Below are 56808 nucleotides of genomic sequence, written 5' to 3' on the forward strand. Positions count from 1 at the left end.
TGCCCGTCGGTGCGATGCCGAGCGAGCCGGCGAGCGCAGCCGCGAGGTCAGAGAGGATATCGGCATGCAGGTTGGTCGCGACGACCGTGTCGATGCTCTTTGGTTTTGCGACCATGCGGAAGGTCATGGCATCGACCAGTTCCTTGTCCCAGGTCACATCGGGGAAGTCCTTGGCGACCTCGGCGGCAATCTCGTCCCACAGCACGAGCCCGTGGCGCTGGGCGTTGGACTTGGTCACGACCGTCAGCAGCTTACGAGGGCGCTTCTGCGCCTCGCGGAAGGCAAAGCGCATGATGCGCTCGACGCCGCGGCGCGTGAAGATCGAGGTTTCGGTCGCCACCTCCTCTGGCAGGCCGATATGGGCGCGGCCGCCATGGCCGGAATATTCGCCTTCGGAGTTCTCACGCACGATCAGCCAGTCGAGATCGCCTTCCTCGACCCCCCTGAGCGGGCTTTTCACACCGGGGAAGATGCGGGTCGGGCGGATATTGGCGTACTGGTCGAGACGCTGGCAGATCGGCAGACGCAGGCCCCAGAGTGTCACGTGATCGGGCACGTCAGGCGCGCCGACGGCGCCGAAATAGATGGCGTCGGCTTGCTTTAGCAAAGACAGGGCATTCTCGGGCATGAAGGCACCGGTCCTGCGGTAGCGCTCGCTGCCCCAGTCATAATGGTCGATGTCGAGTGTGAAAGCGCCGCTGCGGGCGGCCAGCACTTCGAGCACTTCGAGGCCGGCGGCGATGACCTCTGGGCCAATGCCGTCGCCGGGAACGGAGGCGATGCGGAAGCGACGGAGCGGCGTATTGGTATTGGCGTTCATGGGACCCCCTTAATAGTCAGATGAGGCCGCCATTGATCAGCAGCATCTGCTTGGCAATCATGCGGCTGTCGTGGGAGGCGAGCAACAGGCATTGGCCACGCCCTCGACCTCGATCTCCTCGGGAATGCATTGCAGCTTCACCCCGTCGGCGATCCTGCCTTCATGGCTGTTGAGTTCTTGCACAGGCAACCAAGATTCTCGACGATATTGTTGCGATATTTTCTACGCGCATGTCGGGCGCGGCAAGACACGGCGAAAATATGCAACAAGAGGCAGCGCGGATCAAATCGAGACACGGGATAGCGCTTCAACTGTAGCCCGGTGCGAGCACACAGTGGACGCATCCGTTCCGCTGACATCGGGTGAGCGCCTCCCTGCGAAGGCAGCCGGCATCCTGTCAGAACGGCAATCCGACGTAGTTTTCCGCAAGCGCCGTCGAGGCAGCGCGGGAATGGGTGAGATAGTCGAGTTCCGCTTCCTGGATCTTCTGGTCGAAATCGCCGGTATCGGGAAAACGATGCATCATCGTCGTCATCCACCAGGAGAAGCGCACGGCCTTCCAGACGCGAGCAAGCGCCTTTTGCGAATAGGCGTCAATGCCGACGCTCGAGCGATCTCCGTAGAACTCCCTCAGACCTTCGAAGAGATAGTGCACATCGCTGGCAGCAAGGTTCAGCCCTTTGGCGCCGGTCGGCGGCACGATATGGGCGGCATCGCCGACCAGGAACAGGCGACCGAAGCGCATCGGCTCGGCCACGAAGGAACGCAGCGGCGCGATTGACTTTTCGAAAGATGACGCGGTCTTCAGCGCCTCGGCGTGATGGGCCGGCAGGCGGCGGCGCAACTCGTCCCAAAAGCGGTCGTCGCTCCAGTCTTCGACCTTCTGATCGAGTGAACATTGGATGTAATAGCGGCTGCGGGTCACAGAGCGCATGGAACAGAGTGCAAAGCCGCGCGGATGATTGGCATAGATGAGCTCATGATTGACCGGAGCGACATCGGCCAACAGACCAAGCCAGCCGAAGGGGTAGATCTTCTCGAAGGTTCTGATCGCCTTTTCCGGAACCGCCTTGCGGCTTGCGCCGTGGAAGCCGTCGCAGCCGGCGATGAAATCGCAGTCGATACGCTGAGTAGCGCCATCCTTCTCGTAGCTCACGAAGGGAGTGCGGCCATCAAAATCATGCGGCGTCACGTCGGCGGCATCATAGATGGTCAAGGCACCGCTCGCCTCGCGCTGTTCCATCAGATCACGCGTCACCTCGGTCTGGCCGTAAACCGTGACGCGCTTGCCGCCGGTCAGGCCGTAGAGATCGATGCGGTGATCGCGCCCGTCGAAAGCCAGTGAAAAGCCGTTATGCGGCAAACCTTCAGCATGCAGCCGGGCAGCCGACCGTGCCTCGTCCAAAAGATGAACGGTGCCCTCTTCCAGGACGCCGGCGCGAACGCGGCCGAGAATGTAGTCCTTGCCCACCCGATCGAGAATGACGTTGTCGATGCCGGCTTCCGTCAGAAGTTGGCCGAGCAGCAGGCCCGACGGGCCTGAGCCGATAATGGCGATTTGGGTGCGCAATTGCTTCCTCCCTGCAATTTGCTTTCTGCCAAATTCTGACCTTTAGCCCTTCGAGCGGCAATGGACTTTCCCACCGAAAAATTGCACAAAACGAACATGGGAACGGAAGGAAGCCCATGACGAGACATGTGCCGACCTATGAGCTCTACGGCGAGACATCGGGCAAAGAACCCGATTTCTGGCTGCACTGCGAAACAATTCCCTCGCGTAGCAGCCTGCACCATTGGGAGATCAAACTGCATCGGCACGCGAGTTTCTTTCAGATATTGTACATCGATGCCGGCGCAGCCGATGCCATTTTCGGCGAGCGGAGCCATGCCATCCAGCCGCCAGCGGTCGTCACGATTCCTCCCGGGTTCGATCACGGCTTCCGTTTTTCGCGGGATATCGACGGCCTCGTCATCACCATGCTGAGCGCCAATCTTAGCCACCTTCCCGGCGACCGCAGCCGCCTCGGTGAGTGGCTTGCAGCCCCGCATCTCACCGCGCTTGATCCGCAAGACCCCGACGCCGCCTATCTCATGCAGAGCCTGAGGCGGCTCGGCGATGAATATCGGTACAACCGCAGCGGCCGCAGCGAGCTTCTCGCCTCCTATGCCGCATTGGCGCTGCGGCTGACGGCCAGAATTTCCCATCAGGAGGATATCAGCCAGTTCCCCGCCGATGAAAACGAACGGCGGATGGAGCAACTGGCTGGCCTCATCGAACAGCATTTCCGTTCGCACAGACCCGCTTCATTCTATGCCAGGGAAATCGGCATTTCGCCGACCCATCTCAATCGCATCGTTCGCTCGATGACCGGCAAGACGGCTCACGACCTGATTGCCGGCAAACTCGTCGACGAGGCCAAGCGCGAACTCGTCTTCACGCTCGCGAACGTTCAGGAGGTCAGCCATCGGCTTGGCTTTGCCGACCCGGCCTATTTCTCCCGCTTCTTCCTCAAGCACGCGGGCGAGACGCCCAAGGATTGGCGCAAGCGGGAGAAGAACAGGCTGGAACGAGCCTAGGCTGTGCGACGCGCCGGGGCATCCTCAAGGAAGTCCTCGATGAAGCGTTTCTGCAGCAGTATGCCATCCCACTCATCCGCAAAGAACGGCGAGTCGTAGATCAGCGTGTAGGGTCCGGCGTAGCCGGCCTTTTCGCACATTTCCAGGCAATGACGGTAATCTGCAGCATCAAGCCCAGAGGCATTGTAATCGGCCTTGGCGTGGCAGATTTCGGCCCTACGCATGATATTCGCCAGCCCTTCATATTTCGCCGGTGCCGCCCAGTTTCCGAGGTCGCCATTGAGGCCGATCTTGCTGTCGAGTTCATCAAGCAGCCAGTTCATTTCCTTCGCTGAGGGCAGAAGGGCGAACCAGTTTTCGGTCACGACACGCACGCCGCTTCCCTCCGCCTGTCCGACGAGCCACTTCAGATGTCGCGCGGAACGCGCAAGGTTTTCCTCATTCGGCGCCTGCTTGCCGGCGATGACGCGGATGCGCTCGGCGCCGAGCTTCTTTGCGATATCGATCCAACCGGCAATCCAGCCTATGTCACGTTCCGCCGTCTCGGCATTGCTGGGATCGCCATCCTCGACGAGCAGTGTCTGGAAAAGGATGCCGGAAGCCTCCAGCGCATCGCGAAATTCGGCGAGATAAGAGGCATCCAGGCTCGGCAGGTGGAACGAGCAGACCTCCAGCCGGCCAAGTCCGCGTTCGGCGAGCATGCCCGGCACTTCGAGCAGGCTCACGCTGCCTGCCCCATAGGGCTCCTGGCGGGCAGCGCTTTTCTGCGGATCGGGACTATAGGGATAGGTTGCGCCCAGCATCCGGTGAAGCGACCATGTGGAAACCGCAAACCGGCCGTTCTGCAAAACCTGCATCTTTCATCTCCTCCCGTTTCCTCGCGAGGACTTTGGCAAGAATGACCCGCCGCATCAAGCCCGCAATCGCCTAGATCCGGTCGCCGCGAATGACTGCTTCTGCCGTCAGCGAAACGGCAAGCAATGCCTCATCACGGTTTGCCGGCGCCGATAGAAGGAAACCGACCGGCATACCCGCCTCGCCGTTGCCGCAAGGAATGGAAACACCGCACCAGTCCAGGAAATTGCCGAGCGCTGTATTGCGCAGCGTCTTGACGTTCACGGCGAAGAAAAGCTCGTCATCGCGCTCAAGTGCCGCGATCGGCGGCGCCACGTGGGCGACCGAAGGAAAGGCGAGGAAGCGGTTGCCGACGAGCCGATCGACTTCGGCAATCAGCCGTGTGCGCTCGGCAAGAATAGCAATGTAATCGGCCATGCTGGTCTTCTCGCCGAGCCGCGTGCGCAGGACGACACGATGATCCATCCGCGCAGCCTCCGGCCCTGCAAGCCGTTCGCGGTGGAGAGCGAAGGCTTCGGCAGTGACGAGGGCACCATGTTTTGCCATCAGTGCCAGGATTTCCTCGAAGGCCGGAATGTCGATCGGACTGATATGCGCGCCAGCGCTACGCAGCCGCTCCACTCCGCCCTCGAAGGCTTCGGCGACGCCCGAACCCAGGCCATCAAACACGATATTGCGAGGGACGACGATTTCCACACCTTTCAGCGACTGCCGGGCGACCGTCGGCGCCGTCAACCCGCGCATTGCAGCATCGACCCAGACGGCGTCTTGCACGGAACGGCAGAGGGGACCAAGCGAGTCGAGGCTCGTAGCCAGCGGATAGACACCTTCCATGGCATAGCGCCCGCGCGTCGCCTTGTAGCCGACGATGCCGTTCAGGGCGGCGGGAATACGCACCGAACCGCCGGTATCCGTGCCCATCGCTACCGGTACAAGGCCTGCGGCAACCGCCACGCCGGCGCCGCAGGACGACCCACCGGGAATGCGCGGCACGTCCCTGCTGTGAGGATTTTCCGGCGTGCCGTAGTGCGGATTGATGCCGAGGCCGGAGAACGCAAATTCGCTCATATTGGTACGGCCGATAGCCAGCATGCCGGCATTCTTGAGCTTTGTGACGATCGCAGCGTCCTGTCTAGCAGGCGCACCGCCCGTCAGAACCACCGAACCGGCCGTAGTTGCCATGCCCTCGATGTCGAAAAGATCTTTCCAGGCGATCGGAATGCCGTCGAGCGCACCGAGCGAACGGCCGTCGCGGATACGCTTCGAGGAGGCATGAGCCTCCCGCATTGCCCGCTCGCGCAACAATAGGGTGAAGACTGCCTTGTCAGCATATTGCTCGATGCCGTCGAAGATCGCCTCTGCGACATCAACCGGATCGGCCTTGCCGCTCTGGATGAGAAGGGAAAGCTGAGCGATAGACATCGCACCGAAAGTAAGGGCCATGGGGAGAGTCCTGTGGATATCACACAGGATTTACCGCCTATCATTTCGCAGGACCAGCCCTTGCACGGCTTTTCACGATGATTGGTACGATTTTGTGAACACTGAGTTTGCTTTAGCGCTCTTCAAATTACCGCGGTTAAGACACACATGCGGTCCTGCACGCGTGAGGCGGATAGGCACGCCATTAGCTTGCCTTCCCAAGCCGCATCCCGGTGCATTGCAGGAGACTTGAAATGACACAATCTGAAACTTGGACCTCCGGTCACCAGGATATGGTGCACCAGCATGTGAAGGAGGACGTGAGCTACGGCGAAGCTGAACGCGACTACGCCGACCACGTCAGCGCACAGAAGCTGTCGGTCCTGGAGCGGATCGTGGTCGTAGGCGCCCTCGTACTGCTAAGCTTTGTAGGCTTCACAGCACCGTCGGCACAGACATCAGCGACCGATCCGATGACGACCTCGGCTATTGAAGAGCCGGCACCTCCGGGTGATAGTCTGGTGCCACACCACCAGCGCTACGGCCATTGCCGTGAAACGAGCCCCTACGCAGACAGGGTCTGCTAAGAGCCAGCGATTTTCGCCGGGCATGGAATTTTTCGTCTAACGTGCATGAGAAGCATAGGAACGGGAAAGAGCCATGGCCGGTGACGTAGACTACGACCTCCACCGCTTCATCGAAGCGCAGAACGGCATATACAAACAGGCTCTTGCGGAGCTGGAAGCCGGTCGCAAGCGCTCTCACTGGATGTGGTTCATCTTCCCGCAAATCGCCGGTCTCGGAACCTCTTCCATGGCGGAGAAATATGCCATTCGCTCCGCGGAGGAAGCCTCAGCCTATCTCGCTGATCCGATCCTCGGCAGCCGCCTTTTGCGCTGTGTCGAGGCAATCCTCTCCGTCAATGACCGCAGCGCTCACGATATCATGGGCTCCCCGGATGATCTGAAGCTGCGCTCGTCCATGACGCTGTTTGCCGCGGTCAGCGATCACGGCTCGCCCTTTCACAAGGCGATCGATCATTTTTACGACGGGAAATTCGACGAACGGACAATTTCCATCCTGAGCGCCGGCAACGACTAGCCGGGAGAATACTCCAGCGCCGCAATCTCCTCGGAGATTTCTTGGATGCGCTGTTTCAGATCGTTTTGCGTACCGTCGTCTACTTCCTCTTCGCCAAAGCAATAACGTGCGTCGTGCAATTCGAGCTTGGCTTCAAGCTCGGCACGTCTGGCATATAGGCGCCGGAGATAAGTGTAATTCATCTCTGCCTCCAGATTGCTCCCAGATCAGCAGAAAAACGGCCACGCAACCCCCAAGGTTCCCTGGCCGCGTCAATATCAGCCGAAGGCGGAAATCGCCACGTTGCAAGCTTTTTCAAAATGGCAGGAACAGCCACCGTCCGTCATGGCCTGGCGAGTAACGCGCGCGCCTTCGAGCAGCAGCGTCAGCGTGTCGGCAAGAAGTTCCGGCTCGCGCGCGCCGGCAGCCACGCAAAGTGCCGCAAGACGATTGCGCTGCATCGCCTTGTGGCGCTCGATCAACTCGTGCGCCGGATGGCCTTCGCCCTTCAATTCGATCGCGGCATTGGCGAGATCGCAACCTGCGGGCTCGCCGTTCAGACAGTGAGCCCGGTCCTCGACCCAGGCAAGCAACTGGCCGCGCGCATCGCCGGGATGGGCGGCTTCAAGATCGCGCCAGATCTTCTCGGCCTTTTCGGAGGCGCGGCGTAGCGTTTCGCAGACCAGCTCGTCCTTGGAGCCGAAATGCCGATAGAGAGTCATCTTGTTGGTGGCGGCAGCATCCGCAATGGCATCCACGCCAATGCCGCGAATGCCGCGCTCACGGAAAAGCTCCGAAGCGGTCGTGACAATACGCTCCCGCGGGGGGATTCGATCGTCTGAAGCGGCTACGGAGATTTCATTCAATGATTCTGATTTTTTCGCGGACGAAGTCCTTGACATCGATGTGACCGATCGGTAACAAATGCATTGTTACTTACCGGTAACACCACTCTTTGCAGAAGTCAATGCCAGGAGCGCTTGGCAGCAGGAGTGGAACACGGGCGACCGCCCACGAAAGGAGGACCGTACCATGAGAAAGACCAGAGAAGATTTGACCATTTCCGAAGCCCTTCACGACCCGCTGATCGCCATGGTGCTCCGCGCCGATGGCGTGAAGCTTGAAGATTTCAAGCAACTCCTTGAGGTGGCTGCCCGTAAACGCGAGCCGCGTCCCTCCACGGCGAGCGATATGATCGGGTCCTTTGCCAGCCGCGCCAATCTGCCGGCGATGCCCTGCTTCGGCTGATCTGACCGCTGGCACCATAAGGCCCCGATCGGCACTGGGGATAAGCCCTGTTCCCAGACGGGCTGCCGCTGTCAACAGGCGGCAGCCCTTGCGATGCGACGAGCGCGCACATCCACATCGATTTCCCGAATATTTCTTCCCGCGACCTTGAGACGCTCGCCGCCGGCGACGCCGTCTTCATGACGACACGCACCGGCGGTGGCTTCGGCAAGCCGCAAAAAGGGGCGTCGACTTGCCACCGCTGACCGCAATGTCTGGCAGGAGACTTGGCCCACATCCGATCAGCCGGTATCGCTGATGGGAGAAAAACTCGGGCTGCATCTTGTTGTTCCGGTTCCAGCATCAACGATGCACGATGAGGCGCCCGCAAATAGATTTGTCGCCTGCGACCGCAGCATATCCGGTGACAACACTTGCCGCCTTCACGAATTATCTGCGGCAGCTACCAAAGGTTTTATATCCAAAGATTTTGCGATTTGCTTCCTAAACGGCTATGCCATAGTAAAGTAACAGGTTCGCATCATATCAGAGGTATGTTGAATTGGACGGAAAGACATCACCCGCAATCTACTCCGAAGATGAAGGCCCGGCCGAAGAGACCGGTGCCAAGGGCGCGCGCCGTGCACGCGTCAGCGGTATTGACCGCGCGCTGCAGGTGATTGACCATCTTTACGAGACGGGATCGCCGGCCGGCGTCTATGCCATCGCCAAGGCCGTGAAAGCACCGCTTTCCACCGTCTATGTCATCGTTGACGATCTGGTTGAAAAGAACATGCTGACGCGCCAATCCGACGGTTCGATCTGGCTCGGCTCGCGGCTCTATCACTATGGCCTTGCCTATGCGCGATCGCTCGATTTCATGAGCGTCGCGACGCATGAAATGCACGACCTCTGCCGGCAGGCTGGCGAGACCGTTCAGGTCTGCGGCCGTGACGGCGATTTCATGCTGGTTCTCGCCATGGCCGATGGCCCCAGCCATTTCCAGGTCGCCTCCCGCGTCGGCACCCGTGTGCCGCTCAACTGGACAGCGTCTGGCCGCCTGCTGGTCGGGCACCTGCAAGAAGACGAGCGTGTCGAGCTCTTCAAGCGATGCGCCCGCTCCTCGCCGACGGGACGCGCGGAAATCGATCCCGCCACGCTATCGGAATCCGCCGGAAAGGCCTTTGAATCGCGCCTGTCGATCCAGGCTGGCGAATCCGATTATGCGGTTGCCTGCATCGCCTCACCGATCTGCGATCGCGAGGGCCAGTGTGTCGCCACCATTTCCATCGTTCTGCCGGAGCAAAAGGCCTTTTCGGACGAAGGCCACTATACAGCACAGGTGCGCAACTCGGCTGAGCACATCGAGAAGCTGATGGGCTGGCGTAGCCATTAAGCGCCGGCTTCAGTCGCACGGCAAGCGCCGTCCGGACCGTCATTGGCTCGCGAGGAAGGGCGGCTCCTTGTTCGCATAGTATTTCGCTGCCTCATCGATCTCTTCTCGATGCTTCCGTGGCACAAATCGCAAGGCGTGATCCCACGCGTCGGCGCGCGCCGCGGCTGACGCCCGTTGGGCTGTGGCAGATCGCCCACCGCTGGGCCAGCGTTGCTCTCCGCCCGATCGGAGGCCATCTATTTGAAAAAACTCACTGATTGTGATCGCTAGCCTTCGAGGATCGAATAGCCGATATCGCGCAGATGATCCTGATCGGCGATCGCATCGACCGCCGAGATCCTGTCGCCGTCAAAACTCAGCGCCAGCACGACGCGCAACTGGCCCTCGATGAAGACGACGAGGCCGATTTCACCATCGACAAGCGCGACTTTCGCCGATGTCGCCCGCCCCTTGAAGCTTTCGGCGATGGCACCGGCGCCGCGAAGCGGCACGACATTGCCGAGACGGGTCGCGGCCGCATCTGGCCGGAAGACCGCATCCGGCGCGAGGACCGCAAGCAGCCCCTCCAGATCACCGTTGCGGGAGGCGATAAGGAAGGCTTCGGCTATGCTGCGCTTGCGCGCCAGATCGATATCAGGCGTTTCCGGTTGCCCCTGCACCCTGCGCCGGGCACGGCTGGCAAGCTGCCGGGCGGCGGCCGCACTCCGCCCGATGACAGCAGCGATCTCTTCGAAGGGCAGATCGAACATGTCATGCAACACGAAGGCGACGCGTTCGGCGGGCGAGAGGGTTTGCAGCACGACGAGCAGGGCGATGCCGACCGAATCGGCAAAAGCTGCTTCGCGCTCCGGATTGCTGGCGATATCCACGATCGCGCCATGCGCCGGCAGGTCGAGCGGCTCTTCGCGCCGCGTTTTGCGCGAACGCAGCATATCCAGGCAGATGCGCGCCACGACCGTTGTCAGCCAGCCGCCGAGATTATCCACACTGCCCCTGTCCGACCTTGTCAGGCGCAGCCACGCCTCCTGCACCGCATCCTCAGCTTCTGCGCGGGAGCCGAGCATGCGGAAAGCGACGGCCCGCAGATGCCCGCGGTTTGCCTCGAATTCATCGGCCAGCCATTTTTTCTCGTCCATCAATCCACTCCCAATCCTGTTGCGTCAAAAGCCATGACGAGCGGAAGCCGGACGATGTGACAGGAGCTCTATCCTATCAAGTCCCGCGAAGTTGGGCTCATGACTTGACCTGCCGCATTTTTCATTGGCTGATGGCAGACAGATCCCTCCCTACGGTGTTTCCCATGTCCTCCCGATTTGACAGTTCCAAACAATATGCCGCCTTCCTGTTCGACATGGACGGTACGATCCTGAGTTCAACTGCGTCGGCAGAGCGCGTCTGGGGCCGCTGGGCCGAGCGGCACGGGCTGGATGTGGAAAAATTCCTGCCGATCATGCATGGATCGCGTGGCATCGACACGATCAGGCGGCTGAACCTTCCGGGCGTCGACGCGGAAGCGGAAGCCGCACAGATCACCGAAGAGGAAATCCAGGACGTCGAAGGCGTCGTTGCCCTTCCGGGTGCCGCCGATTTCCTGGCGTCGCTGCCGCCGAACCGGTGGACGATCGTCACCTCCTCGCCGCGTCGCCTGGCCGAGCGACGGCTTGAGGCCGCGGGGCTTCCCATGCCGCAGGCCATCGTGACGGCCGAAGATGTGACTGTCGGCAAACCCGACCCCCAATGCTATATCCTCGGCGCCGAAAAGCTCGGTTTTGCAACGCATGAATGCCTGGTCTTCGAAGACGTTGAAGCCGGCGTGAAGGCAGGAACGGCGGCGGGCGCCGACATCATGGTCATCACGGCTGCCGGTCACAAACACTCGCTGCAGGGCTATCCCGAGATCGAACATTATGGCGATGCGACCGTTGTCATTGCCGATAGCGGCCATCTTTCGATAAAATTTTGACCTGCCTGCCGCGCCGGAAAGGAATCGCCCATGAAACCGGAAATCATCTGCCTGATGATGTCGTCGCTCGACGGCGGCCTGCATCCGAGCAAGTGGACGGAAAGCCCGGATGGCGGCCGCAAGGAATGGACGGCTCTCTATCAGAAGGCACATGAAGACCTGCAGGGTGACGCCTGGATCGTCGGACGCGTGACCATGGCCGAAATGGCCAAGGGAGAGCCGCATCCGCCGCAATCGGCAGGTTCAGCAGAACGGCAAAACCATTTCGCCGATCGCAAAGCAGACAACTACGCGATCGCGCTCGACACGTCGGGCAAGCTGCATTTCACGCGGCCTGACATCGATGGCGACCATATCGTCGTCATCCTCGGTAGCGATGTGCCGGACGCCCATCTTGCGGAGCTCGCCGCCGACGGCATCTCCTACATAATCTCGCCTTCGGCCGAGATCGATCTGCCTGGAGCGCTCGATGTACTGGAGAAGGAACTCGGCATCCACAAATTGCTGCTCGAAGGCGGAGCAGCGATCAACGGCGCTTTCTTTGCTGCGGGCCTCATCGACGAGTTTTATCTGCTTGTCGCCCCGGCCCTGGATGGCAGCGGCGGCCAGCCTGTCGTTACTTTCGATGGGGGACTGGCGGGCAAGACCCGGCTCTCGCTGATATCGGCGGAGACCAAAGACAATGGCGTCGTCGTCCTGCGCTATAAAGTCCATGCATGATCGTGACAATGGACAGCCGCGGCTGCAAGGCGCTATATCCACGCCATGACCACCTCTGATCCGGATATCGTTATCGTCGGCGCAGGAGCTGCCGGGATCGGGGCTTCACGCCGCCTTAGCAGCCGCGGTCATTCCATCACCATCCTAGAGCAACTGCCCCGCGCCGGTGGACGGGCCTGGACTTATGCCACGAGCGCTGGGCCAGTCGATCTCGGCTGCGGATGGCTGCACTCGGCCGATCGCAATCCCTGGACCAGGATTGCCGCCGAGCTCGGCTTCACGGTCGACCGCCGCATCACGGCCTGGGGCGAACAGTTTAAGAATCTCGGTTTCTCCGGGAAAGATCGTGCGGCCGCCCGAAACGCCTTTGCGCAATGGAACGAAGAGATCCGGAACAACCCACCGGCTTCTGACTGCGCAGCCGATGCGATCGACCCGAATTCATCCTGGACGCCCTATCTGCAGGCACTGAGCGGCTACATATCCGGCGAGGAACTGGAGCACATATCGGTGAGAGACTACGTCGCGTATGATGACGCCTCCACCGACAACAACTGGCGCGTCCCCGATGGCTATGGGCAGCTGATTACCTCAGCGCTTCCTTCCGACGCGGAATTGCGGCTCGGCACCACCCTCGAAAGCCTTGATCTGAGCGAACAGAAAATCGTCCTGCAAACCTCCGCCGGGACGATCCGGACACGCGCCGTCATCTTCACCGTCTCGTCGAATGTTCTCGCGGGCGGTGCGATCAACCTTCCGTCCGTGCTCGACCCCTGGCGGCAGGCGGCATCGCTCCTACCGCTCGGCAACAACGAGAAACTCTATCTCGAAATCCTCGACGGCGGCCCTTTCGAAGACGAGACCCACGTGCTCGGCAATCCGCGTGACAACACGACCGGCGCCTATTACATCCGTCCCTTCGGCAAGCCAGTGCTCGAATGTTTCCTCGGTGGGGCGGGAGCCAGGGCTTGTTCCGCGACGGGTGGCGAAGCGGCTTTCGACCACGCGATCAACGAGCTAGCCGGCCTCTTTGGCTCGGACGTGCGAAAATATCTGAAGCCGCTTGCGGCTTCGAACTGGGCGGGAACCCCTTCCATCGGCGGCGGCTACAGCCATGCCCTGCCCGGTCATGCGGACGCACGCCTGCAACTCGCCCAATCCTTCGACGACAGGATTTTCTTTGCGGGCGAGGCAACGCATACGACCGATTTCTCAACGGCGCATGGCGCCTATGAGAGCGGCCAGCGCGCCGCCGACGAGGCAATGGCGGCTCTGCTGGTTCCTGTCGAAACCTCGGGCGTCAACCGCCGCTAAGTAAAACATCAATCAGATTTCGCTCTATACGTCACACTTCCTGACCCTGATCCGTCAAATGCATGACGAACGAAAACCGGCAACCGGCCGGCTCTGCGTCAAACCGAACACGATCAGGAGATTGAGCATGCAAGAGAGAATGGGAAATCCCGCCCTCGTCATCCCGGAAGCTATGCAGGCGCTGGCCGCCTTCGGCAATCTGCCGGCCAAGGCCGGCCTTGCGCCGGCATTTCTGGAAATCATCTATCTGCGGGCCAGCCAGATCAACGGCTGCAGCGTCTGCATCGACGGCCATTGGCGCATCGCCCGCAAGCACGGAGAAACCGACGAGCGGCTCTTTGCCGTCGCAGGCTGGCGCGAGGCCCCCTATTACAGCGATGCCGAACGCGCAGCACTGGCGCTCACCGAGGCCGTCACCCGCCTCAGCGACCGCGCCGATCCGGTGCCGGATGAGGTCTGGGAGGAATGCACGCGCCATTACGATGGCAAGAGCCTTGCAGCCCTCGTCATCGCAATTGCCAATATCAATGTCTGGAACCGGCTGAACGTTGCCACCCGGCAGGTCGCGGGGCAGTGGAAGCCGTGATTGACGGCTTCCGTTCGCTTAGATGATGCCACCGCCGCCGGCAACCGAGGCTGGGCGCTCGGCGGCGACCTTTTTACGGTAAGCGCTCGCGCGGTAAGTGGCGACCGGATCGATCGCCCCGCCCTTGCGGCGGCGAGCTTCCGCCAGAATCGGCTCGACATCAGCACGGTAGGCGCGCTTCAGCGTCTCCGTCGCCATCAGCGCGTCGTTATCGTCCTGGAAGCCCGCCAGCGCTTTGCGGTCAACGAGCAAGGCCTGCGCGTAAGCGCGACGGATTTCATTGGCGCTGTTGATCAGGCTTTCGATCGGATCTGTCACATTGTGTGACTGATCGATCATGTGGGCGGGATTGAAATCGTTGACGCCGCGCTGCTCGGCATCGACAAGTTCGTTGAAGACGAGGAAAAGGCGGTACGGCTCGATCGAACCGGCATCCAGATCGTCGTCGCCATATTTCGAATCGTTGAAATGGAAACCACCGAGCTTGCCGAACTGGATCAGCCGCGCGACGATCATCTCAATATTGGTGTTCGGCGCATGATGGCCGAGGTCGACCAGGCACTGTGCCTTGGGGCCAAGCGTCTGGGCGATCATATAGTTGGTGCCCCAGTCCTGTACGATGGTCGAATAGAAGGCCGGCTCGTACATCTTGTGTTCGGAGAACAGCTTCCAGTCGTCCGGCAGAGCCTTGTAAATATCGGCCATGGAGGCGAGATAGCGCTCGAACGCCTTGGTGAAATTGCTCTGGCCGGGGAAGTTCGAGCCATCGCCGATCCAGACCGTCAGGGCATTGGAGCCGATTGCCTTACCAATCTCGATGCATTCGAGGTTGTGCTCGACCGCCTGGGCGCGCGTCGCCGCATCGGTGTGGCTGAGCGAGCCGTATTTATAGGAATGCGCCTGTCCTGGCGCATCGGAAAACGTATTGGAATTCATCGCGTCGAAGCCAAGGCCGAGCGTATCGCCCTTTGCCTTCAACTCCTTTGCGTCCGTTTTGTCCCACGGAATGTGCAGCGAAACATTCGGTGTCGCGCGCGTCAGTTCGTTGATGACCGAGCAGTCGTCGAGCTTGTCAAAGATACCGCGCGGTTCGCCGGTCCCAGGAAAGCGGGCAAAGCGCGTTCCACCAGTGCCAACACCCCAAGACGGCACGGCAACGAAGAATTCCGACACCTTGCGGGTGATCGCCTCGATATCGACGCCGCGACGGGCGAGCGTTGCGCCCAGCGCTTCATAATCTGTCTTCAGCGCTGCGGCGCGCTTGTCGTTTTCCGTTGCGACCAGATCCGGCGCAATCCTGAATTCAGTCATGTCTTCCTCCCAGAGATTTTGTTGCGGCGGGCAAGGCCCGCCGCTCGCTATCAGCGCGTGAAGCTCTGAACGTTGCCTGCGTCGACGTTGATGATGTTGCCAGTCGACTTGGCCGAAAGATCAGATGCCAGGAAGTAGACCGCTTCGGCGATATCTTCCGGGAACACGTTGAGCTTCAGCATCGAGCGCTTGCGGTAATGTTCCTCCAGATCATCCACCTCGATCTTCGAAGAGGCAGCACGCTGCTCGCGCCATTCGCCGCTCCAGATCTTCGAGCCGCGAAGGACGGCATCCGGATTGACGGTATTGACGCGGATGCCGGCGTCCGCACCTTCCAGCGCCAGGCAACGGGCAAGATGGATTTCCGCAGCCTTCGCCGTGCAATAGGCGGCGGCATTCGGCGACGCAGCCAAGCCGTTCTTCGATGCGATGAAGACGACGTTGCCACCCAGCGCCTGACGGCGGAACAGACGGAAGGCCTCACGCGAAACGAGGAAATAGCCGGTCGCCAGAATGTCGATGTTGCGGTTCCACGTCGATAGCTCGGTCGTTTCGATCGGCGCCGAGGAAGCGATGCCGGCATTCGAGACGAGGATATCGATGCCGCCGAATTCAACGCAGGAGTCTGCGAAAGAGGCGATGACACCGTCTTCCTTGGTGACGTCGAGCTTCAAGGTACGTACAGCGTCAGCGCCGTATTTCTTCACGAATTCGGCTTCGGTCGTCTCAAGTGCGGCCTGATCGATATCGGCAAGCACCACGCAGGCGCCCTCGCCGACCAGACGTGCAGCCGTTGCGCGGCCGATGCCGCCGGCGCCACCGGTAACGAAGGCGACCTTGCCGGCCAGGCTCTTCGGCTTCGGCATGCGCTGCAGCTTGGCCTCTTCCAGCAGCCAGTATTCGATATCGAAGGCTTCCTGCTCCGGCAGGCCCTGATATTCGGAGACCGTCGAGGAACCGCGCATCACGTTGATGGCGTTGACATAGAATTCGCTGGCAATACGGGCCGTTGCCTTGTCACGGGCAAAGGAGAGCATGCCGACACCCGGCACCAGGAAAATCACCGGATTGGCGTCACGCATGGCCGGCGAATTGTCATGCTTGCAGGCATTGTAATAGCGGGAATAGTCGGCGCGGTAGTCTTCAAGCGCCCTGTCGAGACCGGAGATGATTGCATCGACATCGGGTTTTGCCGGATCGAGATCAACGATCAGCGGGCGGATCTTCGTGCGCAGGAAATGGTCAGGGCAGCTGGTGCCGAGCGCACCCAGCGGACGCAGGTTCTTCGAATTGACGAATTCCAGAACCGCATCCTGATCGTCAAAATGGCCGAGCTTGCGCTCCTGCTTGCCGATACGGCCGCGAATTTCCGGCATCAAACGGGCGGCGATGGCACGGCGCTCGGCGACCGGTAGGCTTTCAACGACGGCGCCGCCGAAGATCGTCTTGCCTTCGGTCTGGCCGGCAAACCACTCGATCGCCTTGTTGATGATATCGAGCGTCAGCTCGTAGCAGGCCTTGGCATCGTTGTCCCAAGTGAAGAGGCCGTGGCTTTCGAGCACGACGCCCTTGGCGCTTGGGTTCGCCTTGACGAAAGCTTCGAGATCGAGGCCGAGCTGGAAGCCCGGACGGCGCCAGGGCAGCCAGCCGATCGCATCACCGAAGACCTGCTTGGTCAACTCCCTGGAGTTCTTGGAGGCGGCGATCGCGATGATCGCGTCCGGATGCATATGGTCGACATGCGTATAGGGCACGAAACCATGCAGCGGCGTGTCGATCGAGGCGGCACGGGCATTCAGGTTGAAGGTGCAATGCGGCAGGAAGCCGACCATGCGGTCCTCGTCCTCGACACCCTTGTAGATGCCCTTCAGCGATTCCAGCTTGTCCTGATAGAGGGTCGCGAACCCGTCGAGCTTGATCGTCCCGACGTCGCCGCCCGAGCCCTTGACCCAGAGCACCTTAACCTTGCCACCATCAAGCGGATCGGTCTCCATGACCTTGGCCGAGGTATTGCCGCCGCCATAATTGGTGATGCGCTTGTCGCCGCCGAGAAGATTCGAGCGATAGAGAAGCTTGCCGGGCTCATCGAGGCCCGCCGCATAAGCATCATCCCACCGGTTCTCGAGAAGTCGAACCTTTGCCGCCATGTCATCCTCCCATATAGGCTTGTTTATAGGCCTGTGGGGCGCCGCGATCAGCACGCCCTTTCGCTCACGGTATCGCGCATCAAAATGGCGCTTGTCAATCGAAAACGATCAAATTCGATTATGCTGCATCGCAATATGAAAATTTATGATCGTTTCTGATTGACAGGCTTTAACGGATACGAAATAAATATGACAAGAGGAGGAGCCCAATGCACGAACGCGAACGCCATCGCATTATCTTAAGCGCCGTTCAGGAAAAGTCCGTCGTTACGATTCAGGACATTTCCGAGCTGACGGACGCTTCTGAAGCGACGATCAGGCGCGACATTGCGGCTCTTCACGTGCAGGGCAAGATCCGGCGTGTTCGTGGCGGCGCGGAAGCCGTGCACCCCCCGCAGCTCGGAAATCTTGCGGGCCGTCCCTTCCGAGTATCAGAATCGGTCAATATCGATAAAAAGCGCTCAATCGCACGCGCGGCCGTCGATCTCTGTGAAGCGGGCGATGCCATTATCATCAATGGCGGCACGACTACCTTCCAGATGGTGCATTACATGGCCGGCCATCGCATGCAGGTCATGACCAATTCCTTCGCTATTGCCGAACATCTGGTGAAGCACTCCAAGAACACAGTGACGGTGCCGGGCGGCGCGATTTATCGTGAACAGAGCCTGATCCTGTCGCCCTTCGACAATGACGCGATCCGCAATTTCTATGCGCGGCGCATGTTCATCGGCGCCCAGGGCGTCGGCCCGCTCGGCATCATGGAAGCGGATGCCCTCATCATTCAGAGCGAGCAGAAACTTATGCACCAGGCCGACGAACTCATCGTCATGGTCGATTCAAGCAAATTCAATCGCCGGTCGAGCCTCATTCTTTGCCCGCTAGACCGTGTATCCGTGGTTATCACCGATGACGGCATCTCGGAGGAAGCGGCTCGCATGATCGAGAATGCCGGCGTCCGGCTCGTGGTCGCGAGCCCGATGGCCCAGGCTGTGAAGGAGGATTCCTCGTCGGTCGCATGAGGCGTCGGCGAGGTGTGGAAGTCTAAATCTTAGTGGGAGGACATGACATGAAATTTGCAAAGACACTTGCAATCGGTGTGGCTTTTGCCGTCGCCATGATGGCTGGCGCCGCAAGCGCCAAGGACATCAAGATCGGCCTGGTCGTAAAGTCGCTCGGCAACGGCTTCTTCGACGCCGCCAACAAGGGCGCCCAGGAAGCGGCCAAGGAACTCGGCGGCGTGGAAGTCATCTACACCGGCCCGACAAGCACGACGGCCGAAGGTCAGATCGAAGTTATCAACTCGCTGATTGCGCAGGGCGTTGACGCCATCGCGATCTCGGCAAATGACCCGGATGCCGTCGTTCCTGCGCTGAAGAAGGCTACCCAGCGCGGTATCAAGGTTATTTCCTGGGACTCCGGCGTTGCCCCTGAAGGCCGCATCCTGCAACTCAACCCGTCGTCGAACGAACTGATCGGCAAGATGTGCCTGACGCTCGCCAAGGATCATCTTGACGGCGGCAAGGGTGACTTCGCCATCCTGTCGGCAACGACGACCTCGACCAACCAGAACATCTGGATCGACCAGATGAAGAAGCAGCTCAAGGATTTCCCGGGCCTCAATCTCGTCACCACGGTTTACGGCGACGACCTCTCGGACAAGTCCTATCGTGAAGCCGAAGGCCTGCTGAAGTCCAACCCGAACGTCAAGGTCATCGTCGCTCCGACGACGGTCGGCGTTCTGGCTGCTTCGAAGGTCGTCGAAGACAAGGGTCTGGTCGGCAAGGTCTACGTGACTGGCCTCGGCCTGCCGTCTGAAATGGCTGGCGCGATCAAGTCCGGCGCGACCAAGGAATTCGCCATCTGGAACCCGATCGACCTTGGCTACTCTGCAACGCAGATCGCCTATCACCTGGCAAAGGGTGATGCCGACGGCAAGCCGGGCAGCGAAATCGAAGCCGGCCGCATGGGCAAGATCAAGATTGGCGACAATGGCGAAGCTGCTATGGCAGACCCCTTTGTCTACAATGCCTCGAACATCGACCAGTTCTCCAAGGTCTTCTGATTTCAGAGATCATGAACGGACACCCGGCGGCTCTGCCGCCGGGCTTCTCTTTCGATGGTGGTAAGCTTGCTGATGACCTCTGCCCTTCAACACCCCGTCTCGGACCCAAAACCCGATGACGCAACCGGCATTCTGGAAATGCGCGGCATCTCGCAGATTTTCCCGGGCGTGAAGGCGCTCGATAATGTCAGCATCGCGCTCTATCCCGGCAAGGTGACGGCACTGATCGGCGAAAACGGCGCCGGCAAGTCGACACTCGTCAAGATCCTGACCGGAATCTACCGTCCGAATGAGGGCGAAATCATCGTCGACGGCAAACCGGTGCACTTCGCGACAGCACAAGCCGCGATCGATGCCGGCGTGACCGCCATTCACCAGGAGACCGTGCTCTTCGACGAGCTTTCGGTCGCCGAGAATATCTTCCTCGGCCATGCGCCGCGCACACGCTGGCGCACCATCGACTGGAGCGAGATGAACAGCCGCGCCAGAACGCTGCTGACCTCGCTCGAAAGCAATATCGATCCGACGATCCGCCTGAAAGACCTCTCGATTGCGCAGCGTCATCTCGTGGCGATCGCCCGCGCTTTGTCGATCGAGGCCCGCATCGTCATCATGGACGAACCGACCGCAGCGCTCTCCCGCAAGGAGATCGACGATCTTTTCCGTATCGTCGAGGGTCTCAAGGCAAGCGGCAAGGCCATCCTCTTCATCAGCCATAAGTTCGATGAGCTCTACGAGATCGCGGACAATTACGTCGTCTTCCGCGACGGCCGCGCTGTCGGCCATGGGAAGCTGAAGGAAACGCCGCAGGACGAAATCGTTCGCATGATGGTCGGCCGCGATGTCGAAAACGCGTTCCCGAAGATCGATGTGGCAATCGGCGGCGCAGTGCTCGAAGTCGAAAAATACAGCCACCGCACCGAATTCCGCGATATTTCACTGACGCTGCGCAAGGGCGAGATCCTCGGCGTCTATGGCCTGATCGGCGCCGGACGCTCGGAACTCGCCCAATCACTCTTCGGCATCACCAAGCCACTCTCCGGCAGGCTGACGCTCGAAGGCCGGGAAATTTCGATCAATTCCCCGCATGACGCCATCCGCGCCGGCATCGTCTACGTGCCGGAAGAGCGCGGCCGCCACGGCCTTGCGCTGCCGATGCCGATCTATCAGAACATGACGCTTCCGTCGCTGACGCGCACCTCGCGCAAGGGCTTCCTGCAGGCGGCAGAAGAATTCGCGCTCGCCCGTAAGTATGCCGAGCGGCTGGATCTGCGCGCTGCGGCCCTTTCCGTGCCTGTTGGTACGCTCTCAGGCGGCAACCAGCAGAAGGTCGTCATCGGCAAGTGGCTGGCCACCATGCCCAAGGTCATCATCCTCGATGAGCCAACCAAGGGCATCGATATCGGTTCGAAGGCAGCCGTCCACGGCTTCATCAGCGAACTCGCGGCCGAAGGCCTTTCCATCATCATGATCTCCTCCGAACTGCCCGAGATCATCGGCATGTCGGACCGCGTACTGGTCATGAAGGAGGGCCTGTCGGCAGGGCTCTTCGAGCGCGATCAGCTTTCGCCGGAAGCGCTGGTGCGTGCGGCGACCGGAAACGCATGAGGGGACGAGCATGATGAGACTAATCAGAAAACGCGAAACCCTGCTCTTCGCCATCATCGTGGTGATGATCGCCGTCTTTTCGACGCGCGCAGCCGATTTCGCCACTCCCGACAATCTCGCCGGTATCTTCAACGATACGGCAATCCTTATCATCCTGGCGCTTGCCCAGATGACGGTCATCCTGACGAAATCGATCGATCTTTCGGTCGCAGCCAACCTCGCCTTCACCGGCATGGCAATCGCGATGATGAACGCGGCCTTTCCCGGCCTGCCGCTGATCGTGCTCATCCTTGCGGCGATCGTGATCGGCGCAGCACTCGGCGCCATCAACGGCTTCCTCGTCTGGCGCCTCGAAATCCCGCCGATCGTCGTCACCCTCGGCACGCTTACCATCTATCGCGGCATGGCCTTCGTGCTGTCTGGCGGCGCCTGGGTCAATGCGCACCAGATGACGCCGATCTTCCTTGCCGTTCCCCGCACGCCGATCCTCGGACTGCCGATCTTAAGCTGGGTCGCCATCATCATCGTCGCTCTGATGTATATGCTGCTGCGCTACAGCCAGTTCGGCCGTTCGGCCTATGCGACCGGTGGCAATCCGACGGCTGCCGTCTATGCCGGTATCGATACGGGCAAGACGAAATTCCTGGCCTTCGTGCTCTCGGGCGCGCTCGCCGGGCTTTCCAGCTATCTCTGGGTATCGCGCTATGCGGTCGCCTATGTCGATATTGCCAACGGTTTCGAGCTCGACAGCGTCGCGGCCTGCGTGATCGGCGGCATCTCGATCGCCGGTGGTGTTGGCTCGGTTGCCGGCACGGTGCTCGGCGCACTCTTCCTCGGCGTCATCAAGAACGCCCTTCCCGTCATCGGCATTTCGCCCTTCACCCAGATGGCGATCTCCGGAACCGTCATCATCCTCGCCGTCGTCTTCAATGCAAGGCGCGAGCGTAATCGCGGCCGCATCATCCTGCGTGATCGCGCAGCAGCGGAGGTCGCAGCATGAGCATGGTTTCCGCAAATCCGGAAAAGCGCGTCATTCCCGATCGCCTCGGCACGCCCTTCAAGCGCATCATGGCGAGCTGGGAAGTGCTGCTCTTTGGGGTCGCCGTCTTGATCTTCATCTTCAATTCCGTGGCCTCGCCCTATTTCCTCGATGCCTGGAACCTCTCGGACGCGACCTTCAACTTCACCGAAAAGGCGATGATCGCCTTTGCCATGGCGCTGCTCGTCATCGCCGGCGAGATCGACCTCTCGGTCGCCGCCATCATCGCGCTCGCCTCGACAGCAATGGGCGCTGCGGCGCAGATGGGTGTCGGCACGCCAGGCCTCGTGCTGATCGGCATCGGCACCGGGCTTCTCTGCGGCATCTTCAACGGTTTCCTCGTCTCTGTTCTGAAACTGCCGTCGATCGTCGTCACCATCGGCACGATGAGCCTCTTCCGCGGCATTTCCTATATCGTGCTCGGCGACCAGGCCTATGGCAAATACCCGGCGGATTTCGCTTATTTCGGCCAGGGCTACGTCGTCTGGGTCTTCTCCTTCGAATTCGTGCTGTTCATCGTGCTGGCAATTCTCTTTGCGATCCTGCTGCATGCCACGAATTTCGGCCGGCAGGTCTATACGATCGGCAACAATGATTTCGCAGCTCGCTTCTCCGGCATTCCGGTCGAGCGCGTGAAATTCATCCTCTTCCTACTGACCGGCGTGATGAGCGGTGTCGCTGCGGTCTGCCTGACCTCGCGCCTCGGCTCGACCCGCCCGTCGATCGCGCAAGGGTGGGAACTCGAAGTCGTCACCATGGTCGTGCTCGGCGGCATCTCGATTCTCGGCGGCTCCGGTACGATCGGCGGCGTCGTCATCGCCGCCTTCGTCATGGGTCTCGTGACTTTCGGTCTTGGCTTGTTGAACGTGCCCGGCATCGTCATGTCGATCTTCATCGGCCTGCTCCTGATCATCACCATCGCGATCCCGATCATCGCCCGCCGCATCAAAGCCATGAGCGCCAAATGACACTGGAAAAACACGCCTTCAAGATGAAGCTCAATCCCGGCATGGAGGCCGAATACAGGAAGCGGCATGACGAGATCTGGCCGGAACTGGTCGACCTGCTGCACCAGTCTGGTGCCAGCGACTATTCCATCCATCTCGACCGCGAGACCAATACGCTTTTCGGCGTGCTGACCCGGCCGAAGGATCACACGATGGCAAGCCTGCCGGACCATCCGGTCATGAAGAAATGGTGGGCACATATGGCCGATATCATGGCATCCAATCCGGATAATTCTCCCGTCCAGAGTGACCTCGTGACCGTCTTCCATATGCCATGAGCGACTACCGCCACATCGCCGTTCTCGATATCGGCAAGACAAACGCCAAGGTCGTCGTTCTCGACAGCGCGACGGGCGCCGAAATCGCCGTCCGCAAGCAACCGAATACGGTCATCCGCGACGGCCTCTATCCGCATTATGATATCGAAACGCTCTGGAGCTTCGCGCTTGCTTCGCTGAAAGCCTTTGCCAGCGAGCCGGGTTTCGACGCGATCTCGATCACCACCCATGGCGCAGCCGCCGCCTTGCTCGGCGCGGATGGCAAGCTGGCAATGCCCGTCATCGACTATGAGCATGAATATCCGCCTGAGATCCGTAACGCCTATGATGCGCTGCGGCCATCTTTTACCGAGACCTTCTCGCCCCGTCTTTCGATGGGCCTGAATATCGGCGCGCAGCTTCACTACCAGAAGACGGCTTTTGCCGAAGAATTCGCCAAGGTCGCCACCATCCTCACCTATGCACAATATTGGTCGGCGCGGCTGACTGGTGTCGCTGCGAACGAGGCAACCTCGCTCGGCTGTCATACGGACCTCTGGAATCCGAAGACAGGCGCATACTCCTCGCTGGTCGATACGCTTGCCATTCCCGACCGGATGGCGCCGATCCATTCGGCCTTTGATGCACTTGGTCCCGTTCTGCCCGATATCGCCGCTGAGATCGGTCTTTCCGTGCCCGTCTATTGCGGCATTCATGATTCAAATGCGTCGCTCCTGCCGCATCTTGTCGCCCGCGAGGCGCCCTTTGCCGTGGTCTCGACCGGCACCTGGGTCATCAATTTCGGTGTCGGGGGTGATCTGGCCCATCTTGACGCCAAGCGCGATGCGCTCGCCAATGTGGATGCCTATGGCCGCGCCGTACCCTCTTCCCGCTTCATGGGCGGCCGCGAATTCGAAATTCTCTCGGCCGAGATCGGTCAGGTCGGCGATGCCGAGGCAAAAGCCGCCATCGCTGATGTCGTGGCGAAAGGCATCTTGCTGCTACCGAATGTGGCACCGGGCTCCGGTCCCTTTCCGGGCAAGGTCAGCCGTTGGATCCACGCGGACGGAGCGAGCCGGCAGGAGCGCTATGCCGCAGCCTGCCTCTATCTCGCATTGATGACGGAGGCCTGCCTGGGGCTGATTGGCGCCAAGGGCCCAATCATCGTCGAGGGCCCTTTCGCATTGAACGAGACCTATCTGTCGCTGATTGCTGCAATCACCGGCCGCGATACGATGGCGCTGCCGGGCTCGACCGGCACCAGCCAGGGGGCGGCCCTTCTTGCCGGCATCAAGCCGGTATCCGGTGTGGAAAAACACTTCTCACCCCAGGCAATTCCGGGCCTCTCCGCCTATCGGGAGCGCTGGTACGCCGCGATGGAATAACAGTGTTTCCAAGACTGGCCTTGTTCATGTCGGCCGCGCCGCTAGTGTGGCACCTTTCGATTTGATGGAGGAAACAGCATGACTGAATCATTCGACCCGCGCGCACTGGCCGCCAAACTCTACAGCCTGCGCCAGGCCGGAAAGCAGGAGCCGACGAGCGCCTTTCCGCTGCCGAGCGACCTGCACAAGGCTATGGAAGCGCAAAACTTCCTGAAGGCCGAAGAAGAGGTCGCGAGCAACGCCTGGAAGGTCACGGCCTCGCCCGAGGGCCAGCCGGTCACCGCACCTCTCCATCCCTATGCCGAAGCCGTATCGGGTGCGACCATTGCCTGGTATCCGGGCCTGAAATTCGAAACCGAAATCGCCGTGCGCTTCGGCAAGGATCTACCCTATCGCAAGGGTGCTCCCTACAGCCGCGCCGAAGTTCTGGACGCGATTTCCACTGCCTATCTCGGCGCCGAGCTGCTCGTCAGCGCGGTAAAAGAAAGCGGCAGCGTGTCCTTCCTCCTCTTCCTAGCAGACCGCCTCGGCAATAGCGGCTACGTGCTCGGACCCTCCGTTGCAAAGAGCTTCATCGATATCGCCGCAAGCACGCCGTTGAAGGTCACGCAGGACAGCAAGACGATCTATGATGGTCTTGCCAAACATCCGAAGGGCGACGTCGTGACCTGGCTGGTCGACTACGCGAACGACCCGTTGCGGCCAGAAGATTCGCTGAAATCGGGCGCGCTCGTCACCACCGGCACGCTCAGCGGCGCCGTTGAACTCACCGAACCCGGCGAGATCGACATCCGCTTCGGCGACGGCGCAAGGCTGACCTTCTCGGTCGCCTGAGATCGGTATTTCCGCCAGCATAAACTGGGTGATTGTCATCCTGCTCCGCCTCCTATAATAAACTTGAGTTTAATACGAAGGTTTATTCGGCTGTCAGGCCGGAGGCGGAAGTGGAAATGACGTTTCAACCGCGCATGCAAAACAGGATTCACGGCTTTTCCGTCACGAAGGGCGTCAATCGCCGGGTGTGGAACGGCATCGTGGCGGATGTCTGGGATGTGGACTGCGCTCCCCATTCCGGTGGCTATTACGTGTCGCGCGACCCGCGGCTTTTCATCCTCCTTGAAAAGCGCGGGCCGGGCAATTCGCGGGTAAAGCTCTCGCCACGCACCCACGGCACGGTGCAGGACACCGAAAAGCGGCCGATCTCCTACGTGCCAGCCGACATGGAAGTCTGGGCCGATCTGGTGGATGTGCATTCGCTGCGCCATCTCGACATCCATTTCGATGTCGAGACCATCAGCCGAAGGCTCGGCGATGATCTCGATCCGCAGCGCCTTGCCAATGCCCAGCTCCTGTTTTCCGACGAGCGCCTTTTGTCGCTCGCCCAGTTGATTGCCGCCGAATGCATTAATCCGCAACCGCTGCATGATCTCTACGGCGACGGCCTGTCGCTCTCCCTCATCATCGATGTGCTGAAGCTCACCAAGGTGCAGCCGCGCAAGCGCAGCAAGCTTGCCGGCTGGCAATTGCGCCGCGCCACCGATTTCATCGAGGAAAATTGCCTGCGCAATATCCGCCTGGAAGAGCTGGCATCCGTCACCGGCCTGTCGCAATCGCATTTCAGCCACGCCTTCAAGGCATCGACCGGCGTTGCACCCCATCAATATCAGACCAATGTCCGCCTCGACCGCGCAAAACACCTGCTGGTGCGCGGTGAATACCCCCTGACAACCATCGCTGTGGAAACCGGCTTTGCCGATCAGGCCCATTTCACCCGTGTCTTCCGCAAGAATTTGGGAACCACGCCGGCGAACTGGAAAAAGGCGCAGATTGCGTAATTGCAACACATCAGAGCATTTGCGTGCAGCGCGGAAAATTGCCCAAGAACGTTCAATTTCCACCCGATCGCGACAATCCGCCCGATTAAATTTGAGTTAAACACTCGACTTATTCAAGGCCATACCGCGGCAGGAAAAGCCGCGGCACGAGTGGGGTAATCTATGCGAGCGCAGACCAAGGGGCTCACCTTCAGGGCATATCTACTGGCAGGAACGGCTGTCACCAGCATCATGGCGGCATCCTCCGCTCTTGGTCAGGACGCCAGCCCGACGCAACTGGCGCCGATCGTCCTCCAGGGCGGCAGCGATAGCGCCACCGCTCCGGTCAAAGGCTATGTCGCGAAGAATTCGTCTGCCGGCTCCAAGAGCGATACGCCGATCAACGAAATTCCGCAGTCGGTCTCCGTCATCGGCAAGCAGGAAATGGACGATCGCGGCATCACCAACAAGGTCGATGAAGCACTGCTCTATACGCCCGGCGTCATCGCCCAGCCCTATGGCAACGACCCCGATACCGACTGGTTCTACATTCGCGGCTTCAACGCCACACAGACCGGCGTCTTCTTCGACAACCTCACCCTCTTCAGCTACGGCTTCGGCGGCTTCCAGATCGATCCCTTCATGCTGGAGCGTGTCGATGTTCTAAAAGGCCCCGCCTCGGTTCTCTATGGCGGCGCCAACCCGGGCGGCATCATCAATCTCGTGCGCAAGCGCCCGCTCGACGAGCCGCTCTATTACACCGATATCGGCATCAACAGTAATGGCAACGCCTTTACGGGATTTGACATCTCCGACAAGGTCGGCTCTAGCGATACGATGACCTACCGCATCACCGGCAAGGTTGCAGGCGGCGATAATTATTCGGATTTCTCGCATGATTTCCGTGGCTTCATTATGCCGCAACTGGAAATCGCGCCTGATGATGCGACACGCTTCACGGTCTGGGGCTATCTCGGCGGCCTCGACCAGGTCCATACCGGCAACGGCTTCTTCCCCTATGTCGGTACGGTCAAGGACGCACCCTTCGGCAAGATCCCACGCGATGCCTTCTATGGCGAACCCGACATCGACGACGGCAGCTATGTCCAGAAGATGATCGGTTATGAGTTCCAGCACGAGTTCGACAACGGCATCAAGTTCTCGCAGAACCTGCGTTACGGCCGCCTCGACAAGCACGAGATCGGTCCATACCTCAACGGCTGGGTTGGCGGCGTGCCTACTGGCCCAGACTATCTGCTTGGCCGCATCGGTTTCGAAGGCCGTTCCGGCGTCGATTCCTTCGGCATAGACAACCGGCTGGAAGGCGAAGCCGAATTTGGCGGCGCTACGCACAACATGCTCGTCGGCCTCGATTACAAATATTACAACCTCGATAATCTGCAGAAATGGCCGACATGGCCGATCTCTGCAACACCGATCAGCGCCACCGATCCGATCTACGGCCTGCCGCAGCCCGCCAACAGCACACAGATCGACCAGGTCGTCACGCAAAGGCAGCTCGGCATTTATGGGCAGGACCAGATCCACTTCGGCGACGGCTGGTTGCTGACGCTCAACGGCCGCTATGACTATGTCGACACCGATTCCGATGCGATCGTCGGAACGACCTACAATTCCGACGACAGTGCCGTCAGCGGACGTGTCGGCCTGGCCTACGAATTCGACAACGGCCTGACGCCTTATGTCAGCGCCGCGACCTTCTTCAATCCGTTGATCGGCACAGGCGTATCCGGTGCGCTGAAGCCAGAGGAAGGCCAGCAGTTCGAAGGCGGCATCAAGTATGATCCGACCTTCATCGACGGCACGCTCACGGCCTCGGTCTTCCACATCACCAAGCGCAACAACACGGTCACCAACGCTGCGACCTTCGCCCAGAGCCAACTTGGCGAAGTCGTTTCGCGCGGTGCCGAACTGGAAGGCAAGGTCAACCTCACCGACAACTGGAAGGTCCTCGCTTCGCTTGCCTATACAGATATGGAAGTGACGGAAAACGACGCCAATCCCACTCTTGTCGGCAAGTCGCCCTATATCGTGCCGAAGGTGACCGCCTCGCTCTGGGTCGACTACACGGTCACGACAGGCGCCATGGAAGGCCTGAGCTTCGGTGCGGGCGTCCGTCACCAGGGAACGTCCTGGGCTGATGAAGCCAATACCGAAAAAGTGCCGGCTGCTACTCTCGTCGATGCGGCGATCCGCTACGAAAAGGAAAACTGGGGCGCCTCTCTCAACGTCGCCAATCTCTTCGATAAGGAATATGTCGAAAGCTGCGGCGGCCTGACGGTCTGCGGTTATGGCGACGCGCGCACGGTCACTTTCAAGCTCAGCAAGAAATGGTAAGTTGACAAATAGAGTTTAGTTTTTCAGGAAGCTGCGATAAAGGGAGGGCTCGGCCCTCCCGAACCCTTTGCAGCCAAGCCGGAGTTTCCTCGTGTCCACGTCCTTCCTGAGCCTTTCCGGAATAGACTATGCCATCGGCGCCAGAACAATCCTCAACGGCATCGATCTGACGCTTGAGGCCGGCCGCATCTACGGCCTCGTCGGCCCCAACGGTTCCGGCAAAAGCACACTCCTCAAGACCATCGCCCGGCAGATTGCCCCGAAGAATGGTTCGATCTCCTTCGACGGCAAGGCGGCGGCTGACTGGGGCAGCCGCGCCTTTGCCCGCCATGTCGCCTATATGCCGCAATTCACGCCGGCGACCGACGGCATGACCGTGCGTGAACTCGTGGCGCTCGGCCGTTTTCCCTGGCACGGCACGCTCGGCCGCTTCAGCGCAGCGGATCGCGAGATGGTCGAGGAAGCGATCGTCCGCACCGAGCTTGAAGATTTTGCCGACCGCCTGGTCGCCAGCATGTCCGGTGGCGAGCGCCAGCGCGCCTGGATCGCGATGATGCTTGCCCAGAACGCCCGCTGCCTGCTACTCGACGAACCCACGTCGGCGCTAGACCTCGCCCATCAGGCAAGCGTGCTTTCGCTGGTGCAGGAACTCAGCCACGAGCGCGGGCTCACAGTCATCATCGTGCTGCATGACATCAATCTTGCTGCGCGCTATTGCGACGCGATCATCGCACTCAACCACGGCAAGATCACCGCCGAAGGCACGCCCGCCGAGATCATGCAGGCCGACAAACTGCAGTCGATCTTCGGTGTCGGCATGGGTGTCTTCCCGCATCCGGTTCGCAACGAGCCGGTCAGCTATCTGTTGTAGCCCATGGCATTGTTCTTCCGCAGGCAGTTTCTGGCCGGTGCGGCGGCTACGCTGTCGGCCCCCGCGCTCCTGCGGGCGGGTGACAGCCTGCGCGTCGCGACCCTCGATTGGGCTCTGCTCGAAACCCTGCTAGCGATCGGCGCCAATGTCGTTGCAGGAACGGAGTTGCGGCAGTTCCACGAGGTGGCGGTGACACCTGTCATTCCCGATGGTGTCGCCGATCTCGGCCTGCGTGGCACGCCGAATTTGGAAGTGCTGCGGTTTGCCCGCCCGGAGCTGATCTTCAATTCGAATTTCTATGCCTGGGCGGATGCCCGCATGCAGCCGATCGCGCCTGTTGAAAGTCACGCGATCTACAAGCCGGGCGAAAGCCCTTACGCGCTTGCCGAACAGGCAACGATCGCGATCGGCGAACGGCTGCAGCTTGCCGCCGCAAGGCAGCTCACGGAAGAGATCTCTGCCAAGCTCGACCGCTACAAGACGGGTTTTGCGGCAGGCGACGGCCGGCCCGTGATCCCGATCAATCTTGGTGACGCCAGGCATTTCCGCGTCTTTGGTTCGGATAGCATGTTCGGCGAGGTGCTGAAGCGCGTCGGCCTCACCAATGCCTGGCAGGGCGATACCAGCTATTCGGCTGCCGCCCCCGTCGGTATCGAAACGCTGGCCTCCATGCCGGATGCCTGGATCGTGATGATCCCACCGCACCCGGCCGATGCGATCGAGACCCTTTCGACCAGTGCCTTTTGGAATGCGCTGCCGGCGGTGCGCGAGAAGCGCGTGCTGATGCTCGACTCCATCAATCCCTACGGCGCTTTGCCGGCAGCCCTGCGCTTTGCCGATCTTTTGCAGGAGGGGCTTGGCCATGCATGGTATGGTTAGTCTCGCCCGACATGCCCGCGGCCAGAGCATTCCGTTTGCCGCAATCGTGCTACCAGTTCTCTGCGTCGCTGCCTTCACGCTTCTGATCGCAACGCGCCCGCAGGTACCCGGCGACACCGCTCAAGCCGCTGTGCTCGATGGCGTGTTGCTCTGGAACAGCATTCTGCCTCGCGCCGTGCTGGCGCTGATCGCGGGTGCAGCACTCGGCCTTTCCGGTACGCTGCTGCAGCGCGTGCTGCGCAATCCGATCGCCGATGCCTCGACGCTCGGCATTGCCTCCGGTGCGGAACTGGCGATGACGGCCGCCCTCAGTTTCTCGCCACTGCTGATCGGGTTTTCGCGTGAGATTGTCGCCTTCGGCGGCGGGCTCAGCGCCGTCGCAATCGTGCTGGCGCTCAGCTGGCGACGCGGGCTCGATCCGGTCACTGTCGCGCTCTCGGGCATGATCGTCAGCATGATTGCCGCTGCCTTGAGCGTTACGCTCATCCTGGCGCGCGGCGAGTATGCCATGTCGATTTATATCTGGGGCGCCGGTTCGCTCAGCCAGCAGGACTGGACTGGCGTGCTTTCACTCGGGCCGCGCCTCATCCTCGGTTTCGCTGCCGCCATGCTGCTCGTACGGCCACTTCGCATTCTGACACTCGATGATAAGAGCGCCAGGAGCCTCGGGCTCGCACTACATTCCGCGCGCTTTACCATCCTCGCTCTTGCCGTCTGGCTCGCAGCCTCGGTCACCGCCGAAGTAGGCGTCATCGGCTTCCTCGGCCTTGCTGCCCCCGCAATCGCACGGCTCTTCGGCGCACGCAGCACCGGGAGCCTGATGATCGCAGCACCACTGACGGGTGCCGGTCTGCTATTCCTCACCGATTGCCTGACACAGATCCTCGGCGCGGGCTTCGCCGATCTTGCCCCGACCGGCGCCGCAACGGCCCTGCTTGGTGGACCGCTGCTACTTTTCCTGTTGCCGCGCGTCCATTCCGTCTCGGTCGGCGCCGCGCAGTCGGCTGCGGCCCTCAAGAGGCTGTCCAAGCCTCTGGTCACTCTCGCTGGGCTCTCTGCTGCGATCATTTTGCTCTTTATCGTCTTCCTCACCCTCGGTCCAGCCGATGACGGCTGGCATTTCGCCACCGGGATGCTCTTCACCGATCTGCTGCCCTTCCGCCTGCCGCGCACCATCGTTGCGGCCGGCGCCGGCGGCATGCTCGCGACAGCCGGTTTCATAATGCAGCGCGTGACCGGCAATCCAATCGCAAGTCCGGAAGTGCTCGGCATCAGCAGCGGCGCCGGCGCGGGGCTGACCATCGCGCTTTTCCTCTTCGGTTTCCCCTCGCCCGTCGTCATGCTGCTTGCCATGGCGCTGGGCGCACTCGCGGCCTTCGGGGCGATGATCGCCATTTCGGCTCGCGCGCAGTTCTCGCCGGAGCGCATGCTACTTGCCGGCGTCGGCATCGGTGCCTTCGGTATGGCGATCGTCACCATGGTACTCGCGCAGGGTGACATGCGCGGCTATATTCTGCTCACGTGGCTTTCCGGATCGACAAACCGCGCCGGAGCCTTCGAAGCCTGGACGGCGCTGATCTCTCTTATCGTGCTGGTGGCACCACTGCCCTTCCTCGGCCGCTGGCTGGCTATGCTGCCGCTTGGCGGCAATTCCAGTCGCGCGCTAGGCCTTCGCGTCGGCGCAAGCCGGCTGGCGCTGGCGATCCTCGCCGCATTGATGACGGCGACCGCATCCTTCCTCGTCGGACCGCTCAGCCTCACTGGGCTTATCGCGCCGCATCTTGCACGGCTTGCCTGCTTTCATCGGCCCACCCATCAGCTTGCCGCAAGCGTGCTCTTCGGCGCCGGCGTGCTGATGACGGCCGACTGGCTCTCCCGCGTCGTCATCTACCCCTATCAAGTGCCGGTCGGCCTCTTCGCGGCGCTGATCGGCGGGCCCTATCTCATCTGGCTGCTTTCGCGAAAGGACATCAAACAATGATGGCTGAACGTTTCACTGCATCCGGCGTCGCAATCGCCGTCGATCCCGGCCGAATGCTCGACGAGCTTTGCTCGCATTTCGTCGAACACAGCACCGTCAAACGCGACGGCGATCTGGTGACGCTGGAGATGACGATCGGCAAGGCGGACATCCGCCACGACGGCCCGGAGCTTGCGATCGAACTCTCCTGCAAGAGTGCCCGTGCGCTGCAGAATGTCCGCTCGGTGCTTGCCGAGCATCTCTTCCAATTCGCGGGAGAAGAGACTCTGGAGCTCACATGGTCGGACGCGCCAAAAGCGGACCGCCTGCCGGACCTGCGCGAGATCCGCGTGGTCAGCGCCCGCAACATCAGCCCGCATATGCGTCGGGTGACTGTCGCTTGCGACGATGCCAAGCATTTCGCTCACGGCGGATTGCATTTCCGTCTGCTCATTCCGCCGAAGGGTCGCACGCCCGTCTGGCCGAAACTGCGCCCGGACGGCCGCATCGAATGGGCAAAGAGCGAGGATGCGCTGACCGTGCGCATCTACACATTCCGCAGCATCGATCTGGAGCGCGGCGAAATCGATATCGATTTCGTGCTGCATGAAGGGGAAAACATGCCCGGCGCCGAATGGGCGTTGAATGCCAACCCCGGTGACATTGCCGGCGCGCTCGGCCCGGGCGGCGGCGGTGTGCCGGAAGCCACATCAATGATCCTTGCCGGCGATGAAACGGCATTGCCCGCCATCTCGCGCATTGCCGCGGAAGTTCCGGCTGGAACGCAGTTGCGGATTTTCCTCGAAGTCGATGGTCGCTCGGAAGAGCTTCCGCTGCCGTCAGCCGGCACCGTTAATCTCACATGGATGCATCGCAACGGCGCGCCCGCCGGCACGATGGGTCTGATCGAGGGCGCCATCAAGGATGCGCTGGCGGACGCCAATGCCGACACCTTCGTCTGGGCCGGCTGCGAAAGATCCGAGGCCAAGCGTATCCGCGATTTCCTCAAGACCGAACGTGGCCACGACCGCCACAAAATGAGCATCGGCGCTTACTGGGAGCGGTAAATCCGCCTCACGCCTTTTCGCGGAACATCTCGATGATGGCTGAGAAATCCCTGCCGCCGTTGCCGAGTTTCTCAAAGAGCGCATAGAGTTGTGCGGCCTCCGCACCAAGGGGCGTGGAGGCACCGCTCGCGAGCGCGGCCTCCTGCGAAAGCCTGAGATCCTTCAGCATCAAAGCTGCGGCAAAACCCGGCTTGTAATCATTGTTGGCAGGCGAGGTCGGCACCGGTCCCGGCACTGGGCAATAGGTGTTGATCGACCAGCACTGGCCAGATGAAGTTGAGGCAACGTCGAAGAGCGCCTGATGCGAGAGGCCGAGCTTTTCGGCGAGTACAAAAGCCTCGCAGACGCCGACCATGGAAATACCGAGGATCATGTTGTTGCAGATCTTCGCAGCCTGCCCTGCTCCGGCCTCGCCGCAATGGACGATCTTCTTGCCCATGGCCTCGAGGATCGGTTTTGCCTTGGCAAAGGCCTCTTCCGAGCCGCCGGTCATGAAGGTCAGCGTGCCGGCGCTCGCTCCACCCGTCCCGCCGGAAACCGGCGCATCGAGCGACAGGCAGCTCGTGGCCTTCGCCATCTCATGGGCCTTGCGGCTGCTTTCGACATCGATGGTCGAGCAATCGATCACCAGTGTGCCTTGTGCCGCCGATTGCAGGATATCGGCCCAAGCCGTCAGCACATGCTTGCCCTGCGGTAGCATGGTAATGACGATCTCAGCGTCCTTGACCGCCTGGCTGGCATGGCTGGCGGGCTTCACGCCGCTCTCCTCGGCTGCCTTCAGCACCAGTGCGGCCAGATCGAAGCCGAGAACCTCGTGACCGGCCTTGACAAGATTGGCGGCCATCGGCCCGCCCATATTGCCAAGCCCGATAAATCCGATCCTTGCCATGCTTATCTCCTATCTGTTGTCCTCGATGATCATGGTGGCCGCCTTTTCGGCGATCATGATCGTCGGCGAATTGGTGTTGCCGGACGTGATGGCCGGCATCACCGAGGCATCGGCGATCCTGAGCTTGCCGAGCGCCCGCACTCTCAGCCGGGGATCGACGACACTTTCCCTGTCGACACCCATGCGGCAGGTGCCGACGGGATGGAAGATCGTCGTGCCGATATCGCCTGCCGCCTTTTCCAGTTCTGCCTCGCTCTGATAGCTCGGCCCCGGTTTGAATTCCTCCGGGTGGAAACGGGCGAAAGAAGGCTGTGCGACGATCCTGCGCGTCAGCTTTATCGAACGAACAGCTATGTCGCGATCGCGCTGCGTCGAGAGGTATCTTGGCGCAATGGTCGGTTGCGCGGCAAAATCCGGGCTGAAAACATGCACCGATCCCCGGCTTTCCGGCCTGAGGTTGCAAACGCTCGCCGTGATCGCCGGGAAGGCGTGGACGGGATCGCCGAACTTATCGAGCGACACCGGCTGCACGTGGTACTGAAGATCCGGCGTTTCCTTGTCCGGGCCGGAACGGGTGAAGATGCCGAGCTGGCTCGGCGCCATCGCCATCGGACCGGACCGATGCATGAGATATTCGAGCCCGATCGCCGCCTTACCGATCAGCTTCGACGCCTTTTCGTTGAGCGTGGGCACGCCTGTTACCTTATAGGCCAGTCGAAGCTGCAGATGATCCTGCAGGTTTTCGCCGACGCCCTTGACCTCGGTCAGCACATCAATGCCGGCTCGATGCAGAACCTCTCCGCGGCCGATGCCGGAAAGTTCCAGAATATGCGGCGAACCGATGGAGCCCGCCGACAGCACGGTTTCCTTCGCGGCATAAGCCCGCTTGGCCGTACCGCCATGCTGGAACTCGACGCCGACGACGGCGCCTTCCTCGACCAGCAGCCGCCGCACCTGCGCCTTAGTCATCACAGTCAGGTTGCCGCGTTTCATCGCCGGGCGCAGAAAGGCCTTCGTCGTATTCCAGCGGATGCCGGAACGCTGGTTTACGTCGAAATAGCCGGAACCTTCGTTGCTGCCGCGGTTGAAATCCGCCGTTTCCGGAATGCCGGCTTCCCTGGCCGCCTGCTGGAAGGCGTCGAGCACGGCCCAGCGCACGCGCGCCTTTTCCACGCGCCATTCGCCGCCAGCGCCATGCATCTCATCCTCGCCCTGATAATGATCCTCCGATTTGCGGAAGTAAGGCAGGACATCATCCCAGCCCCAGCCGGTGCAACCCATCTGCCGCCAAAGATCGTAATCGCGGGCCTGGCCGCGCATGTAGATCATGCCGTTGATCGAAGAGCAGCCGCCGAGTACCTTGCCGCGCGGGTAGTTCAGCGCCCGTCCGTTCAGCCCGTCCTCGGGTGCGGTGGTAAAGCACCAATCGGTGCGCGGATTGTTGATGCAATAGAGATAGCCGACGGGAATGTGGATCCAGTGATAATTGTCGTTGCCACCAGCCTCCAGCAGCAAGACCCTTGTATTGCGGTCGGCTGATAGCCGGTTTGCGAGCACGCAGCCGGCGCTGCCTGCCCCGATGATGATATAGTCATAGCGATCCATGGATCATGCACTCCGAAATGGCTGCGTCCCGCCTCCCCGGGCCCGAGGAGGCGGGATTTCGCGGCGCCGCTGCACATCCTTTCCCGTTGCAGGAAAGAGGTCCGCCCGTTCAGCGGCGATAGACAAAGCCCAGTTTACGCCCGAGCCGAGAGGCATAGAATTCACCGATAATGCCGCGGCGGAAGATCAGCACGCAGATCATGAAGACCACGCCTGTGATGATCGTCACCGGAAATTCCGAGGTGGCGAGATAGTTCTGCAGCGTCACGACGAGGCCTGCACCGAAAACCGGGCCGATCAGCGTGCCGATGCCGCCGAGCAGCGTCATCAGGATCACCTCGCCCGACATCTGCCAGGCGACATCCGTCAGCGTCGCAAACTGGAAGACCAGCGATTTGACCGATCCGGCAAGCCCGGCAAGGGCTGCCGACATCACGAAAGCGCCGAGCTTGTAGCGCGCCACGGAATAGCCGAGCGAGATCGCCCGTTGCTCGTTCTCGCGGATCGATTTCAGGATCATGCCGAAGGGCGAATTGATGAAGCGCCAGATGATCAGAAGTCCGATCAGGAACACCGCCAGCACGAAATAGTACATGTTGGTGGAGCTGTTGAGATCGATGAAGCCGAAGAGGTGGCCGCGCGGCACGGACTGGATGCCGTCCTCACCTTCAGTGAATTTTGCCTGCAGGCAGAAGAAGAAGAACATCTGCGAGAGCGCCAGCGTGATCATCGCAAAATAGATGCCCTGCCGGCGGATCGCGAAGAAGCCCATGACGAGGCCGAGAAGGGCTGCCCCGGCAACGCCGACGAGAATGCCGAGTTCCGGCGGAAATCCCCAACTCTTGACTGTATAGGCGGTGAAATAAGCAGCCCCGCCGAAAAAAGTCGCATGGCCGAAGGAAAGCAGGCCGGTATAGCCGAGCAACAGGTTGAAGGCACAGGCAAAGAGCGCGAAGCAGAGCAGCTTCATCAGGAAGATCGGGTAGAAGAAGAAGGGCGCCAGCAGCAGAAGTAGCAACCCGATGATCAGGAACCCTGTCTGCACCGAAAGTGCGGTTCGGCTCTTTTCCGTTCGGATGGTTTCGGTGATGTCAGCCATGTCACGCATCCCGACCGAAGAGGCCCGCGGGCCTAATGAGAAGCACGATCGCCATGATCACGAAGATGACGATATTGGAGGCTTCCGGATAGAAGACCTTGGTCAGGCCTTCCGCGATGCCAAGCACGTAGCCGGTAATGATGGCGCCCATGATCGAGCCCATGCCGCCGACGACGACCACGGCAAAGACGACGATGATCATGTTCGACCCCATCAGCGGCGAAACCTGGTAGATGGGTGCAGCAAGCACACCGGCAAAGGCAGCAAGGCCGGCACCGAGCGCATAGGTGAAGGTCAAGAGGACCGGCACGTTGACGCCGAAGACCTGCACCAGAGTGGCATTTTCCGTCGCCGAGCGCAGATAGGCGCCGAGCTTGGTCTTTTCGATCAAGAGCCAGGTGCCAATGCAGATCACTAGCGAAACGACCACCACCCAGCCGCGGTAGATCGGCAGGAACATGAATCCCAGGTTCATGCCGCCGGCAAGTGCGGGCGGCGTTGCATAGGGCTGGCCCGAAGAGCCGTAGAGATAACGGAACGTGCCTTCGACGGCGAGCGCCAGACCGAAGGTGAAGAGCAGGCCGTAGAGCGGATCGAGTTCGTAGAGCCGGCGCAGAAAGAGACGCTCGACAACAGCGCCGGCTATCCCGACTATGACGGGCGCCAGGATCAGCGACGGCCAGTAGCCGATACCGAGATAATTCAAGAGCAGATAGGCGACGAAGGCGCCAAGCATGTACTGGGCGCCGTGCGCGAAGTTGATGACGCGCAGAAGACCGAAAATGATCGCAAGGCCAAGGCTCAGAAGTGCATAGAAAGACCCGTTGATCAGGCCGATCAGCAGCTGGCCGAGCAGCGCCTGCAAGGGAATGCCGAAGATCATCGTCATCGCGTCACACTCCCAGAACCTTGTGCAGCATATCCATGCGCTGCGGCAGCTCGCCGACCGGGAATTCCGAGACCATCTGGCCATGATCCATCAGATAGAAGCGATCGGCAATACGGCTTGCAAAGCGGAAATTCTGTTCGACGAGCACGATGGTCATGCCGCGCTCCTTCAGCGTCTTCAAAACCTCGCCGATACGCTGGACGATAACAGGCGCTAGCCCCTCGGTCGGCTCATCGAGCAACAGCAGGCGCACGCCGGTGCGCAGGATGCGGGCGATCGCCAGCATCTGCTGCTCACCGCCCGAAAGCTTGGTGCCGGAACTCGTGCGCCGCTCATAAAGGTTTGGAAAAAGCTCGTAGATTTCATCGAGGGTCATGCCGCCAGGCGCCACCACAGGCGGCAGCATCAGATTTTCCGAAACCGTCAGCGTCGCGAAGATGCCGCGCTCCTCCGGCACGAAACCGATACCCTTATGTGCGGTCTTATGCAGCGGCACCTGCATCATATCCGTGCCAGCAAAGCTTATCCTACCCTTTCGGGAGCGCACGATACCGGTGATGGTGCGCAAAGTCGTCGTCTTGCCAACACCATTGCGGCCGAGAATGGTGATCATCTCGCCCTCACCGACCGTCATGTCGATCCCGTGCAGGACATGGCTTTCGCCATACCAGGCATTCAGACCCTGAATTTCGAGAAGCGGCGCCATCAGTGGTGCTCCTCCGTGCCCATATAGGCCTGCCGCACGCGCTCGTCCTGGCTGACGGTCGCGTAGTCGCCCTCGGCGAGGATTTCGCCACGCTGCAGCACGGTGACATGCCGGCAGATATTGGCGACGACGGAGAGATTGTGCTCGACCATCAACACCGCCCGCTCGCGGGCGACATCGCGGATGATGGCGGAGACGACGCTGACATCCTCCTGGCCCATGCCGGCCATCGGCTCGTCGAGCAGCAGCACTTTCGGATCGAGCGCCAGTGTAGTGGCGATTTCAAGCACGCGCTTGCGGCCATAGGAAAGATCGGCGGCGATATGATCGCGTTCCTTGGAAAGCCCGACACTGGCAAGCAGTTGCTCGGCGCGGTCGTTCAGGCTGTCGAGTGCCGAAAGCGGCCGCCAGAACTGCGTGGAAAGATTGTTTGGCCGCTGCAGGGCGACCCGCACATTGTCGAGCACGGAAAGATGGGGGAAGACGGCGGAGATCTGGAATGAGCGGACGAGGCCCATGCGCGCCACCCGATCCGGTGGCGTCCTGGTGATGTCGGTCCCCATCAGCGTGATCGTGCCTGATGTCGGCTGAAGGAACTTGGTGAGCAGGTTGAACACCGTCGTCTTGCCTGCACCATTTGGCCCAATCAGCGCATGCACGCTTGCATCATGCACATCAAGGTCGACATTCTTGACGGCCGTGAAGCCGCCGAAATCACGGCGCAGGCCGCGGGCGGAAAGCACCACCCGCGGCTTGGCCTGAGTTTCAATTGCGGAAACCGCCATCGCTCACTTCACCAGATCGCAGCCGCTCTTGGCGGGGTCGATATAGGCTTCCTTGCCCGGAATGGTGGCGAGGACGTTGAAGTAGTCCCAAGGCTCCTTGCTTTCCGCGGGTTTCTTGACCTGCAGCAGATACATGTCGTGGATCATGCGGCCATTCGGGCCGACCGTGCCGCCACGGCCGAAGACATCATCGACGGGCATTTCATGCAGCTGCTTGGCGACGGCTTCCGTCTCATCCGTGCCGGCCTTCTGGATCGCCTTCAGATATTGCAGAACAGCCGAATAGGTGCCGGTGTGGACCATGTTCGGCATCTTGCCGGTACGGGCGAAGAACTTCTTGGCGAATTCCCGGCTCTGGTCATCGCGGTTCCAGTAATAGCCTTCCGTCAGCGTAAGGCCCTGTGCGGCCTCCATGCCCAAGCCATGAACTTCGGCAAGCGTGAAGAGCAGTGCCGCCAGATGCTGGCCGCCTTGGGTGATGCCGAATTCAGCGGCCTGCTTGATGGCGTTCGACGTATCGAGACCAGCATTGGCAAGGCCGATGACCTTGGCGCCTGATGATTGCGCCTGCAGCAGGAAGGACGAGAAGTCCTGGGTCGACAAGGGATGGCGCACCGAACCGACGACCGTGCCGCCGCTCGCCTTCACGTAATCGGTGGTCTGCTGCTCCAGCGAATAGCCGAAGGCATAGTCCGCTGTCAGAAAGAACCAGCTGTCGCCGCCCTGTTTGACCAGCGCACCGCCGGTGCCGACGGCCAGAGCATGGGTGTCATAGGCCCAATGGAAGCCATAAGGCGAGCAGGCCTTGCCGGTGAGATCCGTTGTCGCAGCACCGGTAACGATATCGATCTTCTTCTTTTCCTTGGCGATGGCCTGCACAGCAAGGGCCACGGAAGAGGTCGTCAGCTCCATGATGGCGTCGACCTGCTCGGTGTCATACCACTGGCGGGCAATGTTGGAAGCGATATCAGGCTTGTTCTGGTGGTCGGCATCGACGATTTCGACCGGCATGTCGAGCACCTTGCCGCCGAAGTCCTCGACGGCCATCTTGGCAGCCTCGACAGAGGACTTGCCACCGAAGTCGGCATAAACGCCCGACTGGTCGTTCAGAATGCCGATCTTGACCTTACCATCGGAAATGGCAGCACTCTGGGCAAACACGGCGGTGCTGCTTGCAAGCAAAAATGCAACGGACGCAATGAAATTCTTTCGCATAGTCTCTCCTCCCAGAGATTGGCCAGATAACGAATCTGTTCAAATTTGGCGACCCGCCCTCCTCAAAGCGGCCGCTCCGCCCTTACGATCACGGAATTTCCTCGATGAGGCAACTGCCGGTTTACATCTAATTCCAAACAGTATCTGTTCGTTTTTGAACAGAAGCGGCCATAATGCCGCTGTGGCGACAGTCACAGCGCTCTCCTTTGCCGGCGGCATTAGACCAAAGACGTAGATGGATGGGCGACGCCGATGAGCCATGCTTCGCAATTTACTTGGGACGATCTGCAGTTTTTTCTAGCCGTTGCCCGCACCGGCCAGCTTTCAACGGCCGCGCGGCAGTTGCGCTCCAGCCATGCGACCGTCTCACGGCGCATCGACCGGCTGGAGTTTGCGCTAAAGGTCAAGCTTTTCGAGCGAAATCCGCGCGGCTACGTGCTGACCGCCATGGGCACGCGCTTTGTCGAAACCGCCGAGAAGATGGAACAGGAAACTGAACGGCTGCGGGCCGATCTCGCCGATGGGTCGCTGAGCCAGCGCGGCCTCGTGCGCCTCAGCGCTCCCGAAGGCTTTGCCAATTTCTTCTTTGCGACCGTCCTGCCGCAATTTGCCGCCCGCCATCCGCATCTGGCGCTGGAACTCGTCACCATCCAGCAGATCATGTCGCTCTCCCGCAAGGAGGCGGACATTTCCGTCGTCCTCGATGAGCCCAAAGGCGGCCCCTACTTTGCCGAGAAGCTGACGGACTATCATCTGCAGGTTTACGCCTCGCGCGACTATCTCGCTCGCGCAGCACCCATTAACACGCGTGACGACCTGCTGAACCACCCCTTCATCAGCTATATCGAGGAAATGATCTTCGCACCGGGGCTCGACTATCTTGGCGACGTGCATCCGCGCATCAAGCCGCAATTCCAGAGTTCCAGCATCTTCGCGCAGTTGACGGCCACCAGAAACGGCCTTGGCCTCGGCATCCTGCCCTATTTCTTCGCCTGCCGTTATCCCGAACTGGTGCGCGTGCTGCCCGACGAGATCGATCTCAAGCGACACTACTGGATCACATGCCACCGCGACTTGAGGCAAGCGCCGCGCGTGCGCGCCGTCATCGACTTCCTGCGGGAAACGGCACGCAGCGAAGACGCCTGTTTCATCCCGCCCTACATCGGCACAGCGCGAAAGGTGAAGGCAGAGGTGTGATTATTTCAGGAATTCGGCGCGATGCGGCGTGAAGGTGTCGATCAGGCGACCCTTTTCCAGCGCCTTGACGCCGTGGACCAGATTGGGCGGCACGATGAAGCTGCCGCCCTGCTTCAAGACTTCAGTGCGGCCGTCGATCGTCACTTCGAAGCTGCCTTCGGCGACGTAGCTTGCCTGTATATGAGGGTGGAAATGGGCAGCACCCACGGCGCCTGCCTCGAAAGCCACTTCCACCATCATCATCTCGGGCAGATAGGTCATGATGCGGCGGGTCACACCCGGCTCGGGGTTTACCCATTCGGCACCTTCGGCCGATACGAAGAGATCGCTCGATGACATGTCTGCCTCCTCTCATTCCAGAATCTATCGGCCGCAAACTGGCGCAACGATCAGCATTTGAAAAGATGACTTCTGCATTTTGGCGCGACGCCAGCCTTGTTGACGCCGCAAACGGACCGGTCTATGCGACCTTAAATCAGATGTGCCTGAACAATGGCCCCTGAACGGTGGTGAGGAGACTGGACATGCAGCATACGCGCGAGGTTTTCGATTGGGCCGATCCCTTCCGGCTCGTGGAGCAACTGACCGACGAGGAGCGCATGGTGCAGGAGACCGCCCATGCCTATGCACAGGAAAAGCTCGGCCCCCGTGTCCTCGAAGCCTTCCGCAACGAGAAGACCGATCCGGAAATATTCCGGGAGATGGGCGAACTCGGCCTTCTCGGACCCACGATCGATCCGGAATATGGCGGCGCTGGCCTCGGCTACGTCGCTTACGGCCTGATTGCCCGCGAAGTGGAACGGGTCGACAGCGGTTACCGTTCGATGATGAGCGTGCAGTCCTCGCTGGTCATGGTGCCGATCGACGCCTTCGGCTCCGACGAGCAGAAGAAGAAATATCTGCCGAAACTTGCGACCGGCGAATGGATCGGATGTTTTGGCCTGACCGAGCCCAATCACGGCTCCGATCCGGGCTCCATGGCGACGCGGGCAAAGAAGGTTGACGGCGGTTATAGCTTGACGGGCTCCAAGACCTGGATCTCGAACGCGCCGATTGCCGATGTCTTCGTCGTCTGGGCAAAGACCGAGGATGGCCTCATCCGCGGTTTCATCCTGGAAAAAGGCTGGAAGGGTCTCTCAGCCCCGAAGATCCAGGGCAAGGTTGGGCTTCGTGCCTCGATCACAGGCGAAGTCGTCATGGACAATGTCTTCATGCCGGAAGAGAATCTGCTACCCGACGTCAGCGGCCTCAAAGGACCTTTCACCTGCCTCAACTCCGCTCGCTTCGGCATCGCCTGGGGCGCGCTGGGTGCAGCTGAAGCCTGTTATGCGACGGCCCGGCAATATACGCTGGACCGCCAGCAGTTCGGCCGGCCGCTCGCCGCCAACCAGCTCATCCAGAAGAAGCTTGCCGATATGGCAACCGAAATCTCGCTCGGGCTTCAGGGATGTTTGCGTCTTGGCCGCATGAAGGAAGAAGGTCATCCGCCCGTCGAACTGACGTCGATCCTCAAGCGCAATTCCTGCGGCAAGGCACTGGAGATTGCTCGTGCAGCCCGCGACATGCTGGGCGGCAATGGCATTTCCGACGAGTTCGGCGTCGCTCGCCACCTCGTCAATCTCGAAGTGGTCAACACCTACGAGGGAACGCATGACATTCATGCGCTTATTCTCGGTCGTGCGATCACAGGCATTGCCGCCTTCTCCAACTAATTCAGTCGCGCGCGAGGCGAATTGCAACCTTGACAACAATGTGCAAACCTCCCCTTGCCGCGGCAGAGAGGCCTGCGGTGCAAGGGGGATTTGCATATGTTTCTGCTGCTCGCACTTCTGATCGGCGTCATTGCCGGTCTTCGCGCCATGACCGCACCTGCCGCCATCGCCTGGGGCGCGGCACTCGGCTGGTTCGATATCTCTCAGACGCCGCTTGCCTTCATGGGCTACCAGTGGACACCGTGGATATTCACGGCGCTTGCCATCATTGAGCTCATCACCGACCAGTTACCCTCCACCCCCTCGCGCAAGGTGCCGATCCAGTTCGCCACCCGCATCATCGTCGGCGCGCTGTGCGGTGCCGTCATCGGCGCCGCAAGCAGTCTGCTCTTCGCCGGCCTGATCGCCGGCATCATCGGCGCGGTCATCGGCACGCTCGGCGGTGCAGCCGCCCGCGGCAAGCTCGCAGCCTCCTTCGGCCAGGATCGTCCGGCGGCCCTGATCGAGGATGCCGTTGCCGTCATCGGCGCCATTATCATCGCGTGGGCAGTCTGATGAAGAGCTTCGACGCGATCGTCATCGGCGCCGGCCAGGCCGGCCCATTCCTCGCCGCCCGCATGGCGGAAACGGGCATGAAGGTGGCGCTGATCGAGCGCAAGTTCCTCGGCGGCACCTGCGTCAATGCAGGCTGCATGCCGACGAAGACACTGGTAGCAAGCGCCCGCGCTGCCCATGTGGCGCGGCGTGGCGCCGATTACGGCGTGCAGATCCCGGGCGAAATCGCAATCGACATGAAGACCGTGCGCCATCGCGCAGAGACGATCATAATGGATGCGCGCAACGGTTTAAGCGGCTGGTTCGGTGGCATGAAGACTATGACAGTCATCTACGGCCATGCCCGCTTCACAGGCCAGAAAGAAGTCGTCGTCAACGGCGAGACGCTGACGGCACCGAAGATTTTCCTCAATGTCGGCGCCCGCCCGACGATCCCCGATATGCCGGGCCTTGCCGATATCGATTATCTGACCAGCACCGGCATCATCCATCTCGACAGCCTGCCGAAGCATCTCGCCATTATCGGCGGCAGCTATATCGGCCTGGAATTCGCACAGATGTACCGGCGCTTCGGTACGGCGGTGACGGTGATCGAGCGCGGCCCGAAACTCGCCTCCCGCGAGGACGAGGATATTTCCGATGCGATCGCCGAAATCCTGAGATCCGAGGGCATAAAGATCCATACCGACGTCAAGGACATCCGCTTTGCCAAGGGCGCCGATGGTGTGACCGTCACAGCCGACTCCGAAACGATCGAGGCAAGCCATGTGCTTGTCGCCATCGGCCGGACGCCGAATACCGACGACCTCGGCCTCGATGCCGCGGGTGTGGCCACCGACAAGCGCGGCTTCATTACCGTCGACGACCGGTTGGCCACCAATGTCGAAGGCATATGGGCGCTCGGGGACTGCAACGGCCACGGCGCCTTCACCCATACGTCGTACAATGACTTCGAGATCGCAGCCGCCAATCTGCTCGACGGTGGCGACCGCAAAGTTTCGAGCCGCATTCTGGCCTATGCCCTCTATATCGATCCGCCGCTTGGCCGCGTCGGCATGACGGAAAAGCAGGCACGCGCCTCAGGCCGCAGGATCATGGTCTCGACGCGGCCGATGAGCAGGGTCGGCCGCGCCAATGAGCGCGGCGAAACCAAGGGCTTCATGAAGGTGGTCGCAGATGCCGAGACCAAGGAAATCCTGGGTGCAGCCATTCTCGGCATCGAAGGCGACGAGGCAATCCACGGCTTCATCGATGCCATGAATGCCGGCACGACCTATCCGGTGCTGCGGTGGTCCGTGCCGATACACCCGACCGTTTCGGAATTGATCCCGACGCTGCTGGGTGATTTGAAGGCGATCTGATCCCGAAGATCGCAATCAGCCGGAGACCGTCATTGAATATCGAACTGCTGATCGAAAATTACGGCCTCCCGGCAATCTTTCTCGGCACCGCCTTTGAGGGTGAAACTGCCGCCTTTCTCGGCGGCGTCATCGCGCATCGCGACCTTTTGACCTATTGGGCCGCCTCAATGGCCGCCTCGGCGGGATCATTCGCCGGAGATCAGGTGTGGTTCTTTGCCGGCCGCTATGCCGCCCAATGGAGTTTCGTTCGCCGCGTGATGGAGACGCCGGCGCTCGCACGGGTCACGCAGCTTCTCGAAAAATATCCGACCGGCTTCATTTTTGCGTTCCGCTTTCTGGTGGGATTGCGGACGATCAGCCCGATCGTCATCGGCACGACGCATATATCGACGCAGAGGTTCCTCGTGCTCAACCTTCTGGCGGCGCTCATCTGGGGCCAGCTTTTCACGGCACTCGGCTATGCCTTTGGGCACGGGATTCACCAGATATTCGGTCGCCTGCCGCTGCATCATCATCTGCTGATCGCACTCGGCGCCGCGGCCCTCATCGCGGGCGCGGCGCTGGTGCTTCGCAAGAGGAAATTTGGGATCAAGTACCCGTAAAGGGCCTTAGTCCATGACGATCTGCAGCTTGACATCCGTCGGACGCGCCTCGACCGCGCGGTCAAAGGCCTTGATCGAATCCTCGAAGGTGAAGGTCTCTGATATCAACGGCTTAAGGTCGACACGACCCGATCCGAGAAGGGCGATCGAGCGCTCATACTGATGGGCGTAGCGGAACACCGTCTCGATGCGGATTTCCTTGGTGGAGGCCGTCGAGACGTCAAAGCCGACCGGGTTGACCGGCAGCCCGACGGCGACGATGACGCCGCCCGGGCGCGGAAGCGCCATGATCGTCTCCCAGGCCTTCGGTGAGCCCGAGCATTCGAAGACCACATCCGCACCCCAGCCATCGGTCAGTCGGCTGACTTCCTCGGCGAGGTTTTTTTCGCGGATATTGACCGGGATAACGCCCTGGTACTGTGCAGCAATATCGAGCTTCGGCTGGGCGAGGTCGGCAACGATCGCGCGGGCGCAGCCGCCGGCAAGAGCAGCAATCGCAACCATGGTGCCGATCGGGCCGGCACCGAGGACGACGGCCGTGTCGCCGGGTGCAATCTTCGCCTTGGTGGCTGCCTGCATGCCGACCGCGAAAGGCTCGACCATCGCGCCTTCGGCGAAGCTGACATTGTCGGGCAGCTTGAACGTATAATTGGCCGGGTGCACGACCTCAGGCGTCAGGACGCCATGGATCGGCGGCGTCGCCCAGAAGGCAACGGCCGGATCGACATTGTACATGCCGAGCCGGCTTGCCTTGGAATTAGGATCGGGAATGCCGGGTTCCATGCAGACGCGATCGCCGACTTTCAGATGAGTCACGCCGGCGCCGACCTCGACCACAGTGCCTGCCGCCTCATGGCCGAGCACCATCGGCTCGTTGACGATGAAGGGGCCGATCTTGCCATGCGTATAATAGTGCACGTCGGAGCCGCAGACACCCACGGTATGGATCTTGATCTTCACCTGCCCAGGCCCTGTCTCCAGAGGCAGATCGATATCGCGAAGCGCAAGCTCATGCTGGCGCTCCAGTACCAGCGCACGGACTTTGGTCATGATCGGTTTCCTTCCCTATGGCTCCCGCGATTCATGGGGCGCCGTTGCGGCGACTATAAGACCGCAAGGCTCAGCAATTCAATCATCTCCATCAGGCTTTTGCTCATTATGTGACGAAATGCTCACATGATTATCACCCGAAAGATAAGCTCGCACTAGACATCCGTATGATTCCGGAAAGACCCGGCGAGGACTACATTTACCATGAAGGACCACGACAAAGTGGAAAGGAGTAAAGCGATGACGCACGACAACGATAATGTCGGCAGAAACCTGTCTTCCAACTCGCAGATCACGCGACAGCTCCGCGAATTCTGGCACAACCTGGTGGACGAGACCGTTGCTGCACTCCAGCAAGGCCGCCAGCCGCAGCCACTGCTGCAGCCAGTGCGAGTTATTGCACGGGCGCGGGATCGAAATCGCCCTCCGCAGCGTTATTAAGCATGCGACGGCATGGCGCGGCGGGTGCATGACGCTCCCGACACCATGCGGATCGGCAATGTAAGGAAGACCGTCATGAAATCGATTGTGTCATTCTGCCTGTTCGCATCTCTTCTCTTTGCCGCAAACGAGGCGTCTGCGGCGATCGAAGAAGCATCGCTTCCGCCGCCGCAGCAGGAAGAAAAGCTGGTGCCGGCCAATCTCGAGCTCACCTTCACCGGCCCTGTCGATCTCGCCCGCTCAACCGCCACCCTTCTCGATGCCCAGGGCCTGACATTGCCGACCGGCAAGCCGTTTCTTTCGGGACCGGAAGGCTCCGTCTTCAAGGTCCCGCTCGATCCGTCCATGGCGCCTGGCGTCTATACGCTCAACTGGCGCGTACTCTCGATGGACGGCCACAGTGCTGAGGGCCACTACCAGTTCCGGGTCGATCCCTGAACCTTCCGATATCAAGCTGTTCGAAATAGCGCCGTTCCGTCCGGGCACGGCGTTTTTTGTCTTTCCGGCCGCATAAGCACGTTTTGACCGCATAAAGGCATTTATAAGATTTTTATATTGATGCCCCCGATGCAATCTCGAACCTTTATGCACTTCGGCCGCATATTAATGTCCGAGAGATCGCAAAGATCATCTCCACGCCAGAAAGCATAAAAGGTGTCGCTTCCACTGAGCCGGCGCCCTTTGTCTTGTCTGACTCCAAGAATAACAAACCGGAGTCAAGATCGATGATGGATATAATTCTACTCGGCACTGCAATCGTATTTTTCGGACTTTGCTTTGCCTATACGCGCGCCTGCGACAGGCTTTGACAGGAGAGAACAGATGACCCTCGATTATATCTTGAGCGGTGCCGTGACCGTGTTTCTCACCGTCTACCTCACCTACGCTCTCATCCGCCCAGAACGTTTCTGAAAGAGCCGGTGCTTCTCATCCAGAAGCAGCCAGGTACTGAAAGTTTCCTCCCATGACCCTCAACGGATGGCTTCAGATCTTGCTTTATTGCGGGATCGTCCTCGTGCTCGTCAAACCGCTCGGCGGTTACATGACGCGTGTCTTCAGCGGCGAGCACACATTACTCTCACCGGTCCTCGTTCCGATCGAACGAGGACTTTACACCGTTGCCGGCACCAGCGAACGCGAAGACCAGCACTGGACCTCCTATGCCTTCGCCATGCTGATGTTCAACCTGATGGGCGTCATCGTGCTTTATGCACTGATGCGCCTGCAGGGCGTGCTGCCTTATAACCCAGCGGGCATGGCTGCCGTGCCTGAGCAGCTTTCGTTCAATACCGCCGTCAGCTTCGTCTCCAATACCAATTGGCAGAATTACGGTGGCGAAAGCACCATGTCCTATCTGACACAGATGATGGGCTTCACCGTCCAGAACTTCGTGTCGGCTGCGACAGGCATGGCGATTGCCGTTGCCTTCATCCGCGCCTTCTCGCGCGCATCGGGCAAGGCGATCGGCAATTTCTGGGTCGATATGATCCGCGCCACGCTCTACATTCTGCTGCCGATCTGCATCGTGCTGACGCTCGCCTATGTCTGGCTCGGCGTGCCGCAGACGCTCGGCCCCTATGTCGATGCGACAACGCTCGAAGGCGCCAAGCAGACGATCGCCGTCGGCCCCGTCGCCTCGCAGCTTGCCATCAAGATGCTCGGCACCAATGGCGGCGGTTTCTTCAATGCCAACTCCGCCCATCCCTTCGAGAACCCCGACAATATCTCGAACATGATCCAGATGGTGTCGATCTTTGCGATCGGCGCAGCCTTCACCAACGTCTTCGGCCGCATGGTCGGCAACCAGCGCCAGGGCTGGGCGATCCTCGCCTCCATGGGCCTGCTCTTCATCGTCGGCGTCGGCATCACCTACTGGGCGGAAGCTGCCGGCAACCCGCTAATGCATGCCTTCGGTCTGCAGGGCGGCAACATGGAAGGCAAGGAAGTCCGCTTCGGTGTCGCCATGTCCTCGCTGTTTGCGGTCATCACCACGGCCGCCTCCTGTGGCGCGGTCAACGCCATGCATGGCAGCTTCACGGCGCTCGGCGGCCTGATCCCGCTGATCAACATGCAGCTCGGCGAAGTCATCGTCGGCGGTGTGGGTGCCGGCTTCTACGGCATCCTGATGTTCATCATCGTCGCCGTCTTCGTGGCAGGCCTCATGGTCGGCCGCACGCCGGAATATCTCGGCAAGAAGATCGAGGCGAAGGAGATGAAGATGGCCGTTCTCGCCATTCTTTGCCTGCCGCTTGCGATGCTGGTCTTCACCGCGATCGCAACAGTGCTTCCGAGCGCCGTCGCCTCGATCGGCACCGCCGGCCCGCATGGCTTCTCCGAAATCCTCTATGCCTATACGTCGGCTGCGGCCAACAACGGCTCGGCTTTCGGCGGTCTGACGGGCAATACGCCCTGGTACAACGTGACGCTCGGCATCGGCATGCTGATGGGTCGCTTCCTGGTCATCGTCCCGGCGCTTGCGATCGCAGGCTCACTGATCACCAAGAAGACGGTTCCAGCCTCGGTAGGCACCTTCCCGACTGACGGTCCGCTCTTCGTCGGTCTGCTCGTCGGCACCATCCTGATCGTCGGCGGCCTGACTTTCTTCCCGGCGCTGGCCCTTGGCCCTGTTGTCGAGCACCTGGTCATGGTCGCCGGTCAGACCTTCTGAGGTGATGCGATGATCCTCCGTCACAGGCTCCGCAAAGCCTTCAATTCACGTCCCGGTACGCCGGGACGTGAACGTGAGCGACTGGCACGGGGCACCGACATCATCCTGGTGATGATGGCAGGCCTGCTCGTCATCGTCTGCGCAATCAGAATTTTACAGGGCTGACCGGCCATCCGGTTCGCCATCCTCGTTTCAAAGCTGGAGTCTCTTATGAGCCAGGCAAAATCCGCGAGCATCATGGATTCTCGCATTCTCATTCCGGCCGTGGGTGCTGCTTTCACCAAGCTCAACCCCCGCGCGCTTGCCAAAAACCCGGTCATGTTCGTCGTGGCTACGGTCTCGGCGCTGACCACCGTTCTGTTCCTACGCGACCTCGTCTCAGGCAACGGCAATCTCGCCTTCTCCTTCCAGATCAACCTCTGGCTCTGGTTCACTGTGCTCTTTGCCAACTTCGCCGAGGCCGTCGCAGAAGGCCGTGGCAAGGCGCAGGCCGACTCGCTGCGCAAGGCCCGTACCGAAACCCAGGCCAAGCTGCTAACCGCCAACAATGGTACCGGCTATCGCATGGTGCCTGGCACGAGCCTGAAGGTCGGCGACCTCGTCCTCGTCGAGGCCGGCGATATCATCCCCTCGGACGGCGAAGTCGTCGAAGGTGTCGCCTCCGTCAACGAAGCGGCCATAACAGGCGAGTCCGCCCCTGTTATCCGTGAATCCGGCGGCGACCGCTCGGCCGTGACAGGCGGCACGCAGGTTCTTTCCGACTGGATCCGCGTCCGCATCACCGCGGCGGCCGGCTCCACCTTCATCGACCGCATGATCGCGCTCGTCGAAGGCGCCGAACGCCAGAAGACGCCAAACGAAATCGCCCTCAATATCCTGCTTGCAGGCATGACGCTGATCTTCGTTCTCGCCACGGCAACGATCCCGAGTTTTGCTGCCTATGCCGGCGGTTCGATCCCGATCATCGTGCTCGTCGCACTCTTCGTCACGCTGATCCCGACCACCATCGGCGCCCTGCTGTCGGCAATCGGCATCGCCGGCATGGACCGTCTCGTCCGCTTCAACGTGCTCGCCATGTCCGGCCGCGCCGTCGAAGCGGCCGGTGACGTCGACACGCTGCTGCTCGACAAGACCGGCACGATCACCCTCGGCAACCGCCAGGCCACCAGCTTCCGCCCGGTCCGCGGCATCTCAGAGCAGGATCTCGCCGATGCGGCCCAGCTTGCCTCGCTTGCCGACGAAACGCCTGAGGGACGCTCCATCGTCGTGCTCGCCAAGGAGAAATATGCAATCCGCGGCCGCGACATGGTGAGCCTGAAGGCCAGCTTCGTGCCCTTCACTGCCCAGACCCGCATGAGCGGTGTCGACCTTGACGGTTCGTCGATCCGAAAGGGTGCCGTCGATGCGGTGCTGGCTTACGTCAATGGCGATGCCTCCTCGAAGAATGGCGCTGAAGTCGTCCGCGAATTGCAGTCGATATCAGATGAGGTTTCCAAGGCCGGCGGCACACCGCTTGCTGTTGCCCGCGACGGCAAGCTGCTTGGCGTCATTCAACTCAAGGACATCGTCAAGGGCGGCATCCGCGAGCGCTTCACAGAGCTTCGCCGCATGGGCATCCGTACCGTGATGATCACCGGCGATAATCCGCTGACGGCGGCTGCCATCGCAGCAGAAGCCGGTGTCGACGACTTCCTCGCTCAGGCAACGCCTGAAATGAAACTGGCGCTGATGCGCGAGGAACAGGCCAAGGGCAAGCTGGTCGCCATGTGTGGTGACGGCACCAACGACGCCCCTGCGCTTGCCCAGGCAGATGTCGGCGTCGCCATGAACACCGGCACGGTCGCAGCCCGCGAAGCCGGCAACATGGTCGACCTCGATAGCGACCCGACGAAGCTCATCGAGATCGTCGAAATCGGCAAGCAGCTGCTGATGACCCGCGGTGCGCTGACGACCTTCTCGATCGCCAACGACATCGCCAAGTACTTCGCCATCATTCCCGCGATGTTCCTGACCTTCTACCCGCAGCTCGGCGTGCTCAACATCATGGGTCTCGCTACGCCGCAGAGCGCCATCCTGTCGGCGATCATCTTCAACGCGCTGATCATCATCGCGCTGATCCCGCTGTCGCTAAAGGGTGTCCGCTACCGCCCGATCGGTGCCGGTGCGCTGCTCTCCCGCAACCTGCTCATCTACGGCCTCGGCGGCATCATCGTCCCCTTCATCGGCATCAAGGCGATCGACATCGTCATCACCGCCGTCGGCCTCGCCTAAGGAGTAAAGTCCATGTTGAAAGAACTTCGCCCGGCAATCGTCATGATCGTTGCCACCACGGCCATCACCGGCCTCCTCTATCCGCTCGCCATGACGGGTGCCGCTCAGGCCATCTTCCCCTTCCAGGCAAATGGCAGCCTTGTTGAAAAGGACGGAAAGGTTATTGGCTCCACGCTGATCGGCCAGGCCTTTACCAGCGACAAGTATTTCCACGGCCGCCCGTCTGCCGCGGGTGACGGCTACAATGCCGCTGCATCCTCCGGCTCCAACCTCGGCCCAACCAGCCAGAAGCTGATCGACCGCGTGAAAGGCGACTATGATGCGGCCAAGGCAGCCAACCCGAATGCCGAGGTTCCAGCCGACCTCGTCACCGCCTCGGGCAGCGGCCTCGACCCGCATATTTCGCCGGATGCCGCCTATTTCCAGGTGCCGCGTGTCGCCAAAGCCCGCGGTGTCGATGAAGCCAAGGTCAAGGCGCTGGTCGATGCGGCTGTCACAGGCCGCGAACTCGGCCTGCTCGGCGAGCCGACCGTCAATGTTCTGGCGTTGAACCAGAGCCTTGATGCTTCTATGACTCAGTAAAGGTTGAGAGCCCCGGAGCGCGACAAGCGGGCCGGGGCTTGCTCGTGAAGAAAGACCGAACCGCATGCCAGACGACAACCGCGACCAGGCCGGCAGGCCCTCTCCCGATGCGCTTCTCGAAAAGGCTCGGGCGGAGTCGCGCGGGCGCCTGAAGATCTTCCTGGGCGCTGCACCCGGCGTCGGCAAGACCTATGAGATGCTGGTCTCGGGCCATGCCAAGATGGCCGATGGCCTCGACGTGGTGATCGGTGTCGTCGAAACCCATGGCCGCAAGGAGACCGAGGCGCTGCTTGCCGGTTTCGAGATCGTTCCGCGTATGAAGATCGCGTATCGCGGCCAGTCGCTCGAAGAGATGGATCTCGATGCCATTCTCGCCCGCAAGCCCGATCTCGTTCTCGTCGACGAGCTCGCCCATACCAATGCCGAGGGCAGCCGCCATCCGAAGCGCTATCTCGATGTCAAGGAACTGCTCGACCGCGGCATCGATGTCTATTCGACGCTGAACATCCAGCATGTGGAGAGCCTGAACGACGTCGTTTCGCAGATCACCCGCATCCGGGTGCGCGAAACCGTGCCGGACTCTGTGATCGACATGGCTGATGATATCGAGATCATCGACCTGACACCCGACGACCTCATCAAGCGTCTTCACGATGGCAAGGTCTATGTGGCAAAGACCGCCGAGCGCGCGCTGACCAATTATTTCACGCCCGGCAACCTGACGGCGCTGCGCGAACTCGCCCTGCGCAAGACCGCCCAGCGCGTCGACGACCAGTTGCTGACCCATATGCAGGCGCATGCGATTTCCGGCCCGTGGGCCGCCGGCGAACGCGTGCTGGTGTCGATCGACGAGCATCCCCGCTCTGCCTCGCTCGTCCGCTATGCCTCGCGCATGGCCTCGCGCCTACGTGGCCCCTGGGCCGCCGTCTATATCGAAACCAATCGCTCCATCAATCTTTCGGAAACGCAGCGAGACACGATCGCAGCCACCTTGCGGCTTGCCGAACAGCTCGGCGGTGAAGCAATCACCATTCCCGGTCGCGAAGTGGCGGAAGAGCTGGTGCGGCACGCCACCGCCAACAACGTCACCCACATCGTCATCGGCGCCCCGAAGAAGCCGGCCTGGCGCGAGGGGTGGTGGAACCGTTCGACGACCGACGAGCTGATCCGGCGGGCCGGCGATATCAGCGTTCATGTCATTTCCGGAAACGAGAAAGACACGGCTTCGCAGCGCGGCGTCAAGGCGGCTCCGAGCGCGCCGACACTCAATTTCAGGGCCTATATCCTCTCGACAGCCTATGTCGCCGTTGCGCTGGCCGTCGGTGTGGTGCTCGACCAGGTTCTCGACGTACGCAATCTGGCGCTCGTCTTCCTAATGGCGGTGCTGACATCCGCGGTCATCCATGGCTTGAGGCCGGCGCTCTATACCTGTATCGTCAGTGCCCTCTCCTTCAACTTCTTCTTCCTGCCACCGCGCTATACCCTGACGATCAGCGATCCTGAAAGCGTGCTGGCGCTCTTCTTCTTCCTCGGCGTCGCCGTTATCGCCTCAAATCTCACGGCGACGGTGCAGCGGCAGGCGGTCGCCGCCCGGCAGAGGGCGCGAACGACCGAAGACCTCTATCTCTTTTCCAAGAAGCTCGCCGGCACCGGCACGCTCGATGACGTTCTCTGGGCAACCGCCTTCCAGATCGCCTCGATGCTTAAGGTGCGCGTTGTTCTGCTTCTGCCGGAGAACAATTCCATCGCGGTCAAGGCCGGTTATCCGCCTGACGATACGCTCGACGACGCCGATATTGCCGCCGCCCGCTGGGCATGGGAGCATAATCATGCGGCCGGGCGGGGTGCCGATACTCTGCCCGGTGCCAAGCGCCTCTATGTACCGCTGCGCACCGGCCGCACCGCCGTCGGCGTCATCGGGCTGGACAGCGACCGCCGCGACGGCCCGCTGCTGACGCCCGAGCAGCAGCGTCTTCTGGACGCTCTTGCGGACCAGGCGGCACTCGCCATCGAGCGCGTTCAGCTCGTCGCCGATGTCGACCGCGCCAAGCTTGCGGCGGAAGCTGACCGTCTGCGGTCAGCCCTGCTGACTTCGATCTCGCATGATCTGAAGACGCCGCTTGCGGCGATCCTCGGCGCGTCCGGCACACTGCGCGACTATTTCGATTCCATGCCGGCGGAGGACCGCACCGACCTTCTGTCGACCGTCGTCGATGAATCCGAGCGCCTCAACCGCTTCATCGCAAACCTGCTCGACATGACGAAAATCGAATCCGGTGCTATGGAACCGAATTATGCACTGCACTATACCGGCGATATCGCCGGCAGTGCCTTGCGCCGCGCCACCAAGATCCTCGACCATCACAGGACGGAGATGACGATCGCTGCCGACCTGCCCATGGTTCGCGTCGATCCTGTTCTCTTCGAACAGGTCCTCTTCAATCTGCTCGACAATGCCGCCAAATACGCGCCCGAGGGTTCCGTCATCCGCATCGAGGGTTGGGCGGATGCCGATAATGTCGTCGTACAGGTCTCCGACGAAGGCCCGGGCATTCCCCCTGCAGACCTTACCCGTGTCTTCGACACCTTCTACCGCGTGCGCAAGGGCGATCAGGTACGCGCCGGCACCGGCCTTGGCCTCTCCATATGCCGGGGCTTCATCGAGGCGATGGGCGGGACGATCACCGCCGGCAACCGGACCGACCGGTCCGGCGCTGTATTCACCATCCGCCTCCCCAAACCGAATGACATTCCCAAACTGGATGAACTCAAATGACCGGTTCAGCCGTCAAGATTCTCGTCGTCGACGACGAGCCCCCGATCCGCAAGCTCTTACGCGTCGGCCTCACCGCGCAGGGCTATGAAGTGCATGAAGCGCCGAATGCCGGTGCGGCTCGTCAGTCCGTCAAGGACGACCAGCCCGATCTCATCGTGCTCGATCTCGGCCTTCCCGACATGCCGGGCCATGACCTTTTGCAGGAATGGCGCGAGGATGGGCTCACCATGCCTGTCGTCATCCTGTCGAGCCGCACCGACGAGGCCGGCATCGTCAAGGCGCTGGAAAGCGGTGCCGACGACTATGTAACCAAGCCCTTCGGCGTCAACGAACTCGGTGCCCGTATCCGCGTGGCGCTGCGCCACCGGCTCCAGCAGCAGGGCGAAAAGGCGATCTTTCAGACGGGCGGTCTGTCGATCGATCTCGTCAAGCGCATCGTCAAGGTCGACGGCAGGGAGATCAAGCTGTCGCCGAAGGAATACGACATCCTGCGCGTACTCGCCCAGCATGCCGGCAAGGTGCTGACACATCAATTTCTTCTGAAACAGGTATGGGGGCCGGCGGCGGACGTGCAGTATCTGCGCGTCTATGTGCGCCAGCTGCGGCAAAAGGTCGAGCAGATTCCCGACCAGCCACACTATATCACCACCGAGACCGGCGTCGGCTATCGGCTCCGT

General features: G+C 60.9%; 55 protein-coding genes (2 of these 55 running past the window's edge). 36 read left to right on the plus strand and 19 right to left on the minus strand.

The features are described from left to right. From AB4Z13_RS21865 to pobA, 3 genes are all read right to left on the minus strand, one after another. A protein-coding gene (locus AB4Z13_RS21865) for a tartrate dehydrogenase (protein WP_442206807.1) crosses the window boundary here: on the minus strand, nucleotides 1–820 show its 5' portion. It extends 308 nt beyond the left edge of the window; the window shows 820 of its 1128 coding nt (coding positions 1–820); it begins with the start codon at nucleotides 818–820; the stop codon falls past the left edge of the window. Nucleotides 821–877: 57 nt separating this feature from the next. Further along, nucleotides 878–1009: a hypothetical protein gene (locus AB4Z13_RS21870; protein WP_442206808.1), complete on the minus strand. Its 132-nt coding sequence runs from the start codon at nucleotides 1007–1009 to the stop codon at nucleotides 878–880. A 208-nt stretch (nucleotides 1010–1217) separates the two neighbouring features. After that, nucleotides 1218–2390, minus strand: a complete 1173-nt coding sequence (gene pobA / locus AB4Z13_RS21875; protein WP_442206809.1) for a 4-hydroxybenzoate 3-monooxygenase — start codon at nucleotides 2388–2390, stop codon at nucleotides 1218–1220. A gap of 116 nt (nucleotides 2391–2506) precedes the next feature. On the opposite strand from pobA, the gene AB4Z13_RS21880 reads away from it, so the two are divergent. Beyond that, nucleotides 2507–3397, plus strand: a complete 891-nt coding sequence (locus AB4Z13_RS21880; RefSeq protein WP_442206810.1) for a helix-turn-helix domain-containing protein — start codon at nucleotides 2507–2509, stop codon at nucleotides 3395–3397. Here AB4Z13_RS21880 and AB4Z13_RS21885 read toward each other — a convergent pair. Next, complete coding sequence (locus AB4Z13_RS21885; protein WP_442206811.1) at nucleotides 3394–4254, minus strand: sugar phosphate isomerase/epimerase family protein; 861 nt, start codon at nucleotides 4252–4254, stop codon at nucleotides 3394–3396. The genes AB4Z13_RS21880 and AB4Z13_RS21885 overlap by 4 nt on opposite strands. 70 nt (nucleotides 4255–4324) lie before the next feature. Beyond that, the gene (locus AB4Z13_RS21890; RefSeq protein ID WP_442206812.1) at nucleotides 4325–5695 is read right to left on the minus strand and encodes an amidase; all 1371 of its coding nucleotides are present in this window, start codon (nucleotides 5693–5695) and stop codon (nucleotides 4325–4327) included. A 272-nt stretch (nucleotides 5696–5967) separates the two neighbouring features. Between AB4Z13_RS21890 and AB4Z13_RS21895 the strand changes: the two genes are divergently transcribed. Further along, the gene (locus tag AB4Z13_RS21895) at nucleotides 5968–6261 is read left to right on the plus strand and encodes a hypothetical protein (protein ID WP_113323296.1); all 294 of its coding nucleotides are present in this window, start codon (nucleotides 5968–5970) and stop codon (nucleotides 6259–6261) included. 73 nt (nucleotides 6262–6334) lie between these two features. Continuing rightward, nucleotides 6335–6775, plus strand: coding sequence for a DUF1810 domain-containing protein (locus AB4Z13_RS21900; protein WP_442206813.1), 441 nt, complete (start codon nucleotides 6335–6337; stop codon nucleotides 6773–6775). On the opposite strand, the gene AB4Z13_RS21905 is transcribed toward AB4Z13_RS21900, so the two are convergent. Continuing rightward, nucleotides 6772–6957 (minus strand): hypothetical protein, encoded by a 186-nt coding sequence (locus AB4Z13_RS21905; protein WP_442206814.1) that lies wholly within the window; start codon nucleotides 6955–6957, stop codon nucleotides 6772–6774. The genes AB4Z13_RS21900 and AB4Z13_RS21905 overlap by 4 nt on opposite strands. Before the next feature lie 75 nt (nucleotides 6958–7032). Beyond that, a complete protein-coding gene (locus AB4Z13_RS21910; protein WP_439017781.1) occupies nucleotides 7033–7656 on the minus strand; it encodes a TetR/AcrR family transcriptional regulator in 624 nt (207 codons plus the stop codon). A 130-nt stretch (nucleotides 7657–7786) separates the two neighbouring features. On the opposite strand from AB4Z13_RS21910, the gene AB4Z13_RS21915 reads away from it, so the two are divergent. Together AB4Z13_RS21915 and AB4Z13_RS21920 are read left to right on the plus strand one after the other, a co-directional pair. Then, nucleotides 7787–8002, plus strand: coding sequence for a hypothetical protein (locus AB4Z13_RS21915; RefSeq protein WP_113301678.1), 216 nt, complete (start codon nucleotides 7787–7789; stop codon nucleotides 8000–8002). Nucleotides 8003–8543: 541 nt separating this feature from the next. Further along, nucleotides 8544–9377, plus strand: a complete 834-nt coding sequence (locus tag AB4Z13_RS21920) for an IclR family transcriptional regulator (RefSeq protein WP_310382565.1) — start codon at nucleotides 8544–8546, stop codon at nucleotides 9375–9377. A 266-nt stretch (nucleotides 9378–9643) separates the two neighbouring features. Here the strand turns inward: AB4Z13_RS21920 and AB4Z13_RS21925 are convergent, their stop codons facing one another. After that, the gene (locus AB4Z13_RS21925; protein WP_442206815.1) at nucleotides 9644–10513 is read right to left on the minus strand and encodes a sigma-70 family RNA polymerase sigma factor; all 870 of its coding nucleotides are present in this window, start codon (nucleotides 10511–10513) and stop codon (nucleotides 9644–9646) included. A gap of 164 nt (nucleotides 10514–10677) precedes the next feature. On the opposite strand from AB4Z13_RS21925, the gene AB4Z13_RS21930 reads away from it, so the two are divergent. From AB4Z13_RS21930 to AB4Z13_RS21945, 4 genes are all read left to right on the plus strand, one after another. After that, the gene (locus tag AB4Z13_RS21930) at nucleotides 10678–11340 is read left to right on the plus strand and encodes an HAD family hydrolase (protein ID WP_113321431.1); all 663 of its coding nucleotides are present in this window, start codon (nucleotides 10678–10680) and stop codon (nucleotides 11338–11340) included. Between the two features lie 30 nt (nucleotides 11341–11370). After that, nucleotides 11371–12060 (plus strand): RibD family protein, encoded by a 690-nt coding sequence (locus AB4Z13_RS21935; RefSeq protein WP_113321432.1) that lies wholly within the window; start codon nucleotides 11371–11373, stop codon nucleotides 12058–12060. Nucleotides 12061–12105: 45 nt separating this feature from the next. Continuing rightward, a complete protein-coding gene (locus AB4Z13_RS21940) occupies nucleotides 12106–13374 on the plus strand; it encodes a flavin monoamine oxidase family protein (protein WP_442206816.1) in 1269 nt (422 codons plus the stop codon). Between the two features lie 127 nt (nucleotides 13375–13501). Beyond that, a complete protein-coding gene (locus AB4Z13_RS21945) occupies nucleotides 13502–13960 on the plus strand; it encodes a carboxymuconolactone decarboxylase family protein (protein ID WP_113321434.1) in 459 nt (152 codons plus the stop codon). A gap of 18 nt (nucleotides 13961–13978) precedes the next feature. On the opposite strand, the gene rhaI is transcribed toward AB4Z13_RS21945, so the two are convergent. Together rhaI and AB4Z13_RS21955 are read right to left on the minus strand one after the other, a co-directional pair. Next, nucleotides 13979–15271 carry an L-rhamnose catabolism isomerase gene (rhaI, locus tag AB4Z13_RS21950; RefSeq protein WP_439017776.1) on the minus strand — a complete coding sequence of 431 codons (1293 nt, stop codon included), beginning with the start codon at nucleotides 15269–15271 and terminating at the stop codon, nucleotides 13979–13981. A gap of 50 nt (nucleotides 15272–15321) precedes the next feature. Further along, nucleotides 15322–17418 (minus strand): bifunctional rhamnulose-1-phosphate aldolase/short-chain dehydrogenase, encoded by a 2097-nt coding sequence (locus AB4Z13_RS21955; protein ID WP_439017775.1) that lies wholly within the window; start codon nucleotides 17416–17418, stop codon nucleotides 15322–15324. Nucleotides 17419–17627: 209 nt separating this feature from the next. Between AB4Z13_RS21955 and AB4Z13_RS21960 the strand changes: the two genes are divergently transcribed. From AB4Z13_RS21960 to AB4Z13_RS22025, 14 genes are all read left to right on the plus strand, one after another. Further along, complete coding sequence (locus AB4Z13_RS21960) at nucleotides 17628–18440, plus strand: DeoR/GlpR family DNA-binding transcription regulator (RefSeq protein WP_113321437.1); 813 nt, start codon at nucleotides 17628–17630, stop codon at nucleotides 18438–18440. A gap of 47 nt (nucleotides 18441–18487) precedes the next feature. Beyond that, the gene (gene rhaS / locus AB4Z13_RS21965; protein ID WP_439017774.1) at nucleotides 18488–19483 is read left to right on the plus strand and encodes a rhamnose ABC transporter substrate-binding protein; all 996 of its coding nucleotides are present in this window, start codon (nucleotides 18488–18490) and stop codon (nucleotides 19481–19483) included. 72 nt (nucleotides 19484–19555) lie between these two features. After that, nucleotides 19556–21091: a sugar ABC transporter ATP-binding protein gene (locus tag AB4Z13_RS21970; protein WP_439017773.1), complete on the plus strand. Its 1536-nt coding sequence runs from the start codon at nucleotides 19556–19558 to the stop codon at nucleotides 21089–21091. Nucleotides 21092–21101: 10 nt separating this feature from the next. Continuing rightward, nucleotides 21102–22091, plus strand: coding sequence for an ABC transporter permease (locus AB4Z13_RS21975; RefSeq protein ID WP_113321439.1), 990 nt, complete (start codon nucleotides 21102–21104; stop codon nucleotides 22089–22091). Continuing rightward, nucleotides 22088–23098, plus strand: a complete 1011-nt coding sequence (locus AB4Z13_RS21980) for an ABC transporter permease (RefSeq protein WP_442206817.1) — start codon at nucleotides 22088–22090, stop codon at nucleotides 23096–23098. Before AB4Z13_RS21975 ends, AB4Z13_RS21980 begins: the two co-directional genes overlap by 4 nt. Continuing rightward, entirely contained in the window at nucleotides 23095–23415 is a 321-nt protein-coding gene (gene rhaM, locus AB4Z13_RS21985) for an L-rhamnose mutarotase (RefSeq protein WP_113321441.1), read from the plus strand. Before AB4Z13_RS21980 ends, rhaM begins: the two co-directional genes overlap by 4 nt. Beyond that, nucleotides 23412–24779, plus strand: a complete 1368-nt coding sequence (locus AB4Z13_RS21990; RefSeq protein ID WP_439017771.1) for an FGGY-family carbohydrate kinase — start codon at nucleotides 23412–23414, stop codon at nucleotides 24777–24779. The genes rhaM and AB4Z13_RS21990 overlap by 4 nt, the downstream gene beginning before the upstream one ends. A gap of 78 nt (nucleotides 24780–24857) precedes the next feature. Next, nucleotides 24858–25613, plus strand: coding sequence for a fumarylacetoacetate hydrolase family protein (locus AB4Z13_RS21995; protein WP_439017770.1), 756 nt, complete (start codon nucleotides 24858–24860; stop codon nucleotides 25611–25613). A gap of 116 nt (nucleotides 25614–25729) precedes the next feature. After that, entirely contained in the window at nucleotides 25730–26614 is an 885-nt protein-coding gene (locus tag AB4Z13_RS22000) for a helix-turn-helix domain-containing protein (RefSeq protein WP_439017769.1), read from the plus strand. Between the two features lie 162 nt (nucleotides 26615–26776). Beyond that, nucleotides 26777–28951 (plus strand): TonB-dependent siderophore receptor, encoded by a 2175-nt coding sequence (locus tag AB4Z13_RS22005; RefSeq protein WP_442206818.1) that lies wholly within the window; start codon nucleotides 26777–26779, stop codon nucleotides 28949–28951. Between the two features lie 91 nt (nucleotides 28952–29042). Further along, nucleotides 29043–29822 carry an ATP-binding cassette domain-containing protein gene (locus AB4Z13_RS22010; protein ID WP_113321446.1) on the plus strand — a complete coding sequence of 260 codons (780 nt, stop codon included), beginning with the start codon at nucleotides 29043–29045 and terminating at the stop codon, nucleotides 29820–29822. Between the two features lie 3 nt (nucleotides 29823–29825). Continuing rightward, the gene (locus tag AB4Z13_RS22015; RefSeq protein ID WP_439017767.1) at nucleotides 29826–30701 is read left to right on the plus strand and encodes an ABC transporter substrate-binding protein; all 876 of its coding nucleotides are present in this window, start codon (nucleotides 29826–29828) and stop codon (nucleotides 30699–30701) included. Further along, on the plus strand, nucleotides 30685–32682 hold the full coding sequence (gene fhuB / locus AB4Z13_RS22020) for a Fe(3+)-hydroxamate ABC transporter permease FhuB (protein ID WP_442206819.1): 1998 nt from the start codon (nucleotides 30685–30687) through the stop codon (nucleotides 32680–32682). The genes AB4Z13_RS22015 and fhuB overlap by 17 nt, the downstream gene beginning before the upstream one ends. Then, complete coding sequence (locus tag AB4Z13_RS22025) at nucleotides 32679–33728, plus strand: DUF2218 domain-containing protein (RefSeq protein WP_439017766.1); 1050 nt, start codon at nucleotides 32679–32681, stop codon at nucleotides 33726–33728. The genes fhuB and AB4Z13_RS22025 overlap by 4 nt, the downstream gene beginning before the upstream one ends. Before the next feature lie 7 nt (nucleotides 33729–33735). Here the strand turns inward: AB4Z13_RS22025 and mmsB are convergent, their stop codons facing one another. The 7 genes from mmsB to AB4Z13_RS22060 form a co-directional block, all read right to left on the minus strand. Continuing rightward, the gene (gene mmsB / locus AB4Z13_RS22030) at nucleotides 33736–34617 is read right to left on the minus strand and encodes a 3-hydroxyisobutyrate dehydrogenase (RefSeq protein WP_442206820.1); all 882 of its coding nucleotides are present in this window, start codon (nucleotides 34615–34617) and stop codon (nucleotides 33736–33738) included. Nucleotides 34618–34626: 9 nt separating this feature from the next. Beyond that, nucleotides 34627–36222, minus strand: coding sequence for a GMC family oxidoreductase (locus AB4Z13_RS22035; protein ID WP_442206821.1), 1596 nt, complete (start codon nucleotides 36220–36222; stop codon nucleotides 34627–34629). Nucleotides 36223–36331: 109 nt separating this feature from the next. Further along, nucleotides 36332–37321 (minus strand): branched-chain amino acid ABC transporter permease, encoded by a 990-nt coding sequence (locus tag AB4Z13_RS22040; protein WP_442206822.1) that lies wholly within the window; start codon nucleotides 37319–37321, stop codon nucleotides 36332–36334. A gap of 1 nt (nucleotide 37322) precedes the next feature. Next, complete coding sequence (locus AB4Z13_RS22045) at nucleotides 37323–38210, minus strand: branched-chain amino acid ABC transporter permease (protein ID WP_113321453.1); 888 nt, start codon at nucleotides 38208–38210, stop codon at nucleotides 37323–37325. A gap of 4 nt (nucleotides 38211–38214) precedes the next feature. Beyond that, nucleotides 38215–38916 (minus strand): ABC transporter ATP-binding protein, encoded by a 702-nt coding sequence (locus AB4Z13_RS22050; RefSeq protein ID WP_113321454.1) that lies wholly within the window; start codon nucleotides 38914–38916, stop codon nucleotides 38215–38217. Further along, nucleotides 38916–39701, minus strand: coding sequence for an ABC transporter ATP-binding protein (locus AB4Z13_RS22055; protein ID WP_113321455.1), 786 nt, complete (start codon nucleotides 39699–39701; stop codon nucleotides 38916–38918). The genes AB4Z13_RS22050 and AB4Z13_RS22055 overlap by 1 nt, the downstream gene beginning before the upstream one ends. Nucleotides 39702–39704: 3 nt before the next feature. After that, complete coding sequence (locus tag AB4Z13_RS22060; RefSeq protein WP_113321456.1) at nucleotides 39705–40916, minus strand: ABC transporter substrate-binding protein; 1212 nt, start codon at nucleotides 40914–40916, stop codon at nucleotides 39705–39707. Between the two features lie 252 nt (nucleotides 40917–41168). Here AB4Z13_RS22060 and AB4Z13_RS22065 point away from each other — a divergent pair, with 252 nt between their 5' ends. Next, nucleotides 41169–42113, plus strand: coding sequence for a LysR family transcriptional regulator (locus AB4Z13_RS22065; protein WP_113321457.1), 945 nt, complete (start codon nucleotides 41169–41171; stop codon nucleotides 42111–42113). Here AB4Z13_RS22065 and AB4Z13_RS22070 read toward each other — a convergent pair whose 3' ends face one another. Then, nucleotides 42114–42452: a cupin domain-containing protein gene (locus AB4Z13_RS22070; protein WP_112546239.1), complete on the minus strand. Its 339-nt coding sequence runs from the start codon at nucleotides 42450–42452 to the stop codon at nucleotides 42114–42116. 185 nt (nucleotides 42453–42637) lie between these two features. Between AB4Z13_RS22070 and AB4Z13_RS22075 the strand changes: the two genes are divergently transcribed. From AB4Z13_RS22075 to AB4Z13_RS22090, 4 genes are all read left to right on the plus strand, one after another. Next, on the plus strand, nucleotides 42638–43825 hold the full coding sequence (locus tag AB4Z13_RS22075) for an acyl-CoA dehydrogenase (RefSeq protein WP_442206823.1): 1188 nt from the start codon (nucleotides 42638–42640) through the stop codon (nucleotides 43823–43825). Between the two features lie 96 nt (nucleotides 43826–43921). Beyond that, on the plus strand, nucleotides 43922–44380 hold the full coding sequence (locus tag AB4Z13_RS22080) for a DUF4126 family protein (RefSeq protein WP_113321460.1): 459 nt from the start codon (nucleotides 43922–43924) through the stop codon (nucleotides 44378–44380). Further along, on the plus strand, nucleotides 44380–45741 hold the full coding sequence (locus AB4Z13_RS22085; protein ID WP_442206824.1) for an FAD-containing oxidoreductase: 1362 nt from the start codon (nucleotides 44380–44382) through the stop codon (nucleotides 45739–45741). Before AB4Z13_RS22080 ends, AB4Z13_RS22085 begins: the two co-directional genes overlap by 1 nt. A gap of 32 nt (nucleotides 45742–45773) precedes the next feature. After that, nucleotides 45774–46343, plus strand: coding sequence for a DedA family protein (locus AB4Z13_RS22090; protein WP_442206825.1), 570 nt, complete (start codon nucleotides 45774–45776; stop codon nucleotides 46341–46343). A 6-nt stretch (nucleotides 46344–46349) separates the two neighbouring features. Here the strand turns inward: AB4Z13_RS22090 and AB4Z13_RS22095 are convergent, their stop codons facing one another. Continuing rightward, complete coding sequence (locus tag AB4Z13_RS22095; RefSeq protein ID WP_442206826.1) at nucleotides 46350–47393, minus strand: NAD(P)-dependent alcohol dehydrogenase; 1044 nt, start codon at nucleotides 47391–47393, stop codon at nucleotides 46350–46352. A gap of 204 nt (nucleotides 47394–47597) precedes the next feature. Here AB4Z13_RS22095 and AB4Z13_RS22100 point away from each other — a divergent pair, with 204 nt between their 5' ends. The 8 genes from AB4Z13_RS22100 to AB4Z13_RS22135 all read left to right on the plus strand — a co-directional run. Beyond that, nucleotides 47598–47834, plus strand: coding sequence for a hypothetical protein (locus AB4Z13_RS22100; RefSeq protein ID WP_442206827.1), 237 nt, complete (start codon nucleotides 47598–47600; stop codon nucleotides 47832–47834). Nucleotides 47835–47909: 75 nt separating this feature from the next. Continuing rightward, a complete protein-coding gene (locus AB4Z13_RS22105) occupies nucleotides 47910–48272 on the plus strand; it encodes a copper resistance CopC family protein (protein ID WP_113321486.1) in 363 nt (120 codons plus the stop codon). A 384-nt stretch (nucleotides 48273–48656) separates the two neighbouring features. Beyond that, the gene (locus AB4Z13_RS22110) at nucleotides 48657–48746 is read left to right on the plus strand and encodes a K(+)-transporting ATPase subunit F (RefSeq protein WP_016556800.1); all 90 of its coding nucleotides are present in this window, start codon (nucleotides 48657–48659) and stop codon (nucleotides 48744–48746) included. A gap of 52 nt (nucleotides 48747–48798) precedes the next feature. Further along, on the plus strand, nucleotides 48799–50502 hold the full coding sequence (gene kdpA, locus AB4Z13_RS22115; RefSeq protein ID WP_442206828.1) for a potassium-transporting ATPase subunit KdpA: 1704 nt from the start codon (nucleotides 48799–48801) through the stop codon (nucleotides 50500–50502). Nucleotides 50503–50712: 210 nt separating this feature from the next. Next, a complete protein-coding gene (gene kdpB, locus AB4Z13_RS22120) occupies nucleotides 50713–52773 on the plus strand; it encodes a potassium-transporting ATPase subunit KdpB (protein ID WP_310382528.1) in 2061 nt (686 codons plus the stop codon). A gap of 12 nt (nucleotides 52774–52785) precedes the next feature. Further along, nucleotides 52786–53355 carry a potassium-transporting ATPase subunit KdpC gene (kdpC, locus tag AB4Z13_RS22125; RefSeq protein WP_113321468.1) on the plus strand — a complete coding sequence of 190 codons (570 nt, stop codon included), beginning with the start codon at nucleotides 52786–52788 and terminating at the stop codon, nucleotides 53353–53355. Between the two features lie 64 nt (nucleotides 53356–53419). Further along, complete coding sequence (locus AB4Z13_RS22130) at nucleotides 53420–56131, plus strand: DUF4118 domain-containing protein (RefSeq protein WP_442206829.1); 2712 nt, start codon at nucleotides 53420–53422, stop codon at nucleotides 56129–56131. Further along, nucleotides 56128–56808: the 5' portion of a response regulator transcription factor gene (locus AB4Z13_RS22135; protein WP_007820889.1), read on the plus strand. 12 nt of this gene lie beyond the right edge of the window; only the first 681 of its 693 coding nucleotides appear in the window; it begins with the start codon at nucleotides 56128–56130; its stop codon lies beyond the right edge, outside the window. Before AB4Z13_RS22130 ends, AB4Z13_RS22135 begins: the two co-directional genes overlap by 4 nt.

The sequence above is a fragment of the Rhizobium sp. YAF28 genome (assembly GCF_052113285.1).
Lineage (GTDB): Bacteria > Pseudomonadota > Alphaproteobacteria > Rhizobiales > Rhizobiaceae > Rhizobium.

Coding starts and splice junctions, on each gene's coding strand:
- AB4Z13_RS21880 (WP_442206810.1), top strand. CDS start 2,507: ATGACGAGACATGTGCCGACCTATGAGCTCTACGGCGAGACATCGGGC.
- AB4Z13_RS21885 (WP_442206811.1), bottom strand. CDS start 4,254: ATGCAGGTTTTGCAGAACGGCCGGTTTGCGGTTTCCACATGGTCGCTT.
- AB4Z13_RS21890 (WP_442206812.1), bottom strand. CDS start 5,695: ATGGCCCTTACTTTCGGTGCGATGTCTATCGCTCAGCTTTCCCTTCTC.
- AB4Z13_RS21895 (WP_113323296.1), top strand. CDS start 5,968: ATGGTGCACCAGCATGTGAAGGAGGACGTGAGCTACGGCGAAGCTGAA.
- AB4Z13_RS21900 (WP_442206813.1), top strand. CDS start 6,335: ATGGCCGGTGACGTAGACTACGACCTCCACCGCTTCATCGAAGCGCAG.
- AB4Z13_RS21905 (WP_442206814.1), bottom strand. CDS start 6,957: ATGAATTACACTTATCTCCGGCGCCTATATGCCAGACGTGCCGAGCTT.
- AB4Z13_RS21910 (WP_439017781.1), bottom strand. CDS start 7,656: ATGTCAAGGACTTCGTCCGCGAAAAAATCAGAATCATTGAATGAAATC.
- AB4Z13_RS21915 (WP_113301678.1), top strand. CDS start 7,787: ATGAGAAAGACCAGAGAAGATTTGACCATTTCCGAAGCCCTTCACGAC.
- AB4Z13_RS21925 (WP_442206815.1), bottom strand. CDS start 10,513: ATGGACGAGAAAAAATGGCTGGCCGATGAATTCGAGGCAAACCGCGGG.
- AB4Z13_RS21930 (WP_113321431.1), top strand. CDS start 10,678: ATGTCCTCCCGATTTGACAGTTCCAAACAATATGCCGCCTTCCTGTTC.
- AB4Z13_RS21935 (WP_113321432.1), top strand. CDS start 11,371: ATGAAACCGGAAATCATCTGCCTGATGATGTCGTCGCTCGACGGCGGC.
- AB4Z13_RS21940 (WP_442206816.1), top strand. CDS start 12,106: ATGACCACCTCTGATCCGGATATCGTTATCGTCGGCGCAGGAGCTGCC.
- AB4Z13_RS21945 (WP_113321434.1), top strand. CDS start 13,502: ATGCAAGAGAGAATGGGAAATCCCGCCCTCGTCATCCCGGAAGCTATG.
- rhaI (WP_439017776.1), bottom strand. CDS start 15,271: ATGACTGAATTCAGGATTGCGCCGGATCTGGTCGCAACGGAAAACGAC.
- AB4Z13_RS21955 (WP_439017775.1), bottom strand. CDS start 17,418: ATGGCGGCAAAGGTTCGACTTCTCGAGAACCGGTGGGATGATGCTTAT.
- AB4Z13_RS21960 (WP_113321437.1), top strand. CDS start 17,628: ATGCACGAACGCGAACGCCATCGCATTATCTTAAGCGCCGTTCAGGAA.
- rhaS (WP_439017774.1), top strand. CDS start 18,488: ATGAAATTTGCAAAGACACTTGCAATCGGTGTGGCTTTTGCCGTCGCC.
- AB4Z13_RS21970 (WP_439017773.1), top strand. CDS start 19,556: ATGACCTCTGCCCTTCAACACCCCGTCTCGGACCCAAAACCCGATGAC.
- AB4Z13_RS21975 (WP_113321439.1), top strand. CDS start 21,102: ATGATGAGACTAATCAGAAAACGCGAAACCCTGCTCTTCGCCATCATC.
- AB4Z13_RS21980 (WP_442206817.1), top strand. CDS start 22,088: ATGAGCATGGTTTCCGCAAATCCGGAAAAGCGCGTCATTCCCGATCGC.
- rhaM (WP_113321441.1), top strand. CDS start 23,095: ATGACACTGGAAAAACACGCCTTCAAGATGAAGCTCAATCCCGGCATG.
- AB4Z13_RS21990 (WP_439017771.1), top strand. CDS start 23,412: ATGAGCGACTACCGCCACATCGCCGTTCTCGATATCGGCAAGACAAAC.
- AB4Z13_RS21995 (WP_439017770.1), top strand. CDS start 24,858: ATGACTGAATCATTCGACCCGCGCGCACTGGCCGCCAAACTCTACAGC.
- AB4Z13_RS22000 (WP_439017769.1), top strand. CDS start 25,730: ATGACGTTTCAACCGCGCATGCAAAACAGGATTCACGGCTTTTCCGTC.
- AB4Z13_RS22005 (WP_442206818.1), top strand. CDS start 26,777: ATGCGAGCGCAGACCAAGGGGCTCACCTTCAGGGCATATCTACTGGCA.
- AB4Z13_RS22015 (WP_439017767.1), top strand. CDS start 29,826: ATGGCATTGTTCTTCCGCAGGCAGTTTCTGGCCGGTGCGGCGGCTACG.
- fhuB (WP_442206819.1), top strand. CDS start 30,685: ATGCATGGTATGGTTAGTCTCGCCCGACATGCCCGCGGCCAGAGCATT.
- AB4Z13_RS22025 (WP_439017766.1), top strand. CDS start 32,679: ATGATGGCTGAACGTTTCACTGCATCCGGCGTCGCAATCGCCGTCGAT.
- mmsB (WP_442206820.1), bottom strand. CDS start 34,617: ATGGCAAGGATCGGATTTATCGGGCTTGGCAATATGGGCGGGCCGATG.
- AB4Z13_RS22035 (WP_442206821.1), bottom strand. CDS start 36,222: ATGGATCGCTATGACTATATCATCATCGGGGCAGGCAGCGCCGGCTGC.
- AB4Z13_RS22040 (WP_442206822.1), bottom strand. CDS start 37,321: ATGGCTGACATCACCGAAACCATCCGAACGGAAAAGAGCCGAACCGCA.
- AB4Z13_RS22045 (WP_113321453.1), bottom strand. CDS start 38,210: ATGACGATGATCTTCGGCATTCCCTTGCAGGCGCTGCTCGGCCAGCTG.
- AB4Z13_RS22050 (WP_113321454.1), bottom strand. CDS start 38,916: ATGGCGCCGCTTCTCGAAATTCAGGGTCTGAATGCCTGGTATGGCGAA.
- AB4Z13_RS22055 (WP_113321455.1), bottom strand. CDS start 39,701: ATGGCGGTTTCCGCAATTGAAACTCAGGCCAAGCCGCGGGTGGTGCTT.
- AB4Z13_RS22060 (WP_113321456.1), bottom strand. CDS start 40,916: ATGCGAAAGAATTTCATTGCGTCCGTTGCATTTTTGCTTGCAAGCAGC.
- AB4Z13_RS22065 (WP_113321457.1), top strand. CDS start 41,169: ATGAGCCATGCTTCGCAATTTACTTGGGACGATCTGCAGTTTTTTCTA.
- AB4Z13_RS22070 (WP_112546239.1), bottom strand. CDS start 42,452: ATGTCATCGAGCGATCTCTTCGTATCGGCCGAAGGTGCCGAATGGGTA.
- AB4Z13_RS22075 (WP_442206823.1), top strand. CDS start 42,638: ATGCAGCATACGCGCGAGGTTTTCGATTGGGCCGATCCCTTCCGGCTC.
- AB4Z13_RS22080 (WP_113321460.1), top strand. CDS start 43,922: ATGTTTCTGCTGCTCGCACTTCTGATCGGCGTCATTGCCGGTCTTCGC.
- AB4Z13_RS22085 (WP_442206824.1), top strand. CDS start 44,380: ATGAAGAGCTTCGACGCGATCGTCATCGGCGCCGGCCAGGCCGGCCCA.
- AB4Z13_RS22095 (WP_442206826.1), bottom strand. CDS start 47,393: ATGACCAAAGTCCGTGCGCTGGTACTGGAGCGCCAGCATGAGCTTGCG.
- AB4Z13_RS22100 (WP_442206827.1), top strand. CDS start 47,598: ATGAAGGACCACGACAAAGTGGAAAGGAGTAAAGCGATGACGCACGAC.
- AB4Z13_RS22105 (WP_113321486.1), top strand. CDS start 47,910: ATGAAATCGATTGTGTCATTCTGCCTGTTCGCATCTCTTCTCTTTGCC.
- AB4Z13_RS22110 (WP_016556800.1), top strand. CDS start 48,657: ATGACCCTCGATTATATCTTGAGCGGTGCCGTGACCGTGTTTCTCACC.
- kdpA (WP_442206828.1), top strand. CDS start 48,799: ATGACCCTCAACGGATGGCTTCAGATCTTGCTTTATTGCGGGATCGTC.
- kdpB (WP_310382528.1), top strand. CDS start 50,713: ATGAGCCAGGCAAAATCCGCGAGCATCATGGATTCTCGCATTCTCATT.
- kdpC (WP_113321468.1), top strand. CDS start 52,786: ATGTTGAAAGAACTTCGCCCGGCAATCGTCATGATCGTTGCCACCACG.
- AB4Z13_RS22130 (WP_442206829.1), top strand. CDS start 53,420: ATGCCAGACGACAACCGCGACCAGGCCGGCAGGCCCTCTCCCGATGCG.